The sequence below is a fragment of the Pseudomonas sp. H3_A02 genome, from assembly GCF_054671965.1.
Map to the genome: position 1 here is coordinate 4943213 of NZ_CP162807.1, position 57474 is coordinate 5000686.

A 57474-nucleotide genomic window follows, 5' to 3' on the forward strand; every position below is an offset into this window, starting at 1 on the left:
AAACCCTGCTCAATACCGACTTGAAACAAGAGCGCGAACAGTTGGGCCGCTTCATGCGCATGGTGGTCGAGCACAAGCACAAGATCGGCTTCAAGGGCGACCTGCTGATCGAACCCAAGCCCCAGGAGCCGACCAAGCACCAATACGATTACGACAGCGCCACGGTGTTCGGCTTCCTGCAGCAGTTCGGCCTGGAGAACGAGATCAAGGTCAACATCGAAGCCAACCACGCCACCCTGGCCGGCCACAGCTTCCATCACGAGATCGCCACGGCTGTCTCCCTGGGCATTTTCGGCAGCATCGACGCCAACCGCGGCGATCCGCAGAACGGCTGGGACACCGACCAGTTCCCCAACAGCGTCGAGGAAATGACCCTGGCCACCTATGAAATCCTCAAGGCCGGGGGCTTCGGCAATGGCGGGTTCAACTTCGACTCCAAGGTTCGGCGCCAGAGCGTGGACGATATCGATCTGTTCCACGGCCATGTCGCCGCCATGGACGTCCTCGCCCTCGCCCTGGAGCGCGCGGCAGCCATGGTGCAGAACGATCAGTTGCAACAATTCAAGGACCAGCGCTACGCCGGCTGGCAGAAGCCGTTTGGCAAGGCAGTGATAGCTGGCGACTTCAGCCTTGAATCGCTGGCCGAGCACGCCTTTACCAACGAGCTCAATCCCCAGGCCGTCAGCGGTCGCCAGGAAATGCTCGAAAACGTGGTCAATCGGTTTATCTACCCCTGACAACGGGGCGCCGTTCGGGGCACAGGGGCTGTTACATTCTCGCGACAAATCTGTGCCCACGGCGCCCTACAACGCTCTACAGTTCTACCCGGTATCACGCTCATCGTCAGGCAGTGTCTTTCAAACAACAATAAAAGGACGCACTACATGAAAACATTCAAACGTACCCTGCTCGCCGGCGCCCTCGCCCTGCTCTCGCTTCCGGTCATGGCCGATGCGGCCCATCCGAAAATCGGTTTTTCCATCGATGACCTGCGCCTGGAACGCTGGTCGCGGGACCGTGACTACTTCGTCGCGGCGGCGGAAAAACTCGACGCCAAGGTCTTCGTCCAATCCGCCGATGCCAACGAGCAGAAGCAGATCTCGCAGATCGAAAACCTGATCTCCCGTGGTGTCGATGTGATCGTCATCGTGCCGTTCAACGCCACCGTGCTGACCAACGCCGTCGCCGAAGCCAAGAAGGCCGGGATCAAGGTGGTGTCCTACGACCGACTGATCCTCAACGCCGACATCGACGCCTACATTTCCTTCGATAACGAAAAGGTCGGCGAGATGCAGGCCAGCGGCGTGCTGAAAGCCGCGCCCAAGGGCAACTACTTCCTGCTCGGTGGCGCGCCCACGGACAACAACGCCAAGGTCCTGCGCGAAGGCCAGATGAAAGTGCTGCAACCAGCCATCGACAAGGGTGACATCAAGATTGTCGGCCAGCAGTGGGTGAAGGAATGGAACCCCACCGAAGCGTTGAGCATCGTGGAAAACGCCCTGACCCGGAACAACAACAAAATCGATGGCATCGTCGCCTCCAACGACGCCACCGCCGGCGGCGCCATCCAGGCCCTGGCAGCACAGAAGATGGCCGGCAAGGTGCCGATCTCGGGCCAGGACGCCGACCTCGCGGCGGTCAAGCGCGTGATCGATGGCACCCAGACCATGACCGTCTACAAGCCGCTGAAACTGATTGCCACCGAAGCCGCCAAGCTCTCGGTGCAACTGGCGCGTAACGAGAAACCGACCTTCAGCTCGCAATACGACAATGGCAGCAAGAAAGTCGACACCATCCTGCTCACCCCTACTCCGTTGACCAAGGACAACATCGACCTGCTGGAAAAGGACGGGTTCTATACCAAGGCGCAGATCGCCGGGCAGTGACTTGGGGGCAACCCCGGAGACCTGTGGGAGCGGGCTTGCTCGCGAAAGCGGTGCACCAGTCAACATTGATGGTGCCTGACATGCCGTCTTCGCGAGCAAGCCCGCTCCCACAGGGACTTAGCCTGACCTTGGCATTAGGGTGAGGCTGTTTCCTCCCCGCCGATGTGTGAGCCCCTTTTCCAAGAGTCCTTGCCATGTCCGACTACCTGCTGCAAATGAACGGCATCGTCAAAACCTTTGACGGTGTCAAAGCCCTGAACGGCATCGACATCAAGGTCAGGCCGGGTGAGTGTGTCGGCCTGTGCGGTGAAAACGGCGCGGGCAAATCCACGCTGATGAAAGTGCTGTCGGCGGTCTACCCTTACGGCACCTGGGAAGGCGAAATCATTTGGGACGGCCAGCCGCTCAAGGCGCAGTCCATCAGCGAAACCGAAGCCGCCGGGATCGTCATCATTCACCAGGAACTGACCCTGGTCCCCGACCTGTCGGTGGCCGAAAACATCTTCATGGGCCACGAGCTGACGCTGCCTGGCGGACGCATGAACTACCCGGCGATGATCCATCGCGCCGAAGCCCTGATGCGTGAGCTCAAAGTGCCGGACATGAACGTCTCATTGCCGGTTTCGCAGTACGGCGGTGGCTACCAGCAACTGGTGGAAATTGCCAAGGCACTGAACAAGCAGGCGCGGCTGCTGATCCTCGACGAGCCCTCCTCGGCCCTGACCCGCTCGGAAATCGAGGTGCTGCTGGACATCATCCGCGACCTCAAGGCCAAAGGCGTTGCCTGCGTCTACATCTCCCACAAACTCGATGAAGTGGCCGCCGTGTGCGACACCATCTCGGTGATCCGCGATGGCAAACACATCGCCACCACCGCCATGGCGGACATGGACATTCCCAGGATCATCACCCAGATGGTCGGGCGGGAAATGAGCAACCTCTACCCCACCGAACCCCATGACGTCGGCGAGGTGATTTTCGAGGCGCGCCACGTCACCTGCTACGACGTCGACAACCCCAAGCGCAAACGGGTCGACGACATTTCATTTGTCCTCAAGCGCGGGGAAATCCTCGGCATCGCCGGGCTGGTCGGTGCCGGCCGCACGGAACTGGTCTCGGCGCTGTTTGGCGCCTACCCCGGTCGCTACGAAGGCGAAGTCTGGCTGGGCGGCCAACAAATAGACACGCGCACGCCGCTCAAGTCGATCCGCGCGGGTCTGTGCATGGTCCCCGAAGACCGCAAGCGCCAAGGCATCATTCCAGATCTGGGCGTGGGCCAGAACATCACCCTGGCGGTGCTGGACAACTACGCGAAACTGACCCGCATCGACGCCGAAGCCGAACTGGGCAGCATCGACAAGGAAATCGCGCGCATGCACCTCAAGACCGCGAGCCCGTTCCTGCCGATCACCAGCCTCTCCGGCGGCAACCAGCAAAAAGCCGTGTTGGCGAAAATGCTCCTGACCAAGCCCCGCGTGCTGATCCTCGATGAGCCCACCCGTGGCGTCGACGTCGGTGCCAAGTATGAGATCTACAAGTTGATGGGCGCGCTGGCGGCCGAAGGCGTGTCGATCATCATGGTGTCCTCGGAGCTGGCCGAAGTCCTGGGGGTTTCCGACCGCGTCCTGGTGATTGGCGAAGGCCAGTTGCGCGGGGACTTCATCAACCACGAACTCACCCAGGAACAAGTGCTCGCCGCCGCGCTCAGCCATCCCGATGGCCATAACAATAATGATCGGAAGTCTGCGTAGATGAATCAGGTCAAACAGCTGTTTTCCCGCTACAAAATGCTCGCGCTGGTGATCGCCGTGGCGCTGATCTGGCTGTTCTTCAGCTGGCAGACCGACGGTGGGTTCCTGACCCCGCGCAACCTTTCCAACCTGCTGCGGCAGATGTCCATCACCGGGATCCTCGCTTGCGGCATGGTGCTGGTGATCATCAGCGGCGAGATCGACCTGTCGGTGGGCTCATTGCTTGGGCTATTAGGTGGCCTGGCGGCGATCCTCGATGTGGTCTATCACATCCCATTGCTGGCGAACCTCAGCCTGGTGGCCTTGTGCGGCTTGGTGATCGGCTTGGGCAACGGCTACATGACCGCCTACCTGCGCATTCCATCGTTCATCGTCGGGCTGGGTGGCATGCTCGCGTTTCGCGGCGTCCTGTTGGGCGTGACCGGCGGCACCACCATTGCCCCGGTGTCACCGGAGCTGGTCTACGTCGGCCAGGGTTACTTGCCGCACACGGTCGGGACCGGGCTCGGCATCCTGCTGTTCGCCCTGACCCTGTTCCTGACCTGGAAACAACGGCGCAACCGCGCCCTCCATGGCTTGGCGGCGCATTCCCTGGTGCGCGACGTGTTGCGCGTGGTGGTGATCGGCGCGGTGCTGGCCGGGTTCGTCTATACCCTCAACAGCTACGACGGCATTCCGGTGCCGGTGCTGCTCCTGCTGATCCTGCTGGGGGTGTTCAGCTACGTCACCAGCCAGACCGTGTTCGGCCGCCGCGTCTACTCGGTAGGCAGCAACATGGAAGCCACGCGCCTGTCCGGCATCAACGTGCAAGCGGTGAAGCTGTGGATCTTCGGCATCATGGGCGTGATGTGCGCCCTCGCCGGCATGGTCAACACCGCACGCCTGGCCGCCGGCTCGCCCTCGGCCGGCAACATGGGCGAACTCGACGCCATCGCGGCCTGCTTCATCGGCGGCACCTCCATGCGCGGCGGCTCCGGCACGGTCTACGGTGCGCTGCTCGGCGCGCTGGTGATCACCAGCCTGGACAACGGCATGTCGATGCTCGACGTCGACAGCTACTGGCAGATGATCGTCAAAGGCAGCATCTTGGTGCTGGCGGTGTGGGTGGATGTGAGTACGCGGACGGGGCGGCGTTGATAGACCTCATCATTTGCTGGCAGACGCCATCAACGCACCAAAGCCCAGGAAGGTGATGCCCGACAATTTGCCGACAATCCTGGCGCCCTGGCTCGACGAGAGCCAGCCCCTGGCGCCATTGGCCATGAGCGCATAGCCGGAATGCACCAGGACCACAAGCACGCCATAGGACGCCACCAGCAGGAAAAACTGGCGGTAATAATCGCCCTCCGGCTTGATGAACTGAGGGAACACCGCCAGGAAGAAAAACCCCGCCTTGGGGTTGAGCAACTGAATCGACAGCGCCTCGCCGAATCGCCGCCACGGGCGCGGCGACGTAGCTGTGAGTTCAGGAATAAAGCGCTGGGTACGCCACATCTTGATGCCCAAGTACAACAAGTACAGCGCCCCGATGTATTTGAGCACGGTGAAAGCCGTCGCCGAGGCGGCCAGGAGCAACCCCAGGCTGCTGGCGCAAATACCCGCCACGATAAACGCCCCCGACGCGATACCGAAGATGCCCGGCAATGCCCCGCGCCAACCATGGCGCAAGGCATTGGACAGCGTCAGCACCACGCCAGGACCCGGGCTGAGCACCGTCAGGGTCGCCAGGATCAGAAAAAGTTCGTAACCGGCCATGCATCACTCCCCATTAAAGGCAAATTACTGTGGCTTTCAGAGTGGCGTGGCGCATGGGGGCTGACAAACGCTTTAATTGCACCTCATATGTGACTAAATTAGACGCATGATTGCCAACCTCCCCCCGTTGAACGCCGTTCGCGCTTTCGCCGCTGCCGCTCGCCATCAGAGTTTCAGTCGCGCCGCCGAAGAGCTGCACGTCAGCCACAGCGCCGTCAGCCGTCACGTAAAGTTGCTCGAAGAGCGCTTGGGCGTACTGCTGTTCGAACGTCGAACCCGGCAATCCTTGCTCACCCCGGCCGGTCGGGTTTTCTACGAACAGGTCAGCGAGGCACTGACCCAGATCGCCAACGCCGCCACCACGCTGACGCGCCATGCGGCCCAGCGCAAAGTGATCATCAACGTGCGCCCTTCCTTCGCGGTGCGCTGGCTCATCCCCAGACTGCCGGACTTCATGGCGCGCCATCCGGGCATCAAGCCCGAGGTCGTCACCAGCACCCGGTCTCCCGATCCATCGCGGGAAATGTTCGACGTGGTCATTCGTCGTGGACACGCCGGCTGGTCAGCCGATGTACAGCCCACCGTGTTGTTGGAGGACCACCTGCTGCTGGTCGCCGCACCGTCGCTGCTGCAAAGCGTGCCATTGGAAAACGTCCACGACCTGACCCGGCACACCTTGTTGTCGGGCAGGACGCGCCGCAGCGATTGGCAAGATTGGGTGGAACACGCCGGAATCGATCCATTGAACAATCCGCCGACCCTGCAATTCGATCACATGCACCTTGTGCTCCAGGCCGCTGTCGATGGCCTGGGCGTGGCGTTGTGTCCGGCTTCGCTGTTGGGTAGGGATTTGTCCAATGGGCGCTTGGCCTGTCTACTGCCGTCGTTGCGCCTGCCGTTGGCCCGCTATTACTACGGGGTTGCCGAGAATGCGGTGGTTGAGACGCAGGTTTTTGTCGATTGGTTGTTGACGCATATTGATCAGGATTGGGATGGGCGGGGTTTCAGTCACTCAGGTCCCGTTGGCCTCTCAAACCCTGTCGGCTCAACGCAATCCGGCAAGACGAGCCAATCAAAGCGGGTTTCGCGGTAGCCATGCTGTTGTTTGTGGGGTTTGAATTCGGTATCGAGAGTGGCCACGGCAACCGATATCCAGTCTGGATACGCGCCGTGAGGGTCCGACCAGAACAAGCTTGAACCGCATGCTCCGCAGAACTGCCGCTTGACGCCCGTTTCGGACTCATACAACCGGAGCGCATTCCCATTTGCCGAGACTCGCAATGATGCAGCCGGGACGCTGGCATAGGTCGCGAACGCGGCACCATGCGCTTTCTGGCAACGCCTGCAATGACAGTGGGTCAACGCCTTCAATTCGGCCGAAATTTCATAACGGATCTCACCGCACAGGCAGCTTCCGTGGTGACCTTCATGCATCCTTAGCGCCCCGCTTGAACTTGATCGAAACGACGTCTTGAAGACTTTGCCTTCAATTCCCAGCAACCGCTTTCGGATCAGCGACCTCAATCCAGCCCTTGCGCAAATAATCCTGCGCGACAATCTTGCGGATCATGAAACAGTAAACGACATGCAGCAGCGCCGTTGCCCCAGCCATCCATTGCGGTCCAGCCACAAGCCCGATCGCCACAATGCCGAGCCAGATCAACAAGTGTCGCCATAGCCCTGCGAAAAACAGATAGATCACGCCCAAGAACAGGATCGCCAACACCTGGAACGCGTCCACTTCTTCAATTTGATCACTGTCCGGGCTTTTGAAATAGCGTGCCATGTACAACTCCTTCGTTAGGATTTCCGTTTTTTAAGCCGCTGTATTCAGCCAGCATCAAGCACGCCATCGCGGCTACATTAGCTGCGCACTCGCCATGCAGGCAACTGAGCTGCGAAGTGAAACGCTGGACCGAGATGCCCCAGGGTGGTCATTTTGCTGCATTGGAGCAGCCTGAGTTGTTGGCGGAGGATATCAGGGCTTTTTTCGCGGTTGTCGCTAGAAAAATCCAATAAAGCTCACCGCAGGCCTCCTGTGGGAGTAAGGCTTGCCCACGATGAAGATGACGCGGTCTTTCGGGGAAACGAGGCGCCTGCATCGCGAGCAAGCTTTGCTCCCACAGAGATCCGCGCACTTCAGTGGTAGCGGCAAGAGACGGTCCGAAAATCTCGTAGGAATTTACCTCCCGTGGCGAGGGAGCTTGCTCCCGCTGGGGCGCGAAGCGGCCCTAAACCAGGCGCCTCTTTTCGCCAGGCACTGCGCAGGGGCCGGTTTTGCGACTGCTGCGCAGTCGAGCGGGAGCAAGCTCCCTCGCCACAGGGGATGCGTGCGTCCTACAGGTCGGTTGTGGGGGCCAGGATCGACTTCTATAGTTGGGTCGTCGCTGGCTTTGGCCGGTGGCTGGGTTTCGCAGCCCGATAGATACGCTGGCAACCAGGCATCATAAAAGTAACAATGGGCGCGTTTGGCGTTCAACGTCACTTATGGTGGCTGTGTGTGGGAGATCTTCGGGTCTGCCGAGTTCCTCGTATCCTCGGTCTGCGAACCCACATGCAGCTACCACCCGTTCGTTTCGCAGCGAATTGCAGTAGCTATCTTTCTTGATATGAGGAATGAGTAACTATGCGCCAGAATACTTTGGATCAACGCTTCACCCCCCTGACCCAAACCGCCACCACCCACCCCGTTTTACTGATCGACACCCAAGCCCCGCTCCCCGAACTCCATGCCTGTGCCAGCGAACGCCTGCACGCCACGCTCGACTACCTGACCTTGGTGGCGTGCAGCAGCCTGCGTGATTCAGCGGCCAGCGACCTCAACACCATCACCAATGTCGCCAGGATCCTGGTGCAGGATGTCGCGGATGTGTTCGGCGTGATCGAGCGGCGCGGGCTCGAAGACTGAGCCCTTGTGGGAGCGAGCTTGCTCGCGATGGCGGTGGCACAGTCAATCTCTGCGCAGGGTGAAATACCGCTTCGCGAGCAAGCTCGCTCCCACAGTGAACTGCGTTAGCCCGAGAATCCCCCCAGGCATTTCGTGGCGAGGGAGCTTGCTCCCTCGCCACGGGGCTCCTGCCCTAAACAGGGCGTGTTGTTGTCTAACCCAGCTGCCGGCGCACGGCCAGTTCCACGCCGCGGATTTCCGCCAGGCCCTTGAGGCGGCCGATCAGTGAGTAGCCGGGATTGCTTTTGCGGTGCTGGTCGTCCAGCAGTTGATGCCCATGGTCGGGACGCAGCGGCAAGCGCGGGCCGCCTTCGCGTTCACGTCGGCGCTCTTCAGCCACCAAGGCGCTGATGACCCCGACCATGTCGACGTCGCCGTCCAGGTGATGGGCTTCATGGAAGCTGCGGGGGTCGGTTTCCCGGCGGGTTGAACGCAGGTGGGTGAAGTAGATGAACGGCGCAAAGTGCTTGGCCATCGCTACCAAGTCGTTGTCTTCGCGCACGCCATAGGAGCCGGTGCAGAACGTCAGGCCATTGGCCGGGCTTGGCGCCGCATCCAGCAGCCATTGGGCGTCTTCGGCGGTGGAGAGGATGCGGGGCAAGCCGAGCAGTGCCCGGGGCGGGTCGTCCGGGTGGATTGCCATGCGCACACCCACCTCCTCGGCAACCGGGATCACCGCCCGCAGAAAATACCCCAGGTGTTCGCGCAACTTGGCCTCGTCGATGTCGGCGTAGGTCCGCAGCAAGTCACGGAAGTTGTCCAGGCTGTAGTGTTCCTCGGCGCCGGGCAAGCCGGCGATCAGAGTGTTGACCAGGGTTTCGCGCCGGGCCGGCGTCAGTTGTTCGAAGTAGGCCTTGGCCTGCTGGATGTCCTCGGCGCTGTATTCAGCCTGCGCACCCGGGCGCTGGAGGATGAACAGGTCGAAGGCGGCAAACGCGGTTTGATCGAAGCGCAAGGCCCAACCGCCATCCGCCAGCTCAAAGGACAAATCGGTTCGGGTCCAGTCCAGCACCGGCATGAAGTTGTAGCAGACGATATCGATGCCGCAGCTCGCCAGGTTACGCACGCTTTGCTGGTAGTTGGCGATGTACTCGTCGCGCCGTCCGCAGCCGCGCTTGATGTCTTCGTGCACCGGAATGCTTTCCACCACCGACCAGCTCAGGCCGGCCGCTTCGATCATCTGTTTACGCGCCGCGATGGCGTCCACCGGCCACACCTGGCCATTGGGGATTTCGTGCAGCGCGGTGACGATGCCGGTCGCACCGGTCTGGCGAATGTCCGCCAGGGAAATCGGGTCTTTGGGGCCAAACCAACGCCATGTCTGTTCCATGTTCTTCTCCTTTTTATCAGTTGGATGCGGCAAGGGCGTGCAACAGGCTGTCCACGCCATCGCGCGTCAAGGCGCCGTAGGCGCGGTGCACGGCGTCGCGAAATGCCGGGCTAGCCGAGAGCAGCGGCGGGAAGACTTCGTGCAGGTCGAGAACGGCATCCACCCGCGATGCGCCCTCGAATCGTCCCGCAAGATCGGCAAAGGTGGCACTCAGCGGGTCGTCAACCACGTGCGCCGCACGACCGGGCAACGGTTGCGTGCAGTAGAGGATCCAGGCCGCGATGCCCAGCGCGGTACAGTCGATGTCGCGCCCCTGGTCGAGCAATTGCTGCGCGCCGAGCAACCAGCGTTGCGGCAGCTTCTGCGAACCGTCCATGGCAATCTGGCGCAACCGATGTTGCAGGCTGTCGTTGGCAAAGCGCGCCTGCAGATCATGGGCATACGCCGACAGATCGATGCCGGCCGGCATGTCCAGGGTCGGCGCGGCCTCCTCGGCCATGTAGCGCGCGATGAGGCGTGCCAGCCTCACGTCGCTGACGGCCTCGAAGACCGACTCATGGCCGGCCAGCAACCCTACGTAGGCCAGCAACGAATGGCTGCCATTGAGCATGCGCAGTTTCATCGTTTCAAACGGACGCACGTCGTCCACCATCTGCACGCCTTCCACTTCCCAGTCCGGGCGGCCGAGGGGAAAGTGGTCCTCGATCACCCACTGGCTGAAGCTTTCACAGACCACCGCCGCACGGTCGTGGCAGTCGAGTTGCTGCGCCAGCCGGCGGAAGGATTCGTCGTCCATGGCCGGCACGATGCGGTCGACCATGCAGCTGGGAAACGCCACCTGTTGCTCGACCCACTGCGCCAGCGCCTCATCCTGCAACGCCGCCAACGCGCTCACCGCCTGGCGGGTGCGCTGGCCGTTGTCGGGCATGTTGTCACAGCACAATACAGTGAAGGCCGGGACGCCCTCGGCACGGCGCCGGCGCAGGGCTTCCAGGACAATACCGGGGGCTGAGCGCGGCGTGTGTGGATGGGCGATGTCATGGGCAATCGTCGGATCTTCCCGGCGCAACTGCCCGGAGGAAGGGCTCAGGCAGTAACCCTTTTCGGTCACGGTGAGGGTGACAATCCGCGTTTGCGGCGCAGCCATGCGCTGCAGCAACTGTTCCAGTTCCTCGCCGCCCTCGCCCACATACAAAGCCTGGCGCAACACCCCGATCTCGCGCAGCGTCACTTGTTCGCGGTCACGGTACTCGGCCACATGGTAGCGGCCGTCCTGCTCGCGCAATTGCTCGACCAAGGTGCGATTGGAGCGCAGGTTGGCACTGCACACGCCCCACTCGCTGTCGCCATGGCGATTGAGATGGCGTTGCAGGTAGACCGCCTGGTGCGCTCGGTGAAACGCGCCCAGGCCCAGGTGCACGATACCGATCTGCGCTGCAGTGCCGGTGCAAGGTACACGTTTCACAACAGGCATCGACTCACTCCTTCTGTTCAGGAACGGCCCAGGGCCGAAGCGGGCTGCGGGCTTTGTGCCGCCGCGTTGCCGGTGTCCGCTACCGACAGCGGTTTAACGTAGCGCGCGACACACACGGCGCCGATCACGGTCAACAGCCCTGCCAGCAGGAAGGCACTGGTGAACGAACCGGTGAACTGCACCAGGAAGCCCGTCAGGGTCGGGCCGACGATGCCCGAGGTGTTCGCCAGAAAGTGCATGAAACCACTGACGCCGCCCACCCGCGCCGCCGGGACGGTGTCCTGGATGATCGCCCAGTAGATGGCGCCGGTGAGGTACAGGAAGAACACCGCCAAGGCGACGAGAATCACCGCTGGATACAGGGTCTTGACCATCCCCGCGCAAGCGATGCATACGGCACAGGCCAGCAGACAGGTCACCAGCACCACTTTGCGGGAGAACATCATCTTTCCGGTTTTCTTGAACACAAAGTCGGAGATGAAGCCGCCCAGGGCTAGACCGAGGAAACCCAATACCCAGGGAATGACCGTGGCGATGCTCATGTCCTTGACGTTCAAGCCGTGGGCCATGGTCAGGTAGCTGGGGAACCAGGTCAGGAAGAAGAACAAGGTGTAGTTATAGGAAAAGAATGCCAGGGAGGTGAACAGCACCGTCGGCTGCTTGAGGTAGAACCGCAGTGGAAATACCGGTTGTGCAGCCAGCTCGCTCTGCCCCTCGGCCCGGAGAATATCCTCGGCACCCTCGCCTTCAGGCTTCTCCTTGACGAACTTGTACCAGACCGCCGCCCAGATCAGGCCGACCAACATGATGATAATGAACGACACCTTCCAGCCGTAGGTGACGGCGATGAAGCCCACCACCGGACCGGAAATCGCCCCGCCCAGCGGCGTGCCGGACATCGACGCGCCGATCGCCCGCGCCCTGCGCTTGGGGGCGTACCAGTTGTTCACCATCTTGCTGGTGGTGACGCTCAGCGGCCCTTCGCCCATGCCGAACAGGATCCGGATGAGCACCAGCGAAGCGAAGCCCACCGTCAGCACGGTCAGACCGCTGAACAGCGACCACAAGACCATGGCCAGCAGCAATGTGGTCTTGGCGCCGTAACGGTCGGCGGCCCAACCACCGATGAAGTTGAAGGCGGCATAACCGACGAAAAAACTGCTGAAGATCATGCCCATCTCACCCGTACTCAGACCGTAGTCCTTCTGGATGAAAGGCGCCGCCACAGACAATGCCGACCGGTCGAGGTAATTGATGACCCCGGCCAGGAACAGCATGATGATGATTAAGCTACGTCCTTGACCAAACATGGTGGAGCCTCCCGCTTGTTGTGTTTATTCGGTGAGGGTGCCCATGACAGGCACGGTGAAACCGGTGATACCGACGGCTCAGGGATGGGCGTTCGTCAGCTCCACCAGCACTTTTCGGGTTTGCTCGGGGTGTTTTTCAATGAGGTCGATGGCGCCGGGCATTTCGTCGAAGGTGACGCGATGACTGATCAGGTCCTGGACCTGCAACTGGCCGCTGGCAATCAGTTCGATCACCCGGGGGAACTTGCGGTTGTTGAGCCGCGAACCTACCAGGGTCAGTTCCTTCTTGATCATTTCCAACTGCACCAGATCACTGGGCGTGGCAGTGAAGCCCAGCAATCCGATGCGCCCAGCCGGCGAGGCCAGGCGCACCATCTGCGGCATCAGCGCCGGGATGCAGGCGGCATCGACAATCAATGGCACGCCTTCGCCTTGAGTCAGCTCACGCATCACCGCTTCGACATCGACTTGCTGGCCGTTGAGGGTCCGACTGGCGCCCAGGGCCCGCGCCGTCTCCAGGCGGCTGTCGATGACATCGGTGACGGTGATGTCAGTCATCCCCAAAGCCTTGGCCATCTGCACCAGGGTCAGGCCGATCACCCCGGCGCCGTAGATCAACACGCTGTCGCCCGGTTGCGGCTGCATGCGATCGAGCACGTTCAGGGCAATGGAATAAGGCTCGACCAGGGCGCCGTGGCTGAGGGACATCGAATCGGGCAAGCGGTGCGCATTCTCGGCCGGTACGCAAACCTGCTCGCTGAAACCACCGTCGCGATGCACGCCGATCACTTGCAGCCGCGTGCAGACGTTGGGCCGGCCAATGCGGCAGGGATAACAAGTGCCGCAACTGATCACCGGATCGACGCACACCCGGTCGCCCACCTGCAGGTGCGTGACACCTTCACCGACTTGCCGGATCACCCCGGAAAACTCATGGCCGGTGACCCGGGGGAAACGCACGAATGCGTTCTGCCCGTGAATGATGTGCATATCCGAGCCACAGATGCCGGCGTACGCCACATCGACCTGGACCTCGCCGGGGGCGACTTCGGGCCGGTCGACCTGGGCCAGACCGAATTCAAAGGGTGCTCTTACCTGAAACGCTTTCATCGGGTCACTCCTGACGGGACGTTCGCCCCGTTTCCTCAAATAGTTGGAACCGCTTCACCAATGCCACAGCGTGCCGTCTTCAAGACGGTTGACCGGCAGGCTGGCGCGTTTGTAGGGGTATTGACGGGCAAGGTCTTCATTGATGTCGACGCCATGCCCCGGTGTTTCGCCCGGGGTGAAGTGGCCGTCCTCGAAGCGATAGGCATGGGGAAAGACTTCATCGATGCGGTCTTCGTGCGGCATGTGTTCCTGGATGCCGAAGTTGGGCACCCACGTATCGAAATGCAGGGCCGCGCCCATGCACACCGGTGACAGGTCGGTGGCGCCGTGAAAACCGGTGCGCACCTGGAACAGCGCGGCGAAATCGGCAATGCGTCGCACATGGGTGATGCCGCCGGCATGCACCAGCGTCGTGCGGATGTAGTCGATCAACTGCTCCTGGATCAACTCGCGGCAGTCATGGATGGAATTGAACACCTCGCCCACCGCCAGGGGCGTGGTGGTGTGTTGGCGGATCAGGCGAAAACTCTGCTGGTTTTCCGCTGGCGTGCAGTCTTCCAGCCAGAACAGGTTGTACGGTTCCACGGCCTTGCCCAGGCGCCCAGCTTCGATGGGCGTCAGGCGATGGTGTACATCGTGGAGGATATGCAGGTCATCACCAAAGCGCTCGCGCACGGCGGCGAACAGCTTGGGCACGTAGTTGAGGTACTTGGCGGTGTCCCAGACGTGTTCAGCGGGCAGGTCGCTGTCGGCCGGTTCATAACGCTCACCGCTGCGCTTGGCGACGCCATAGGTGGTGGCAATGCCGGGCACGCCACATTGCACACGCACGGCTTTGTAGCCCAGCTCGACGTGACGGGCGACTTCGTCCAGGCAGCCTTCGATGTCCTTGCCGGTGGCATGCCCGTAGACCATCACCCGCTCGCGACTCTTGCCGCCGAGCAACTGGTACAACGGCATGTTCGCGGCCTTGGCCTTGATGTCCCACAGCGCCACGTCGACGGCAGCGATGGCGGTCATGGTCACCGGTCCCCGGCGCCAGTATGCACCGCGATACAGGTACTGCCAGATGTCCTCGATGCGGTGGGCGTCGCGGCCAATCAGCGCGGGCAGGACGTGTTCTTCCAGGTAAGCGACCACCGCCAGTTCGCGGCCATTCAAGGTGGCATCGCCGATGCCGTAGAGGCCTTCATCGGTGACGATTTTCAAGGTGACCAGGTTGCGGCCCGGGCAGGTGACGATGACGCGCGCTTCAACGATTTTCATAAAGTCAGACCTGTGCAACAGAAGGAAGTGAGGACGTGCCCATGTTCGGCATGGCCGCCTGGGGAATCAGCGCGCCCCGGTATTGGACGACCTGGGCCGCCAGGCGATGGCCCCAGCGGGCGGCCTGCTCCGGATCGCCGCCGCGCAGGCGACAGGCCAGGTAGGCGGCGCTGAACGAATCACCGGCAGCGGTGGTGTCGACGACATGGGAAACGGTTCGCGCGGGCACCTCGAAACGCCCTGTCGGGCACTGGATCAAGCAGCTGGCGGCGCCACGTTTGAGGGCAACTTCGCGCACGCCCATCTGGGCGTAGGTACTGAACAAGGCGTCAGGGTCGTGATAGCCGAACAGGGTCGCGTCATCTTCCCAGGTGACCAGGGCCACGTCGGTCAGGCGCAACAGGTCGCAGTAGGCCTGCCGGGCCGTTTCGGGATCAGGCCAAAGATGAGGGCGGTAATTGTTGTCGAAGACGATGCGCGTGCCTGCCCGACGAGCCCTATGCAGGGCTTGGATCAAGCGTTGGCGCCCTTCTGGTGTGAGGATCGCCAGGCTGATGCCGCTCAGGTAGACGTAGTCGTAATCGGCCAGCGCATCGAGCATGGCGTCGGCCTCGGGGCCCTCGAACATGCGCCGCGCCGCCGCTTCCCCGCGCCAGTAGAGGAAACGTCGCTCGCCGTGTGGATCGGTCTGGATGAAATACAGCCCCGGCAGCGCGTCTTCGATCACGCGGACATGGGCATCACCAATCCCCTCGTCCAGCCAGGACCGGCGCATGGCGACGCTGAACGCATCGCTGCCCACGGCCGTCATGTAGTCCACGGTCACCGCGCTGCGGGGATTCAATCGGGCCAGGTAGACCGCGGTGTTGAGCGTATCGCCACCGAATGTCTGCGTGATCGCAGCACCCGGCTCACCGCGCATCTCGATCATGCATTCCCCCACCAACGCCACTTTCAACGGACGGGCGAAGCGGGTCTGCGGGCCATGGTCAAGCGTCAAATCCATAATCAACGCGCCTTTCTTGTTTTTAAAACGGCGTTTCATTTTTATCTCAAGGCCCGAGTCTAGTCAGATTCCCGGCCTCGTCAAGTAAAAATGAAACAGCGTTTTGTTCTGCTTGCGTATATCCTTGGGTTTTACTTTCACGTTGGAGCCTTCATGGACAACAGCGTCATTCCCAACAACGATCTGGTGTCGGCGGTGGGCCGGACCATGGCCGTGCTCGAGGCACTGGCCGAGCATCCGGAAGAAAGCGGCGTGTCGGAAATCGCCACCAAACTGGACATGTCCAAGGCCACGGTTTATCGCTTCCTGCAGTCGCTCAAGGCCCGTGGGTATGTGGTGCAGGACGCCGAGGATCGCTATCGCCTCAGCGTCCGGCTGTTCGAACTGGGCGCCCAGGCCCTGCCCCACCTGGACATCGTCCGGGAAGCGGAGCCGGGCATGCGGCGGATCAACGAGCTGACCGGCGAGACTGTCCACCTGGGGATTCTCGACGAAGGCAGCATCGTCTACGTGCACAAGATCGACTCCAAATACAACCTGCGCATGTACTCGCGGATCGGCCGACGGGCGCCGTTGTACTGCACCGGCATCGGCAAGGTGCTGATGGCCTGGCTTGAAGAAGACGAGTTACTGACCCACCTGGAGCAGGAGAGCTTCGAGCGCCGCACGGCCAATACCCTGACCAGCGTCGAGGCGTATCTGCAGGAACTGGAGATTGTTCGCCAGCAGGGTTATGCCGAGGACCATGAAGAGTTCGAAGACAACATGCGTTGCCTGGCGGCACCGATCCGCGACCGTTTCGGCCATGTGATCGGCGGGATGAGCGTTTCATTCCCGTGCTTTCGCTTCCGGGAAGAGCTGAAGCAGGACTACGTCAAGCAACTGATGCAAGCTACTCAACAGATTTCAAGCCAGTTGGGCTGGCATGCGCGGGGGTAAGCACAAAGTCCCATGTGGGAGCGAGCTTGCTCGCGATGGCGTCAGCACATCCAACATCACTGCAAACTGATCCACCGCTTTCGCGAGCAAGCCCGCTCCCACAGTTGGATCGGGGTACGGCAGGAGAGACAGGTCGGCTGTCAGGCCGCCTCGCTTTTGCTTTTGATCTGGAGGCCCCGTTAACCACGATGGCCGAACGCAGGCATTGTGGAGTGGGCATCCCGGCATGGATGCCGGGATAGCCGCGCTGGGCCATGGATGGCCCTTCGCGGCGGGCCCACGGAGCAATGCCTTCGTTCGGGCATGCCGAGCCTAGGCGAGGCACCGAGTGGTGGGGCAAGCCTTTTTTGCTTACTTTTTTTGGCGTCTGAAAAAAAGTGAGCCGCCGTAAGGGCGGAACCCTAAGTAGCGGTTACCGCAGCAACGGATATGTACCCAGTCAACAAAATCCATGTCGACTGACACCCCGCCATCTTCAGGTTTCAACGGGCTGGCATCAGAACCAGGTTTCCATCTGGAGGCCGTACTGCCAGGTGCCGCCGGCGTTGAAGTCGGTCTTGCCGAAGGAGTCCGTGCTGCTGTACCTGTCCAGGTCCGACGACCAGTTCATGACGCTGGCGAACAGACGCAGCTCAGGACGCGTGAGCAGATCGCCCAAGTCGGGCTTGAAGGTCGGGGCGACCGTAAACTTCCAGAAGTTACCGTCGACCGCATTGCGTTGCAGGTAACCCTTGGGATCGAGCTGCATGGTTTGCCAGCTCATCTCGTAGGCCATCTCGAAATTGCTGTTGATTTCGTTGGCCAACCGCACGTTCAGGGTCATCCAACGGTAGTCGTCGCCCTTGACGTAGCGATCCTTGCTTTGCTCGGCCAGCAAGCTCGGGCCGATGCGCCAGTTGGGCGCCAGAGGCGTTTCGCCGTACAACGCCACACGCAACGCACGGGCATCGTCGATCAATTCGCCATCGGCGCCGACGTTCTTGACCTCAGCCCCCAACCCCTGGCCATAGAGCAGCGCCGTCTTGAAGAAGCCTTCGCGACCGAAAAAGTTTTTCTGGTGATTGGCGACCATGCTGTGCAAACCGGAATCGGCCGGCGCCAGTCTCGCTTCATTGGTGCGAGTGCCAAAGTCGTTTTTCTTCGAGCCTATGGCGTTGAACATCCACTGCCATTGCCCACCGTCGAAAAACTGGTTGGACGTCAGGATGTAGCTTTCCACATCGGCATTGACACCGCCCTCGCTGAAATCCCCGTAGTTGCGACCGATCAACGAATAGTTCGAGCGCCAGTCCTTGGTCATCTGCACGTCGTAGATGCCACCCCCGGTGCCGGCCAGATAGACCACGTCAGAGTCCAACCAGTGGATGTCGAAATTGTCCCTGTCGAAGCGCTTGCCAGCCCACAGGGTGGAATTTTCGAACATCGCGTTGCCCTTGAATGCCGCCAGGTGATCGAGCTCGGTGAACACCTGGCGCACGTTCAGGTTGCTTTCCTCGGCGGTCCAATCGTTGGAGCTCTCCACGCCATCGGCGATGGACACCGTGAATTTGGAGCGGGTGCCGTTCTGCGCGTACAGCTCTTTCGACAGGTCGATGCGCATGTAGGTGTCGTCCTCGTTACCGAGTCGCCCGACAGCGCCACCGACGGAACCGGCCGGGGTGGTGTACGGACCGCCGCGCCCACCGCCCAGCCCATCGTTGATCAGCAAGCCGGAGCGGGCGTAGCCCTTGAAGCTGAAACCGTCGGTAAGGTGCGCACCACTGCCCTGCTTTTCCGTGCTTTGCTGGCGGGCTTCGAGTTTTGCCAGACGAGCATCGAGTGTGGGTGTCGCAACGGCGGACACTGTCGGTTGCGGGGCGGGCGTGGCGAGTTTGAGTTGCTGCAGTTCCCTGGCGAGTGCCTGGGTTTGTTGTTCGGCGGCGGCTGCACGTTTTTCCGCTGCGCTGGCACGGGCCTCGAAGGCGGCCATGCGCTCTTCCAGCGTCGCGGCCTGAGAAGTGGTCGCCGAGACGCCGAGCACGCTTGCGAATAGCCAGCTTGATGCTTTCTGCATGTGAATTTCCCTGTTTTGTTTTTATTGTTCTGCTGCCGCGACCGGCCTTTTTCGCCCTGGTTCTGAATTGTCAAACCAGAGGAAAAAAAGGATGCCTCATCGCAAATACACTGCTACATTTGGCGATGTTAACGTTAACTTTTCTAAAAACAAAAATAAAGAGGGCTTTATGAAACAGCTCAAATCGCTCCTTCCAGCGGCGCTGCTCGGCCTTTGCGTCGGGTTTCCAGCCCTGTCGACGGCCGCCAACCTGACGATTTCCTGCGGTGCCGTGGGTGCCGAATTGCAACTGTGCAAAGAGGCCGTCGAAGCGTGGTCGAAGCAGACCGGCAATAGCGTCGAAGTGGTTTCCACGCCGAACTCCGCGACCGAACGGTTATCGTTCTACCAACAGATCCTCAGTGCCCAATCCAGCGACATCGACATCATCCAGATCGACATGGTGTGGCCGGGCATGCTGGCCAAGCATTTGATGGACCTGCGCGAGGTACTTCCTGCCGATGCCACCCAGGGTTACTTCCAGGCCCAGGTGGATAACGCCACGGTGAACGGACGCCTGGTGACCATGCCGTGGTTCACCGACTCGGGCCTGTTGTACTACCGCAAGGACTTGCTCGAGAAATACAACAAGCCCGTGCCCCAGACCTGGGAAGAAATGACGACCACCGCCAAGGCTGTCCAGCAAGCCGAGCGCGATGCCGGGAACGCCAATGCCTGGGGTTATGTATTCCAGGGCCGCGCCTATGAAGGCCTGACGTGCAATGCCTTGGAGTGGATCAGCAGCCAACCGCAAGGTGGGCTGGTCAACGCGCAAGGCGATATCGTCGTCAACAGCCAGGCCTCAAGGGCGGCGTTGACCCTGGCCAAAAGCTGGGTCGGAGACATCGCCCCCCGTGGCGTGCTCAATTACACCGAGGAAGAAGGACGTGGCGTCTTCCAGTCCGGCAACGCGCTGTTCATGCGTAACTGGCCGTATGTCTGGGCCCTGGTGCAAAGCCAGGACAGCGCCGTCAAAGACAAGGTCGGCGTCGCGCCCCTGCCCCGCGGCGGCGCGACCGGCACCCACGCGTCGACCCTCGGCGGCTGGGGCCTGGCGGTGTCGCGCTACAGCGCCAACCCCAAGCTCGCCGCAGAACTGGTGAGCTACCTGAGCAGCGCCCAACAGCAGAAACACCGCGCCCTGGTTGGCGCCTACAACCCGGTGATCGAGTCGCTCTACCAGGATCCCGAACTGCTCGCAGCCATGCCTTACTACAGCCAACTGCACAGCATTCTCAACGATGGGGTCATGCGCCCCGCCTCGATCACCGCCGATCGCTATCCACGGGTCTCCAATGCCTTCTTCGATCAAGTGCACGGCGTGCTGGCGGGCGAGCGGCCAGTGGATCAGGCCCTGGCCGAGCTGGAAAGCGAACTGACGCGGATCAAACGCCGGAACTGGTAAGCCACACGGAAGGAAATCACCATGTCTGTCTCCACCACACTCGTCCCCGACGACGAGTACCTGCTCACCCGGGAAACGCCGGTACAACGCCGTCGTGTTCGCGCCGCCTGGCTGTTCCTGACCCCGATGCTGCTGTGCCTGGCGCTGGTGGCGGCCTGGCCGCTGTTGCGCACCTTCTGGTTCAGCCTGACCGACGCCAGCCTGGCCGACACCGGCGATGCGACCTTTGTCGGTTTGAGCAATTATCTGTTTCACAGCAGTGCCGGTTGGTCAGGCCTGCTCGTCGATCCACAGTGGTGGAATGCGGTGCGCAACACCTTGCATTTCACCGTGGTGTCGGTGGGGCTGGAAATCGTCCTGGGGCTGCTGGTGGCGTTGCTGCTCAACGTCCAGTTCAGCGGACGCGCCCTGGTGCGAGCGTTGATCCTGATTCCCTGGGCGATCCCGACCATCGTCTCGGCGAAAATCTGGTCATGGATGCTCAACGACCAGTTCGGCATCATCAATCACCTGATGCTCGGCCTCGGCCTGATCGACGCGCCCCTGGCCTGGACCGCCGACGCGGACCTGTCGATGTGGGCGGTGATCATCGTCGACGTCTGGAAGACCGTGCCTTTCGTCACCCTGCTGATGCTGGCGGCCTTGCAGATGCTGCCCAGCGATTGCTACGAAGCCGCCAGGGTCGATGGCATTCACCCGGTGAAAGTGTTCTGGCGGGTCACCCTGCCGCTGCTGATGCCGGCCTTGTTGGTGGCGGCGATCTTCCGGATCCTCGATTCCCTGCGGGTGTTCGACGTCATCTACGTGCTGACCTCGAACTCGTCGAGCACCATGAGCATGTCGGTCTATGCCCGCCAGCACCTGGTGGAATTCCAGGACGTCGGTTACGGCAGCGCCGCCTCGACCTTGCTGTTCCTGGTCGTTGCGGTGATCGCCATGGTTTATCTGTACCTCGGACGTCGTCAGCTGGAGGTCCGCTCATGAGCCCGCGCCTGCTGAAAAAAGCCCTGTTGCGCCTCGGGTTCTGGTGCCTGATCGGGATCTTGCTGGTGTATGCAGTCTTCCCGTTCTACTACGCCATCGTGACGTCGCTCAAACCGTCCAGCGCCTTGTTCCAGGTGAGCTACTGGATCGATAAACCGGACTTCTCCAACTATGCCGCCGTGCTCAACCAAGCCTCGTTCCTGCGGGCCATCGGCAACTCGCTGGTGGTGGCGCTGTGCGTGGTCACGCTGGCGCTGTTCCTCAGCCTGACCGCCGCGTATGCCTTGGGCCGGGTGAAGTTCCGCGGACGCGGCCCGGTGTTGATGATGGTCCTCGGTGTCTCGATGTTTCCCCAAGTCGCGGTGCTGTCGGGATTGTTCGAGGTGATCCGTGCCCTGGGCCTGTACAACACCTCCTGGGCGTTGATCCTGAGCTACACGATTTTCACCCTGCCCTTCACCGTCTGGGTGCTGACCACCTTCATGGGGCAGTTGCCTCATGAGCTGGAAGAGGCCGCCATCATGGACGGTGCGTCACCCTGGGTCACGCTGACCCGCGTGCTGTTGCCGCTGCTCTGGCCGGCACTGGTCACCACTGGCCTTCTGGCCTTCATCGCCGCGTGGAACGAGTTCCTCTTCGCCCTGACCTTCACCCTGACCGACTCGCAACGCACGGTCCCGGTCGCCATCGCGCTGATTTCCGGTGGCAGCCCCCATGAGTTGCCTTGGGGCCTGTTGATGGCGGCGTCGGTGCTGGTCACGGTGCCATTGGTGATTCTGGTGCTGATCTTCCAGCGCCGCATCGTTTCCGGCCTCACTGCCGGTGCGTTAAAGGGTTGAGGCCCAACACAGACAAGAAAGGAACAGCATCGTGATCAAGTTGAAGCTGGACAACGTGAACAAACAATTGGGCGGCGCACGCATTCTTCGTGACGTCAGCCTGGAAATCTCGGCCGGCGAATTCGTGGTCTTCGTCGGCCCTTCGGGCTGCGGAAAGTCGACCCTGCTGCGGCTGATTGCCGGGCTGGATTCGATTTGTGGCGGCGACCTGCTGATCGACGGACGTCGGGTCAACGACCTGGAGCCGCGCGAGCGTGGTGTCGGCATGGTGTTCCAGTCCTATGCGCTGTACCCGCACATGAGCGTCTACGACAACATCAGCTTTGGCCTCAAGCTGGCCAAGACCGAAAAAGCCAGCCTGCGCGAACGGGTGCTGAAAACCGCGCAGATCCTGCAATTGGACAAACTGCTGCAACGCAAGCCACGGGAACTGTCGGGCGGCCAGCGCCAGCGCGTGGCCATGGGCCGGGCCATGGCGCGGGAGCCGGACATCCTGTTGTTCGACGAGCCACTGTCCAACCTCGACGCCTCCTTGCGCGTGCAGATGCGCAACGAAATCGCCCGGCTGCACGGGCGACTGGGCTCGACCATGATCTACGTGACCCACGATCAGGTCGAAGCGATGACCCTGGCCGACAAGATTGTCGTGCTCAATGGCGGTCGCATCGAGCAGGTCGGCTCGCCGCGGGAACTCTATGAGCGTCCGGCCAGCCGTTTTGTCGCCGGTTTCCTGGGCTCACCGAGGATGAATTTCATCGCTGCATTCCTGCATACGCCAGGCGAAACCAGCCAGGTTGAGAGCCTGGTGTTGGGCATGACATCCCTACCCTTCGACAGCTCGGGTCTGGCAGAGAATGCGCAACTGAGCCTGGGGATTCGTCCGGAACATGTCGCCCTCAAGCCGGCACAGGGAACGGCCGGCCTCGTGGTGAGCGGGGTCGAATACCTCGGGAGTGAGACCTATGTGCACCTCGATACCGGCCAGGACGACCCCATGGTCTGTCGTTGCGAGGTCAACGCCGGATGGCGGGTGGGCGATCGGGTCGAACTGCAACTGGATATCGACAACCTGCACCTGTTCGACGCGCACGGCACGGCGTTGAAGCGCCACGCCATCGACAGCCTGCCCGATGACATCGCCCCGCGCCCGGCACATGCGGGCGCCCTATGACTGTGTCTTTGAATACCCTGAGCAATCCCATGCCCGCCTCTCTTGAACGTGCGCAGCAGGCCCTGAGTGATGGCCTGTCTCGTCTGATCCACGATTATCGACCCGACTATCATCTAGCCCCGCCCACGGGATGGATGAACGACCCTAACGGAGTCGTGTTTTTTCGGGGCGAGTACCACGTGTTCTACCAACACCACCCCTTCGACGCCAAATGGGGCCCGATGTACTGGGGCCACGCCAAGAGCGCCGACCTGGTGCATTGGCAGCACCTGCCCATTGCCCTCGCGCCGGGCGACGACTTCGACCGCGACGGCTGTTTTTCCGGTAGCGCGGTGGTGTGTGGCGACACCCTGGCGCTGATCTACACCGGCCACACCTGGTTGGGAGAGGTGGGTGACGAACGCTTCATCCGCCAGGTCCAGTGCCTGGCCACCAGTGTCGACGGCGTCCGGTTCGCCAAGCAGGGCGCGGTCATCGAGGACGCACCGCAAGCAGCGATCATGCACTTTCGCGACCCCAAGGTCTGGCAGGAGGATGGTTATTGGTACCTGATTGCCGGGGCACGCCTGGGCGACACGCCGCTGCTGCCGCTGTACCGCTCCACCGACCTGCGCGCCTGGGAGTTCCTCGACTACGTGTCCAGCGGCACTGACGGCGATGGCTACATGTGGGAATGCCCGGACCTGTTTCGCCTCGATGGACGCGACGTACTGCTGTACTCCCCCCAGGGCATGCAATCGGCGGGTTACGAACGACTCAACAAGTACCAGACCGGTTATCGCATTGGCCACCTCGACAGCGAATGGCACTTCAGCGGCGGGCCGTTCATCGAGCTGGATAACGGTCACGATTTCTATGCCACGCAAACCTTGGTGGCCGCTGACGGTCGGCGCCTGGTGTGGGCCTGGCTGGACATGTGGGAAAGCCCGATGCCGAGCCAGGCCCATCACTGGTGCGGCATGCTCGGCTTGCCCCGCGAGCTGGAACTGCAGGGTGATCACCTTGGCGTGTTTCCGGCGCGGGAACTGGTTGCGCTGCGCCAGGCGCCCTTGCCGAGCGTCGCGCCATGGGCCGAGTCCGGCAGTCGCTGGGTGCCGCAAGTGACGGGCGACCGGCTGGAAATCCATGTGCAACTGGACCTGCTCGGTTGCACCGAAGGTCAGTTGGGCATCGCCTTGCGCTGCAGTGCCGATGAGCAAGAACAAACCCTGCTGTACTACGACGCGTCACTGCAGCGCCTGGTGCTCGATCGCAGCCGCTCGGGTGCGCAAGTGAGCGGCCAGCGCAGTGTGTCGATCGAGCAGGCGCAAACGCAATTGCACCTGCGGGTGTTTCTCGATCGGTCATCCATCGAGGTATTTGAAGAAAGCGGCCGCTTCAGCCTCAGCAGTCGCCTCTATCCGCGGCCCGACAGCCTCGGGGTGAAGCTGCTGGCGAGCGGGACTGGCGGGCGCGTCGCCATTGCCAACGCCTGGCCCCTGGGCTCGGGTTGGCTGTGAGTCACGTCATTCGAGTCGCGAGAAGCCCGGGCGCTGTGTCATGATTCTGCGTCAACCTGACTGGCCGCACTTCGCATGACTTCCGTGAAAGACGTTGCACAGCTGGCCGGCGTATCCCTGATGACGGTTTCGCGCGCGCTCAACACGCCGGAAAAACTGAGCCCCGAAACCCTTCAGCGGGTACGTCGCGCCATTGATGAACTGCAATTCGTACCGAGCCTGTCGGCGCGCCGAATGCGCGGCGACAACCTGCAGGCGCGCACCATCGGTGTGTTCGCACTGGACACCGCCACCACGCCATTCGCCGTTGAGTTGCTGCTGTCCATCGAACAGACTGCGCAGCAGGCTGGCTGGAACGTCTTCATCCTCAACCTGCTGAGCAACCCGCCCACCGACCAGAACATCGACCTGATGCTGTCGCACCGCCCCGACGGCTTGATCTTCAGTGCCATGGGGTTGCGCCAGGTGAGCATTCCCGAGCGTCTCAAGAGCAAGCCGCTGGTACTCGCCAATTGCCTGGCCGATGACCGCCAACTGGTCAGTTATGTACCGGATGATGAGGCCGGGCAGTATCGCGCCGTGCATCATGCCTTGAGCCAAGGCTATCGGCGCCCGCTGTGTATCAATTTACCCAGGAAGAGTGTTGCCTGGCGCCTGCGCCAACAAGGCCTGCAACGCGCCTGCCAGGCATTCGGGCTGGCGCCTGAAGCACTTTTGCAATACGACCTTTCCGATCACGACGCCTACGGTGAAACCGCCGCCATTCTCGACCGGCATATCGTCGACGGCCGTCCGCAATTTGACATCCTGGTCTGCGGCAACGACCGCATTGCCTTTTGTGCCTATCAACTGCTGTTGGGCCGTGGCTTGAAAATCCCTGATGATGTCGCGGTGCTGGGCTATGACAACATGATCGGCATCGCCGAACTGTTCATGCCGCCGCTGACCACGGTCCAACTGCCGTACTACGAGATCGGTCGCCAGGCGGCCCGACATCTGATCGAGAGCCTTGAAGTGTCGGGCGCCCAGCCGGTGGATTGCCCGTTGGTGGTCAGGGCATCGCTATAAGGCCAACCGTTATCCGTCAAGGCTGCTGCGCGGGCGATGGCGGCAGTGAGGTGATGATCCGGGCGCGGCAAATCTCGAGGATTTCATCGGCCAGCGCGGAATCGTCCGGGCAGGCCCGCGACAACATGATCGCGCCGACGGCATGGGCCAACATGTCGAGCATCTTCGCCCTGACCTCTTCCTGCGCCACATCTTGCCCGGTCTCGTACCGGCTTTCGAGCGCCGCCAGCATATTTTCGATGCCGCTGGCAAACGTCACCTTCAGCTCGGGCGATTGACGGGCAGCGTCCCCGCACAGTGCCGCCAGGGTGCAACCGCCGCCCGGGGCGTCACGGTGATTCCTGGACACGTAAAGATTGACGAACGCAGGCACGTCGATGTCTGCGCTGTCGGTCAGCGATTGCGCAAGGCTGCTCGCCGCCGCTTCGGCCATCAGGTCAGCCTTGGACCCAAAATGTTTGTAGAAGCCGCCATGGGTGAACCCAGCGGCCGCCATCAGATCCGCAACACCCACACCGTCAAAGCCGCGCTCGCGAAACAAGACAGAGGCCGTCTCGACGATGTGCTCCCGATTTGCCTGGGCCTGGGCCTTGGTTACCCGCATTTTTTCACTCCTTGGTGCTGCTCAAAATCATGCTCACATCATACATAGATGTCGAGCATAATCAAATTCGTTGACAGTTTAGATTTCGATCATCATCCTAATAACAAGCCACGAGCAATCCAGTGCGCATGACTGACCCATCCATCCTTGAAGAAGAGAATCACCCATGGACACTCGCACAACCGTTCTTATCACTGGCGCTTCCACCGGCATCGGCGCGGTCTATGCCCAGCGCTTTGCTCAACGCGGACACAACCTCGTCCTGGTGGCCCGCGACGGCGCGCGCCTGCAAGCCCTGGCCGCCAAGCTGCGCAGCGAACACAGCGTTACCGTCGACATTCTCCAGGCCGACCTGACCCAGATCAGCGATCTGACAACCGTCGAAGCCCGACTGCGGGACGACGCCAGCATCGGCATCCTGGTCAACAACGCCGGCGCCGCCCAGTCCGGCAGCTTCATCGAGCAGTCCACCGACAGCGTCGCGCACCTTGTCTCGCTCAATACCACCGCGCTGGTCCGGCTGGCGAGCGCCATCGCTCCGCGCCTGGTCAAAGCGGGTGACGGCGCGATCATCAACATCGGTTCCGTGGTCGGCCTGGCACCGGAATTCGGCATGTCGGTCTATGGCGCGACCAAGGCGTTCGTGTTGTTTCTCTCCCAGGGCCTCAGCCTGGAACTGTCGCCTAAAGGCGTCTACGTACAAGCCGTCCTGCCGGCCGCCACCCGTACCGAGATCTGGGAGCGCGCGGGCATCGATATCAACACCCTGAGCGAAGTCATGGAAGTCGGTGACCTGGTCGACGCCGCGCTGGTCGGTTTTGATCGCCGCGAGCCGGTGACCATCCCGCCGTTGCAGGAAGAGGCACGCTGGGATGCCTTGCAGGCCGCACGCCAAGGCCTGCTTGGGCAAATCAAGCAGTCCCATGTTGCCGAGCGCTATCAAGACCTGGCGTGATGGATGTTTAGCCGGCGCCGGCGCGAAGGACAGCGCCGGATGTCTCGATGCCTGGCCAGCCTGCTGCTCCCCTTATGAGAACAAAGCACCATGAAGGCATTTTTAATCGACCGCTACGGCAAGCACAGTGGACGGATCGGCGAGGTAGCGGCCCCTGAAGTGGCTGACCACGACGTCCTGGTTCGCGTGCACGCCGCCAGCGTCAACGTCCTGGACGCAAAGATCCGCAAAGGCGAATTCAAGCTGATCCTGCCCTACTCGTTTCCCTTGGTATTGGGGCATGACGTGGCCGGGGTCGTGATGCGGGTGGGTTCCCGTGTCCAGCATTTCAAACCGGGGGATGAAGTCTATGCCCGCGCCCCGGATGGACACATCGGCACTTTCGCCGAACAGATTGCAGTGAACGAAAACGCCCTGGCCCTGAAACCCGCAAACACCAGCATGGAAGAGGCCGCCGCCCTGCCCTTGGTCGCCCTGACAGCCTGGCAGGTACTGGTTGAAACCGCCCAGTTGAAGAAAGGCCAAAAGGTGTTCATCCAGGCCGGTTCCGGTGGCGTGGGCACCCTTGCCATCCAGCTTGCCAAGCACCTCGGCGCCTTCGTTGCGACCACCACCAGCACCGCCAATGTGCCCTGGGTCAAAGCGCTGGGAGCGGACGTTGTCATCGATTACAAGCAGCAGGATTTCTCAAGCGTTCTGCAGGACTATGACGTCGTGTTGAACAGCCTGGGCGCCGATGAACTGGAAAAGTCGCTGAAGATCCTCAAACCCGGTGGCCAGCTCATTTCCATCTCGGGGCCACCCACCGCGCAGTTCGCCCAGGCCCAGGGGTTTTCCTGGTCGCTGCGGCTGATAACAGGCCTGCTAAGTAGCGGCATACGCCGCAAGGCCCGCCGAAAAGGTGTGAGCTACACCTTCGTGTTCATGCGCGCCAGTGGTCCACAACTGCGTGAGATCGCCACGCTCGTCGAGTCCGGCAGCCTCAAGCCGGTGGTCGACCGATCCTTCCCCGTTGACGCGACGGCCGATGCCTTGGGCTACGTCGAACAAGGACGGGCCAAAGGCAAGATCGTCATCAAGGTTCACTCAGGAATGGCCGATGAGTGAAGCCGGTCATCACCACACAGCAATATGGGAATCCGCCCGGGGTTCGGTCCCACCGCACAGCACACCGCTGACCGGGTCGCGCAGGATGATCTGGCCGCGACCATAGTCGGTCAGGTCGCTGGCGACCTGGACCTCATGCCCCCGTCGCGCCAGGGCATTGGCCAAGTCCCGTGAAGCGCCGTGCTCAATCCCGACCTTCATGTCCCCCAGCCATTGCCAACGCGGTGCGTCGAGGGCCGCTTGCGGGTTCAGGCCGAAATCCACCAGGTTCATGACCATCTGCACATGCCCCTGGGGCTGCATGTAGCCGCCCATCACGCCGAAGGGGCCAAGGGCCTCGCCATTGCGGGTCAGGAACCCGGGAATGATGGTGTGAAAGGTTTTCTTGCCCGGGGCCAGGCAGTTGGCATGGGTTGGATCGAGACTGAACTCCTGTCCGCGATTCTGCAGGGCGATACCGCTGTCGGGCAGCACCACGCCGGAGCCGAACCCGTGGTAGTTGCTCTGGATGAACGAGACCATGTTGCCCTCGCCATCCGCGGTCGCCAGGTAAACCGTGCCGCTGGCGTGGGGGTCGCCGGGTTTGGGCGGTTGGGCCTGTTCGCTGATCTGCCCGCGCCGGCGGGCGCTGTAGTCATCGCTGAGCAGGTCCGCCACCGCCACGCGCATGTGCAGGGGGTCGGTGATGTAGTGCAGGCCGTCGCTGTAGGCCAACTTCATCGCCTCCAGTTGGCGATGCCAGGTCTGTTGGCTGTCACGCTGATCGAAATCGAAACCTTCCAGGATCTTCAGGGCCATCAAGGCCACCAGACCCTGCCCGCTCGGCGGGATTTCCCAGACATCCACGCCTCGGTAATTGACGTGGATGGGGTCGACCCACTGGGCGCGATAGTCCCTGAGGTCCGAAGCCCGCAGGTAACCGCCGCTGGCCCGGGAATGGGCGTCCAGGCGCTCGGCCAATGCACCGCGATAAAGGCTTTCGCAGCCAGTGTCGGCCAGTTCCTGAAGCGTGCGTGCCTGGGCCGGGTTGCGGAAAATCTCCCCGGCCCGTGGCGCCCGGCCTTCGATCAGAAAGGTATCGAACCAGGCCTCCAGGACGGCATCGCGATGGGGCGTGAACTCGTTCACCGCGATCTGCCATTGATGGGCAACCACCGGCGACAGCGCAAAGCCGTCCCGGGCCAGGCTGATGGCCGGTTGCAGCAGCTCGGCAAAGGGCAGCTTGCCAAAGCGTCGGGATAACTCGGCCCAAGCCGACGGGCAGCCCGGGACGGTCACCGGTGTCCAGCCATAGATCGGCATCTGCTCATGACCGGCGGCCTTGACCGCCTCGATGCTCAGGGCGGCCGGTGCGTGGCCGTTGCCGTTGAGGCCGTGTAACTGGCCCTTGCACCAGACCAGGGCGAAGGCGTCACCGCCAATGCCGCAGCCCGTGGGCTCCACCACCGTCAGCGCCGCTGCCGTGGCGATGGCGGCGTCGATGGCATTGCCGCCTTTTTGCATGATCTCGATGCCCGCCTGGGCCGCCAGGGGCTGGGACGCGGCGACCATGCCCCGACGGGCGAAGACGCTCTGGCGTTGCGATGGATAAGGGTATTCGTGGGCAGAAAATGTCAGCATGGCAAAAACTCTTCAATACAGGAATTCGGTGGCCGGGAACCGTCACAACACGCGGCTGAGAAAAGCCCGGGTGCGCGGGTGAATGGGGTGACAGAAGATCTGCTCCGGTGGCCCTTGCTCGATAAGCTCGCCTTGATCCAGGACCACCACACGGTCGGCCACTTCCCGGGCGAAGCCCATTTCATGGGTCACCACGACCATGGTCATCCCCTCCTCGGCCAACTCCTTCATCACTTCCAAAACCTCGCCAACGGTTTCCGGGTCGAGGGCGCTGGTGGGTTCGTCGAACAGCATGGCCTGGGGCTTCATGGCCAGGGCCCGGGCAATCGCCACCCGCTGTTGCTGGCCGCCGGAGAGCATCGAGGGGTAGTGATCGGCCTTGTCCGCCAGGCCGACCCGCTCCAGCAATCCGCGGGCCTGTTCCAACGCGGCGGCGCGAGTCACACCGAGCACTTGGATCGGCGCCTCGATGATGTTCTCCAGGGCGGTCATGTGGGGGAACAGGTTGAAGCGCTGGAACACCATGCCGATGTCCCGCCGCTGCCGGGCGATGTTGCGCTCCGACTCACGCACCAGGCTGCCATCGGCCCGTTCGCGATAGCCCATGGGCTGACCATTGACACGGATGCGCCCGCCCTGGATATCCTCCAATAGATTGATGCAACGGATGAAGGTGGTCTTGCCGGAGCCCGACGCACCGATCAGCACCACCACTTCGCCGCGCCGCACTTGCAGGGAGATGCCCTTGAGAATCTGCAGCTCACCGAAGGACTTATGAACGTCCAGCGCCTCGATGATCAGCTCTTCGCTTTTATGCGCCATGGTTAACGTGCCCTCAGCAGGTTCAGGGTGCTGCGACCGAACATCCGCGTCGACGCCGGCGGTGGTGACGAGGGCCGGTCCGATTGGCCGAAACGGGCCTCCAGCCAGCGCTGGAAAAAGCCCCACAGCGTGGTCAGCAACAGGAAGTAGATCGCCACCACCAGGTACAACTCGAACACCCGGAACGTCGCCGACGTGACCATCTGGGTACTGAGCAACAGTTCCTGGACGCCGATCACGCTGACCAGCGTGGTGTTCTTGAGCATCACGTTGAACTCGTTGCCCAGCGGCGGAACGATGACCCGGAACGCCTGGGGCAGGACAATACGGCGCATCAGTTTGGCGAAGGTCATGCCCAGGGAGCGTCCGGCCTCGTATTGGCCCTTGTCCACCGCGCCGATGCCGGCGCGGATGATCTCGGCCATGTAGGCACCCTCATTGAGGCCCAGGGCAATGATCGCCGCCTGGATGTTGCCGGGGATCACCAGGCCGAACAGGTCGATGTCTTCGAAGCGGAAAATCCCGCCGGCGGCCAGCGCGGTGTAGAGAAAGACGATCTGCACCAGCAACGGCGTGCCGCGCATCAGCCACACGTAAAAGCGAACGGGCAAATGCAGCAATGGGTTTTTCGACAACCGCAACAGCGCGGCGGCCAGCCCCAGGGCACAGCCCAGCAGCATCGCCAACACACTGATCAGGCAGGTCAGCCAGAGCCCGGTGAGGTACACCCCACTGGGCTGCAGCAGGTACTGCCAGAACACATCCCAATTGAAATTCATCGATGGTTCACCTCAATCAAGTGTGTCACTGGCGACATGCCATTTGCCCAACAGCTGGCTGTAGCTGCCATCGCTGCGCATATCGTCGATCACCTGCTGCACGGCGGCGGTCAGTTGCGGATCGTCCTTGCGAATGCCCAGGCCGGTGAGAATCCGGCTGAAGGCCGGCACCCCTTCCTCGAACAGGTCGGGGGCCATGGTGGCGTAGTAACCGGCGGTTTCCACGGTGGTGCCGTAGGCGTCGACCTGATTGATGCGCAGGGCCTGGAAGGCATCGGTGTCGGAGTTGTAGACCACCAGCTTCATGGGCGGCTTGCCGGCCTTGGCCAAGGTTTCGTTCTCGGCATCGAGCAGGGTCTTGATGGTGGAACCGTTGAGCACCGCGACCTTGTCTCCCGAGAGATCCGGCAGCGTCTTGAGGCCCTTCGGATTGCCCTTGGGCACCACCACCGCCTGGCTGGAATACATGTAGTTGACGATGTCGATCACCTCGCGGCGTTCGGGTTTGTCGAACAGCTGGTCGACGATCATGTCGCACTGTCGGGCCAGCAACGCGGGGAGCAACCCGGAAAAGGGAATGACCCGCCACTCCACCTTCTTGTCGCCCAGGCGCTTGGCGATCTCCAGCCCCAGGTCCACGGTCAATCCCTTGGGTTTCTGCGCCTCATCAAAAGACACCAGCGGTGGCGAATCCATGCCTGAGCAGTAGACGAGTTTGTCGACCTTGAGCAAACGCTCCGGGACAACAGGCGCGGCAACCGCCCACTGCGCACAGAAACCCAAGGATAAAGCGGCAACCAACAGGCGAGGCTTATGCATGACCAGACACTCCAGTTCAGTAAATGACGGGCAGTACTCAAAGTCAGAACACGGGCAGGTTCTAGTAACCTGCTCTCGTTATTTTTTCGATTGCAGGAACTCGATCAATTCAGGAACGGTGCCTTCGATGTGCGCACGCACCACCGCCTCGGCCTTCTCGGCATCGCCCGCACGCAGGGCATCGAGGATCAGCATGTGCTCCTGGCGCGCACTCAGGGGCTTTTCCACGTGCTGCAGCCATAGGCGCATGGGCGCTTCGATCAGCGAATAAAGCGCGCTGATCTGCTTGAGCAATCGCGGGCGACCGCTGAGGCTGCACAGGTATTCATGGAAGGCGCGATGGCGGCTGACCCACTCGGCGCTTTCCTCACGGTAATCGTCCATTTCGTCCAGCAAGCGCTCCAAGGCGGCCAATTGGCGTTCGCCAATTCGTGCTGTCGCGACACGCACAGCCAGCCCTTCGAGGGCGCTGCGCATTTCGAAGACTTCGTGCAATTCATCAATGTCCAGGCCGCTGACTACCGCCCCGCGATTGGGCCGCAGGGTCACCAGGCCCTGGGCATCCAGACGGCGAAAGGCCTCGCGCACCGGCATCCGGCTCATGCCGATCTCGTTGGCGATGTCCTCGGCAATCAGCCGATCGCCCTTGCGTAACCGACCGCCACAAATGGCATCCAGCAGGAAGTTATAGGCCTCCTCCTCGGCGGTCATGGGTGGGCGTTCAGCATACGTCGAAGCGAATTGCATGGCAGCACCTTCTGCATTTTTGTATCCAATTATCCATGGATTCAAAAAAGCAGAATGCGTGCCAACCTCACGATTAATCGTGCAAGCAATTGATTTAAAGGAATTTGCTGAGGAAAACGACTGCCAGCCTTAAGCCCTTAACCGCGCAGGTGTGCTACCTAACAGCTCAGTGGCTGCCTTTTATGGGTGCAGGATGGCGCTTCGGTAACACCGCAGGCGGCCGCTCACTTAAGGCTTGTTAGATTAATTGTGGCGAGGGGATTTATCCCCGCTGGGCTGCGCAGCAGCCCCAAAAGGCTAAATGTAACCAACCTGGCATATTGCGCTGACTGGGTTCAGGGCCGCTTCGCAGCCTAACGGGGATAAATCCCCTCGCCACAGATTTCGCCGGCGCATCTGGAGCCCATCATGCAGGTGCCCTGGGCGTATCGGAGGGGGATTCGCCAAACAACGCCCGGTAATGCGCCGCAAAATGACTCAGGTGGAAAAACCCCATGGCCATGGCGATCTCACTGACGTTCAGCGCGGCCGCACGGGTCGTGATCAGCCGGCGGCGCACGGCATTGAGCCGCAGGTTGCGCAAGTACTCCACCGGACGCATGCCGGTGACCGCCTGGAAACTGTTCTGCAGGGTCCTGCGACTGACCCGCAGTTGCTCGCACAAGTCGAGGATGCTCAAGGGCACATCGGCGCTGGCCACCACCAGTTCCTGGCAACGCTTGACCAGGTAGGCACTGACGGCGAAGTTGCCGCGCCGGCCACGCACCTCGTCCGAGGCGTGGCTGAACAGGTCGAGAAAGGCGTTGAGCAGAACGTCTTCGAGGATTTTTTCCGAGGCGGGATTGACCGCGTCGGCCTGTTCCAAAAGGTGACGAAACAGGGGATGGATCCGTTGTTGCACCCGCCGCAGCACCACCTCATCCACACTGACTTGGGACGCGCTTTTCAAGCGCTTGAGCTGTTCGCTCGACAGCTCGTAGGCCGCCAGCCTGGCGAACCGCGCCGTGTCGACATTGGCCGCGAAGAAGTGCGTACCTTCCGGGGCGTGCAGGACGAAATCTTCGCCATCGCGCAACAGCACGACGCTGTGGGCGCCCACCTGATGCCCCTGGACCACCGGCGCACCGCCCAGCGACATGGCAATGCACAAGCGCCCTTTTGGCGCGCAACCGCGCTGCACCACCCGTTTGTCGAGCACCTCCTGGAAGATCTGGAAGCGCTCGGCGCACACCTGGCGCAGCTCGCTGGACAGGCATCCACGCCCGAGCTGGTCATAGACTTGTTGCCAGCCCAGGATCGAACCGGCGTGTTGCTGAGGATCATTGAAGGTACGGACTTCGGCGAACATGATCATTGTTCCTCGGTGGCCCTGCGCTTATTGCCTGATACGGTCATGCAAGCAAGTCGATAGCCCCGTGGCGAGGGAGCTTGCTCCCGCTGGGCTGCGCAGCAGACCCATTTTGGTGAGCGCTTCGCACTGGAGCGCCAGCCCGGTCAAGCGGGAGCAAGCTCCCTCGCCACGAGTGCATCATTTCACTTGAGTAAACAGTTCTTACTGCCGACCGTCTTCACCCGCCTGGAAAACCAAAGCCAGTTCCATGCCAAGCATGTACAACCGATACTCGGCGGCCTTGATCTCCAGGGGCGCCAACAAAGAGCCGGACAGCACCACCTGGCCCGCTTCAACGCACTGCCCATCAGCCAACAAGCGCCGGACCAGCCAGCACAGGTTGGCCTGGGGCGTGTCCTCGCGTGCTTGGGCATTGCCCTCGCCACAGGGCACCCCGTCGCATTCCAGGCGATAGTGCACGTGGGTCAATTGCTCGGGATGGAACCTGACACGCGACCCCAGGCAATACAGCCCCGCCGCGGCATTGTCGGCAAGAAACGCGCCGACGCCGAAACGCCAGCCCTGCCAACGGCAATCGGCAATTTCGAACGCCGGCGCGACCTCGGAGATGGCGGCGAGGATGTCCTCGTCGCTGTAGAAACCGGGCACCAGCGTACGCCCCAGGACAAACGCCAGCTCGATTTCCAACTTCGGCTGGATCAGCCGTGCAAGCGGCACCGCACTGCCGGGCTCCACGGCCATGGCATCGGTCAACGCACCCAATACCGGCTCATCAATACCGAAACGGTCCTGGGCGGCGCGGCCGGCGAAGGCCACTTTCCATCCGGTCAACCGCTCACCACCGGCCTGGCGCCGGCGCAGCGCCTCACGCTGCAAGGTATAACCTATCGGCAGATCGACGGCCTCCGGCTCCAACGAAGGCAAACCGTGTACGGCCTGCGCGGCATCGTGAAGCCGGACCAGCAGATCATCTTCGCGCCTCATGAAAGTTGCTCCGCCAGTTTGCGCAATACGCCTTCGAGCCGCTCGGGTGTGGTGATCGCGGCAACGAACCGATCCGGTCGCACCACCACGACGCAGTCACGCACCTTGGCAAACCATTCGCCTAGGCGGTTATCGACATCCTCAACGCAAATGGCCCCGCTGACAGACAAGGGTTGGTTGCGCCCCACGCCACTGCGCGAGCGATTGATCTGGATGAACCGTGTCTCCCAGCGCGCCCACCAGGCGGCGGTTTCTTCACTGAGCTGTTCGCTCGGGTTGACCCGATACCCCAGCACCGCATAGGAATGCCCCAGCACCTCGTCCAGGCGTCGACGCTGGCCCTGGGCATCTTCGATGGACGGTTGGATGAACAACTGCCCGACCAGATCATCCTCATGCAGCTCGGCGCGCTCGTGGTACACCAGGCCTTTGGTGATGGTCGCCTTGGGCTTGAACTTGAATTCCAGCAAGTGCGAACGCAGGTTGTCGACGCTGTTGACGGCCTGGAACAGCCAGTCCCGCACACCGGCCATCAACGGGTTGGTCAGCCCCAGGACGGCGCCCATGTTGTCGGCCAGCGCGATGAGATCGGTCGCATGCCCGCGACGCTCCTGGTCGTAACTGGCCAGAATCGCCGGCGACGCCCTGCCCTGGAGAATCGCGGCGAGCTTCCAGCTGACGTTGGCGACATCACGCAGGCCTGAGTTGAGCCCCTGCCCGGCCCAAGGCGGGGAAATATGCGCCGCATCCCCCACCAGTGCCACCCGGCCCTGGACAAAGCGCGCCGCGACTCGGGAGTTATGGGTGTAGGCGCGGATCCGGATGATTTCCAGTTGATCGACCGCATCGCCGATATGCCCACGGATCAAGTCCCGGATCGTTGCTTCTTCGCACATCCGGGTCTCGTCTTCGCCCTCCAGGAGCATGAACTCCCAACGCCGTTGTTGATACGGCAGGTAGATGCAGACGAAAGGTCGCTGAGGGTCGGCATGCAAGGCGGTATACGGTGCGTCGAGGGTGTCGTTGGCCGTATCGATCACCACCCACTTGCGCGGATGGGTCAGCCCCAGCAGTTCAATACCGAGTTTCTTGCGCACGCTGGAACGTCCGCCATCGGCGCCGATCACGTACTGCGCCTGCAACTGATACAGCTCGCCCTGGGCATCGCGCACCTGCAAGGTCACGCCCTCGGCATCCTGCTCCAGATCGAGCATTTCATGGCCCTGGCGCAACGCTACACAGGCGTGCTTGCCCATCTGCTCGCGCAATGTCGTTTCAAGCAACTGTTGCATGAAGATGTTGCGCATCGGCCAGCCATAGTTCGCCGTGCTCGGCTTGACCTCGGCAAAACAGACGCCTCGCGCATTGTAGTAACGCAGGGGCACGTTGCAGATCATGTCGCGCACGGCCAGTTCAGCGATGCCGATGCCCTGCAACACTCGCAGCGCCTCGTCATCCATGCCCACCGCACGGGGATACGGCAGGACGCCGTCGGCCAATTCAAGGACGATGCAGTCGATACCGTACAGCCCCATGTAATGAGCGGCCGTGATCCCGTTCGGGCCACCGCCCACGATGACAACCTGGGTTTTCTCCTGCTTCATCGCTATTCACCGCTTTGTTGTTGTGGTTGTAGGCATTGGTCATATAAATAGTCCATGACGACGAGGTTGAACATTTCGCTCTGGTCATCATGGACATAATGGCTGGCGTCGGCGATTTCCTCTGTCCGCACCCACGCATTGGCCTGCTTGATCGACTCAAGGGTCGCCAACGGCAGGAAATCGGAACGGGCGCCACGAATGAACAGCGTCGGGCAATCCAGCGCCCGGACCGCCGGCCACAAGTCTGTCGGGGTAATACTCAGGCGCGCCTGGGCAATACCTTGCTGGTCGTGACGCCATTCGATGCCAGCCAGGGTTTCCTTCATGGAGTGCATCAATCTGGAAGCCAGCCCCTCCAGAGACAGGCCAGGTCGCGCTTGCCGCCAGAACTGGGCGGCGCTCTCCCAGTCAGGAAACAACAGCGGCGTCTGGCTCATCTCGCGTCGAATGCGCTCGGCGCCATCACCGCTGACCGAAGAGCCAGGGCCGATGTCCTCGATCACCAACGCTTGCAGGCGTCCCGGATTGAGCCGGGCATACTCCAGTGCATTGGTGCCACCAAGGGAGTGCCCCACCAGGACGAAACGCTGCAATCCCAAATGCGCCACCAAATCTTCAAGGTCATTGACGTAGACCTCGGTCCGGTAACTGGAGGCATCCGCCCAGTCACTGTATCCACGACCGCGCTGGTCAAGGGCATAGCAGCAGTACCGCTCGCCCAGCGCATTGGCCAAACCATCCCAGGTCTGGGCATAGGATCGCAGCCCGTGCAGCAGCACCACCGCAATGCCCGACGGGTTGCCCCACGACAAATAGTGCAGGCGCATCCCCGAACGATTGGTGAAGAACTGGCTGTTTGCAGACATTCGTTGGCTTCCCACGATCAGCGCACCTCAATACAGGCCGTCATTGCCCTTGACGTCGGCAGCCTGGAGACCACCCAGGCGGGCATGCAAACGCCCACGCGTGGCGAAGGCCCAGATAATGACCAACTCGTCGGCCGAGGGGCCATCGCCGAACGACAGGGAAATGCTGTCGTAGTGCGAACGGACATACAGCGCGTCCTTGTGGGCCAGCGGCACATCGATGGTCACGCCAGGCCCGCCACGCTTGCCGGTGGAAGGCACCCAGGACTTGCCCCCGCCCAACGCGACACGGATCGGATCCGCCGCCGGATTGGTCAGCAGCGCATTGCCATGCTCGTACTCGCCCTGGCTGCCCACCAGGCACGCCTTGCCGTAGCTGACAATCTCACGCTCGCCGGCCAACGCCTGGATGCGCCGACCAAACTCCTGGCCCAACAAGGGTGACGGCTCTATCAGCTCGGCCAGGCTTTCGCTGAAACGGCCGGCGTAAGGGTTGGCGATCACCGCGCCAATGGCGTATTTGAACAGCGGCTCGCCATCGGCTAACTGGCCGGTTTCGTTGGCCAGGGTTTCCTCGACGAAGCTGTACCATTTGCGGATGTGATAACTGGCGAAATTCGCGGTTTTCATAAGAGAAGTCTCATTCAAAGTGGGTCGAGATCGAAATGCCGGCTGGGAGCCCCAGCGGCCTTGAAGCGGGCCTTGCCGCGCGCGTCGTCGTGTTCGGACTCGAGGAAAAATTCCATGCGATTGCCATCGGGGTCGTTGAAATACACGCCGTTGCCGATCTCGTGGTCGGTGATCTTTACCACCTCAACGCCCTTTTTCAGCAACATGCCGTAGAGCTTGCGCAGGGTGGTCATGTCGCCCGCGATCTCCAGCCCGTAGTGCTGCAACCCCAGGCCGCCCTGGTGGGCTCCGGGTTCCGCGCGGAGCAACGCGATGTCGTGATGCTTGGCACCAAACGCCATCATGATCCAGCTTTCACCCCGGGCGCTTTCATGCATGCCCAGCACATCGGCGTACCAACGTGCCGACACTTCAGGGTCGCTCACGAACAACGACAGGTGCGTACGAACGACTTCGACTTTCATCGCGCGATCCCTCAGTTCTTCTTGATGATGGATTGATGCCCGGACTTGATTTGCGCCACGGCGGGCGTCCAGAGCACATCAGCGATTTCACTGAATTCACGCCACTGCTTCTGCCAGCCGTCACCACCGTTCTCGGACGTGAACAGATGCCCGTACTTGGTACCGGCGACGATCTGGCGAGGGTCGGCAGGGTTCAAGGCAATCGCCCAGACACAGGAATTGGGTTGTTGCGGCAGCGGCAGCACTTCCCAACTGAGGGCGGCATCCCGGGAGACCAGCACCTTGCTGGTGGTGCCGGGGGTGCCGTCGGAGATGCTCAGGTAGAGCGTATCCTCACTGCCCAATGCGGCATTCATGGCGCGCACGTAGTACAGGCCGAAGGTTTCCCGGGCAACGATGCCGGTCCAGGTCTGCCCCTCGTCGAGGCTGCGGTACACGGCGTTGACGCACACCACGACGATGACCTTCTGTCCATGGTTGGGCAGGACCACGATGTTATGCACGTCCGAGTTGTAGTCCCACAGCAGGCGGTCATCGACGCGGGTCCAGCTATCGCCACCGTCACGACTGTGGAACAGCCCGCCCTCCTCCAGGCCGAACCAGAGCTGGTTGCGGTCCGTCGGGTCGTAGGCGAACGCCAGCAGGCGTGGACGACTGACGCCGTCGCAGAACTCCGGGATCTCCACGGGGGCGCGATCCCAGCTCTGGCCACCGTCAAGGGTGCGCCACAGTACCGCGCGCGAAGGCGCACCGGTGCCGACGAAAATGCGCTGCGCATCCTGCGGATCCACGGCCACCTTCCACACGGTTTGCCCGTTGAACGGCGAATCCACCCGCTGCCAATGGCCGCCAGTGTCATGGCTGATGCACAGGCCGACGTCGGTGCCGGCATAGATCACCTCAGGCGTACCCGGGTGGAAACTCAGGGATCGGGTGATCGCATCGAACTCCAGATCCTGGCCCAGGCCCAGGCGATGCCAGGTACGGCCATCGTCGGCGCTGCGGATCACCGCTTGCCCTACGGTGGCGACCAAAAGGGTTCCGTTACTCATCACTGCTGCTCCTCAAATGAAGATGCCGCGGGTCAAGCCGCCATCGATGCCAATGGATTCCCCGGTCACGGCGCCCGCCTTGGGCGATGCGAGGAAACCGATCAGCCAGCCCATTTCGATGGGCGCCAGGGTGCGTCGGATCGGCGTCGCATCGATGTAGGCCTGCTCCACCTGCTCGGGCGTCTTGCCCTGCTTGACCCCTTCGCGCTCGTACAGCTCCTGGATGTGCGGGGTGTCGACCACGCCGGGGTGGATCAGGTTGACCGTGATGCCGGAGGGGCCGAGTTGGTCGGAGAGGGTCTTGGTCATGTGGGCGATGGCCAGGTTGCGCATGCCCGAAAGGACTTTGCTGCCACGCCCGGTCAGGCCACCGATGTTGATGATGCGACCGAAGCCACCGGCCTTCATGTGCGGGGTCACCGCCTTGGCGCAGCGGAAATAGCCGATCACCTTGGTGTTGAGGTCCGAGAGCAATTCGTCGTCGCCGGCATGCTCGATGTCGTTGCGCACCACGCCGGACGGTGCCGCGGCGCCGTTGACCAGGATGTCGATGCGGCCAAAGTGCTTGTGGGCCGCCTCGACCATGTCGGACACCGCCGACATCTGGTTGGTGTCACAGAACAACGGCAGCACTTCGTTGCCGGTCTCTGCGGTGATTTCCTCGGCGGCTTGCTGGAGAAACTCCATGCGCCGCGCGCAGATCACCACCTTGCAACCTTCCTGGGACAAAAAGCGCGCGACTTCCTTGCCGATGCCCATACCACCGCCGGTGACGATCGCCACGCGGCCTTGCAATTCCAGATCCATAGCAGTTCCTCTTGTGATTATTCGGCTCAGGCCAGATCGACGAAGACACTTTTGGTTTCGGTGTAGGCATCGATCACGTTCTTACTCATTTCCCGACCCCAGCCGGATTGCTTGTAGCCGCCAAAGGGCGAGGCCGGGTCGACGACGTTCCAGCAGTTGATCCACACCGAGCCGGCCTTCAACTGCGCCGCCACGCGATGGGCGGAACGCAAGTCGCGGGTCCAGAGCCCGGCCGCCAGGCCGTAAGGCGAGTCATTGGCGCGCAGCACCAGTTCATCGATTTCGGTCCAGCTCATGACGGTCAGCACCGGGCCGAAGATTTCTTCCCGGGCGACACAGGCGCGCTCGGCACGGTCGAGAAACACGCTGGGGCGGACGAAGTGGCCGCGCTCCAGGTGGGCCGGCCGGTCACCGCCGCAGATCAGTTCGGCGCCTTCCTCCTGACCCCGTTGCAGGTAGCCACGCACCGTGCCCAGTTGCCGGGCCGAGACCAGCGGGCCCATGCTGCTGGCCGGATCCAGGCCTGGCCCCAACACATGGGCGGTCGCGTGGCGCTGGAGTTCTTCAAGCACCTGATCGAGGACGCTGGCGTGCACGTACAAACGTGATCCGGCGGTGCAGACCTGGCCCTGGTTGTAGAAAATGCCATCGGCGGCGCCTTTGGCGGCCCGGACGATATCGGCGTCCGGCAGGATGATGTTGGGGGACTTGCCACCCAGTTCCAGCGACACCTTCTTCATGTTGCCGGTGGCCGCTTGGGCGATCAGGCGGCCCACCTGGGTCGAGCCGGTGAAGGCGATCTTGTCCACGTCCGAGTGCTGGGCCAGCGGCGCGCCAGTCTGCGCACCCAGGCCAGTCAGCAGGTTGACCACCCCGGCCGGGAAACCGGCGGCCTCGATCAGTTGCACCAGGCGAATGGCAACCAGGGGCGTCTGCTCGGCGGGCTTGAGCACCGCGACACAACCGGTCGCCAGCACCGGGCCGAGCTTCCACACGCACATGGTCAACGGGAAGTTCCACGGCACGATCAAGGCGCAGACGCCCACCGGCTCGCGCAAGGTGTAGTTGAGCATCGGCGCGCCGCTGGAGGGCGACACCGGATGCGTGCTGCCTTCGATCTTGGTCGGCCAACCGGCGAAATAACGAATGATGTTGGCCGCGCTGGCCGCTTCCCCGCGGGCCGCGGCGATCGGCTTGCCGTTTTCCAAAGTGATCAGTTGCGCCAGTTCTTCGCGATGCTGGTCGAGCAGTTCCGCCAGGCGAAACAGCAACAACCCGCGCTGGGCCGGCGACTGTTGTGCCCAGGTCCCCGTGAAGGCCGCACGGGCAGCAGCGACGGCGGCATCCACGTCGCGTTCGCCGCCTTCGGCGACTTCAGCCAGGATGGATTCGCTGGCCGGGTTTTCCACGGCAAACCGGTGACCATCGGCGGCGTCCTGCCAGGTGCCACCGATAAACAGGCGCCCGGGTTGCGACAGGAACTTCTCGACCGCAGGTAACAATTGAATCTGATTCATATCCGCTCCTTCACAGCGCCATTTCAATCAGGCAAGGACCGCCGTCGGCCTTGGCATTGGCCAGGGCGCGGTGCAGCTCACCATTGGTGTGCACGGTGCTGGCCGGCAAGCCGTAGCCCTTGGCCAGGGCCTTCCAATCGATGCGCGGGCGATCCAGCACCGTCAGGCTCAGGGCCTCGGGGCCCAGCTCGGTCATGCCGAAGCGACGCAGTTCGTTTTGCAGGATGGCGTAGCGATGGTTGGCCGCGATCAGGATCACCACCGGCAGTTGCTCGCGGGCGATGCTCCACAAGGTCTGGATGGTGTACTGGGCACTGCCGTCCGACTGCAGGCAAAACACCTTGTTGCCAGGCTCGGCCATGGCAGCACCAAAACCCACCGGGATACCCTGGCCGATGGCCCCACCGGTGTTGGTCAACACCCGATGCCGTGCGGCATGGGCCGAGGCGGTGAAGAACGGATAGCCGCACGTCCCGCCTTCCACCGAAACGATGCAGTCGTCCGGCAGCGACGCGGCCAGCACCTGGCCCACCGACTGCGGCGTCAACGTGGCTTCGCCGGGCGGCAGTTCGATACCAGTTGGCGTGGGCACGTAAGCCGGCGCTTCAAGGGCATCGGCCAGCGCAGTGAGCGCCCCGGCAACATCGTCCCCCACCTCAGCCAGGCACAGCAGACGGTCACGCTCTGCCAGCCGGGAGGCAATGCCTTCGTAGCCGAAGTAGCTGATGGGCTCCGGGACGCCGGCGCAGACCACCGCGTCGTATTGGTCAAGGATCTCGATGGCCACTTCGGGGAAGTACGGCAAGCGATCCAGGTCTGGCAGGCCACCGCCGCGATAACTCATGCGTGGAAAGGTTTCGGCGAACAGGCGCACGCCCGGCAGTTGCGCCAGGCGCCCCGCCGCTTCCAGGCCGGCGACGGACAAGCCATGGTCGCCAACGATAAACACCAGGCGCCGACCCTCGCGCAATGCCTGAGCGACCGCCTCGATGCGATCACCAGCAAAACGCCGGACCGGAGCCTGCAATGCCGTGAAGGCTTTCTCGTGCTGCACGGTGTTGGCTTGCAAGTCCATTGGCAGGATCAGGCTGGCGATCTGGCCGTTGGCTTGCCAGGCGGCACGCACCGCCTCCTGGAAATCCTCACCAACGCCCGATGCCGTGCGCGAAGTACGTACCCACTTGGAAACGCTGCCGGCCAACGCCTGGATGTCACTGGCCAGGGGTGGATCGTAATTGACGTGCCAGGACGCGTGATCGCCGATCACGTTGACGATCGGGGTGTTGGCCCGACGCGCGTTGTGCAGGTTGGCAATGCCATTGGCAAAGCCTGGGCCGAGGTGCGTCAAGGTCATCGCCGGCTTGCCGGCGATCCGGCCGTAGCCGTCCGCCGCGCCGGTGCACACGCCTTCGAACAAGGACAACACTGGCTTGAGGGCTGGCGCGCTGGCCATGGCTGCCACCAGGGGAATTTCAGTCGTTCCGGGATTGGCGAAGCAGTATTCGATACCGCTTGCCACCGCCGCCTTCACTATCAGTTGCGCACCATTCATTTCCAGCCCTCTTCATCGAGCGTTTGCAGTGGCTGAGATTTATCACACAGCACAACCGACAAAACAAGCTATTTTTCTGCATTAAAATCATATTTTGAGATTAATGCATATTTTAAAAGAGTAAACGGCTGAAAATACGCTTGTATTTCTCAAGCATTGGGTTACCGTGGCAACGCGCTCCTGAGCGAGCCCGCGGGCTTTTCATCGCCGCCGTGGCTACCTATAGTGCTCACCCAACGACCCCCTACGCGCCATTCCCCCTTTAGGAGCGAAATGAGCAGTCTGAGCAAAATGCTGAGTGTGCTGGACCTTTTCGGCCCGGCATCGCTGAAGATCGACCCCGATACCATCGCCGAGCGCATGGGCCTGTCACGGGCGACCGTGTACCGCTACGTCAAGGATTTATGCGATGCCGGCCTGCTGGTGCGGGTGGATGCCGGCAGCTACGGCCTGGGGCCACGCATCATTGAACTGGACTGGATGATGCGGCAGTACGACCCGATCCTCGTGGCCGGCCGCGAGTTGATGCACGAGCTGTCCGACGCCACTGGCCTGGCGGTGTTCGCCAGCGTTTTCTACGACGGCCGCATCATCAACACCTACATTGCCGAACCCAGTGATACCTACCAGTTCTCATTCGGCCGCGGCCAACCGCTGCCGTTTTTTCGCGGTGCGCAATCCAAGGTGTTGATCGCCTTTCAGAAGGGTCGGCGCCTGCAACGCCTGTTCGAAGAACACCTGGCCAACGACCCCGACAGCGGCCATGACTGGACAAGTTTTTCCAAGGCCGCGAAAAAGATACGCAAGGACGGCTATTGCATGACCCACGACGAACTCAACCTGGGCCTCACCGGTATCGCGGCGCCGATCGTCAACCCGGAGCTCGACGAAGTGGTGGGCAGTCTCTCGGCCGTCGGCAGCACCGACAGCTTCAAGCTGCTGCGCCAGGAAACCGTGGTTGAAATGGTGATGGACACCACCCGGCGGATTGCCGAGCGGATGCAACATCCGCCCGCCGTCGGCTAGAAACCGGAGGTGCGGCCATACCGGTGCCCTGTGGGAGCGAGCTTGCTCGCGATAGCGGTGGATCAGTTGAGATGGGTGTTGATTGGGCCGCCATCATCGCGAGCAAGCTCGCTCTCACAGGGCTTACTGAACACCCCCCTGCTTAGAACGGAACGGCCACCGTCACCTGGCTGTACACGTTGGTGCCATTGCCCGCCACTTGATTGCCCCCCGTCGTTGCATCCCGATCCGGTTTGTAGAGACCGATCAGCGGAGTGATGATCAAGTGCTCGTTCACGGCCCACTCGGCATACAGGTCCAGCTCACGGGCATCCAGGTTCAGGGCGTTGTCTTTACGCACGGTGTTGTAATCGAAGTACAACGCACCGAGGGTCAGGTTCTCCAACGGCGTGGCGGTCAGGCCGACATGATGAATGCCCGTGTTGCTGTTGAAGGGTCCGGCATAGTTACCCGCGACTTCGCCCTGGAACCAGGTGCCATAACCCGTGCTCTGCCCGGTGAACAGCGAATCCCACTTCTGCGAATAGCGGGTGTAGCGGTACGTCAGCTTGGGTGCCCAGGCCAGATCGGCAAAGGTGTAGCCGGCCTCGGCGTACCAGGCGTTCTGCGGGCCGGCGTCCTTGTCCTGCCAGGCGTATTCAAATGCCAGGCTGGCGTTCTCGATGCCCGCGTCGCCTTCCCCACGAATGCTGTAGACGTCCATGCCCTCGCGTTGCTTCTGCAAATCGCTGGCCCAGCGATCATTCACATCAAGGCCATGGATCCAGGTCAAGCCCAATGTCCCAGCCTTGGCGGTGTAGTCCAGCGTGCCGGCGGTCAGTTCGGTTTCGGCCTGGGCGCGGTTGTCGGACTTGAGCCAGACCACACTGCCATGCAGCCCGTCCTGCCCACCCAAGCGCAACACCGCGGTCTGATCGAACGCGTGCCGGGCGGCCAGGTAATAGGCACCACCGCGATTCAAGCGACCATCGGCCGGCCCTTTGCCCAGGTTCGGCCCGTCATCGTTGATCAAGAAACCCCGGCCCAGCTTGACCACCTGGCGACCGCCGGAAATATCGACACCGTCCTGCCCCAGCACGGGGAACAGGTCGGCGGAGCGCCAGCCCAGGTAAGCGTCTTCGATCTTGGTGGTGCGTTCGGACCCAAGGGAATTACCGGCCGAATCGCCATCGCCCCAAGTGGCGGAACTGACCAGGCTGAACGCCCCGTAGGCGGTGCCATGGCCGGCCAGGCCCTGGTCGCCGCTGACGCCATACTTGATAAAGCCTTCGCGCCAGGTTGAACCGCCGGGCCTGCCGTCGTAGTTCTTACGGCTGTTGAAGTGGCCGAACACCGCCAGCATGTCGGCGTTGAGGTGCGTGTCGTCATCGGCATACAACTCATAGGCCTGGACCTGACTCGCGGCGCAAAGCGCCAGCGTACAGGCCAGACCACTGCCGAAAAATTCCATACAGGATAGGTTCCGCATGGCTGGAGCTCCTTGTGGTGCGCCTTTGAAGGCTGTCTTTATATTCAGGATCCGGCGCAGCACGCTGCGCCGGCTGGTCGGGCTAGCGGCAGTCGGCGAGCGCGCTGTCCAACACACCGACCATCAGGGCGGCCTCGTCGCAGGTGAGGGTCAGCGGTGGCGACATCACGATTTTGTTACCGATCGGGCGCAGCAATACGCCGGCGCGCCGCGCTTGCTCGGCGATACGCGAGGCCAGGCCGTTGGCCGGGTCCAGCGGCTCGCGGGTGACCTTGTCCGCCACCAGGTCCACGGCGATCATCAAGCCCTTGCCCCGCACTTCGCCCACCACCGCATAGCGCTCGGTCAGCGGCTGCAGCTGCTCCAGCAATTGGGCACCGACTTTCCCGGCATTGCCCGGCAAGTCCTCGGCCTCGACGATGTCCAGCACCGCCAGGGCCGCCGCACAGGCGGTCGGGTGTCCGCTGTAGGTGTAGCCGTGCATGATCACGTTGCTGAAGCCCGGGCCGTTCTCGATGGCATCGACGATGCGCTGGTTGAAGACCGTGGCGCCCATGGGGATGTAGCCGGCGGTGATGCCCTTGGCCAGGCACAGCACGTCGGGTGCGACGCCCCAGCCCCGACTGCCGAGCATGCAGCCGGTGCGGCCGAACCCGGTGACCACTTCATCGGCGATCAACAGGATGCCGTGGCGGTCGCAGACTTCCCGCAGCTTCGTCCAGTAATGTGCCGGCGGCACGATCACGCCACCGGCACCTTGCACCGGCTCGGCGATCAGCGCGGCAATGGTCTGCGGACCGAGCAGCGCAATCTGGTCTTCCAATTGACGAATGCAGTGAGCGGTCAGTTCGTCTGGATCGCGGCAGTCCCAGGGATTGCGGTACAGCCACGGTGTATCGAGCAGATGACAGCCGGCCAATAGCGGCCCGTGGTTGTAGTGATAGACCCCATTGCCACCCACGGAAGTGCCGCCCACGTGCACGCCATGGTAGCCATTGCGCAACGATAGAAAGCGCGTGCGCCCGGGTTCGCCGCTGGCGATCCAGTATTGGCGGGCCATTTTCAGGGCTGTCTCCACCGCATCGGAACCGCCGGAACTGAACAGCACCCGCGCCATGTTTTCCTGGGCGAACATCGACGTCAGCCGCTCGGCCAGGTCAAACACCCGCGGATGGGCGATGCCGTCGAAGGTCTGGTAATAGGCCAGTTCGTCCAGTTGCGCGGCGATGGCCGCCTTCACCGAAGGCCGGTTATGGCCCACGTTCACGTTCCACAGGCCGCCGACACCATCGAGCATGCGATGCCCTTCGATATCGGTGATGTAGTTACCGTCGCCACGGGCGATGATCAACGTCTTGGAGCGATTGGCGGGCGCCGAAGAACTCATCGGGTGCCAGAATTTCTTCTGGGCTGTCTTGTAGTGCTCGTACATGGTTGCCGTCCTCACTTTGTTTCACGCTTGCGTACGTACAGCAGCTGCTGGCCGGTAAACTCCAGCAACCCTTCAAGGCCGAATTCGACGCCGAACCCGGACATCTTGCTGCCGCCAAACGGCGTATTCGGCTGGATCTGCGCATGGCAGTTGACCCAGGCCATGCCACATTCCAAGCGACTGGCCAGTGCCTGTGCCTGCTCGCTGTCGCCGCCCCAGACCGATCCACCCAGGCCCATGTCACCGGCATTGGCGCGGCGCAGGACGTCCTCGACATCCTCATAGGCGATTAGGGGCAACACCGGGCCGAACTGTTCCTCGTCCACCAGGCGCTGCCCGTCGGTCACATCGGCCACCAGCGTCGGCGGATAGAAAAAGCCCGGGCGGTCCAGACGGGCACCGCCGCACAACACCCGCGCTCCATGGGCACGGGCATCGGCCACCAGGTCCTCAACCAGCTTCAACTGCTCGAGGTTCTGCACCGGGCCAAACGTGACCCCAGGCGTCAGGCCGTCACCCACCACCTGACGCTGGGCGATCTTGGCCAGGGCCTCGGCAAAGGCCTCGTACTGGGATTGGTGGATGTACAAGCGCTTGAGGGCGGCGCAGGTCTGCCCCATGTTCAGGAACGCCGCCTGGAAAATGTCTTCGACCACCGCCTCGACCGACGTGCCGGGCAGCACGATGGCGGCATCGTTACCGCCCAGTTCCAGGGTCAGGCGCTTGAGGTTGCCAGCGGCGCCGCGCATCACGCTTTGGCCGGTGGCGGTCGAGCCGGTGAAGACGATTTTCTGGATGCCGGCATGGGCAGTGATCGCGCTACCGAAACCTTGTTCGCCGGTCACGCTATTGATCACGCCCCGCGGGACATGGCGCGCGATGATCTCCACCAGGCGCAGGGTGCTCAAGGGGGTCAGGCTGGACGGCTTGCTGATCACGCAGTTGCCGGCCCGCAACGCCGGCATGATGTGCCAGACGGCGATCATGAATGGCCAGTTCCAGGGCGTGATCGACGCGACGACACCCAACGGCTTGCGGTGCAGTTCAATGCGCTGGCTCGGGGTCTCCTCCACCAACTCCACGGGAATCTGTTGTTCGGCGGCGTAACGCGTCCAGGCCACCGCGCCCATCACTTCGGAGAACGCCAGTTCCAGCGGTTTGCCCTGCTCCAGGACAATCAGCCGGGCCAACGACTCGGCGCCCTGTTCGATGTCCGCCGCGATGCTCAGCAGGCGCTGGCGGCGATCTTCATGGGTGCTGTGGCGCCACTCGACAAAGGCCGATTGCGCCGCTTCGACGGCAAGGTCCAGTTGCGCCAGGGAACCGGCCGCGCAGCGGGCGAACACCGTAGCGGTCGCCGGATTGACCACATCGAAGTGACCGTTTTCGCCGTCGACCCGGGCCCCATTGATGAGCATTTGATAATCGTGCATAGCTTCTTCCTTTCGCGCGCTGTCGGACCGTCCCGAACGACAGCGCAGTTTTTTTGTGTGGTTTGACGTGGCCCGTGACGCCCTAGAGCTTGTGGCTACCCAACGCCATGAACCGCTCAGGCGACGCCTTGCGCAATCGGGCGGCGAGGAACACACCGACGATCAGCGCGGCGGGAATGACGGCGCAAAGGCCGTAGGACAACAGCTGGCTGGCGCCGGTCAGCACGTCGAAATGAATCACTGCAAGGACCAGGACCGCCAGCAATGCCAGGCACGAAAAGCCCGGAAGAATCCGACCGCGCCAGAGCCCCAGCTTCAACTCCGGGTGCGAGCGGAAATAGACGAATACCGCCGCCGAGGTCAGGGCCATGAGCAGGATCACGCACAACGTCGCCAGGTTGGAGAACCAGGCGAACAATTGCAGGATCGGATCGGCATCCAACGCGGCAAAGATCAACACCACCACCGCCGCGATCAGGCTTTGCAGGACCGAGCCCATGTGCGGGCTCTGGTGCACGCGATGGGTGGTGCCCAACCGGCTGTGCAACAAACCGTCACGTCCGATGGCATAGAAGTAACGCGCCGCGGCGTTGTGGAACGCCAGCAGCCCGGCGTAGATGCTGACCATGAACAGCACGCGGATGATCTGGGTCAGCTGCGGGCCGACAAAGTGATCGGACATACCGTAGATGAACGTGGTGGGATCCTGGAGCGCCTGCAAGGTCGGCACGATCTTGTCCGCCCCTACACCAATCACCATCGCCCAGACCGACAGGGCATAGAAACCACCGATCAACAGCACCGAACTGTAGGTGGCGATGGGAATCGTACGGTGCGGGTTCCTGGCCTCCTCACCATAGATGGTGGTGGCCTCGAAGCCGATGAACGCTGCGAAGCAGAACAGCAAGCCGATGGACGGCGTGCCGCTGAATACATGGCTGCGATCGAACGAATCGAGATTGATGCCACTGTCGCCACCGGTCTTGAGGATGGCGAAATCCAGCGTCAGGATCGCCAGGTATTCGGCAATGACCACCACCGACAGCACCCGGGCCGACAGGTCGATCTTGCGATAACCAAGAATCGCGATGCTCGCCATCGCCAGGAGCGAATACGTCCACCACGGCAAATCCAGGCCAAAGACGCTGGCCATCGTGCCGCTGACCACACCGCCGAACATGCCGTACAGGCCGACCTGGAGAATGTTGTAGGCAAACATCGCCAACACCCCCGCCGCACCACCGGCCAGGCCACCCAAACCGCGAGCGGTAAATGCATAGAAACCACCGGCGTTGGTCATGTGTCGGGACATGGCGGTGTAGCCCGCCGAGAACGCCAATAACACCAGCAAGGCCAGGATCAGCAACGCCGGTGTGCCGGCGCCGTTGCCCAGCATGATGCCAATGGGGAAGCCGCCGGCGATGACGCTCAAAGGGCTCGCCGCCGAAATCACAAAGAAGATAATGAAGCCGACACCCAGGGCGCCACGCTTCAACTCCGTCGAGCTGCTGATCGGGAAAGATACGCTCATTGTTCTTGACCTTATTGTATGAGGCAGTTGTTGCTGGATCGGAGACGGCCCGCTTCACCGACTTCCAAAAGCTTATTGTTCTGCTTGCACGCTGGATTCGATGCTAGGCCCTGGCCGAAACCCTTCGCTATCCCAAAACGGCAGCATCCGAGGCGGTGCCCCAAAACAGGTCAGCCCTTGTGGCGAGGGGATTTATCCCCGCTGGGCTGCGAAGCGGCCCCCAAACCATGCTGCTCGGTGTGCCAGGAAGGTTGAGTTCGCTGTCTTAGGGCTGCTGCGCAGCCCAGCGGGGATAAATCCCCTCACCACAGGGACGTCGTCGCCCTACTAAGTGAACCGCATTGGCCCCATGCCAGCGCACAACGGCTGCCGATTCGGGATAACGGGAAAATGCCTCCTGCCGCAAGATAACCTCGCCCACCGCTCAGACAGCGCTGGGCCCAAAACAATAAAAGCCCCTAAGCGCAGGAAACTCTCAGCATGTTCTTCGCTCGTCTCTCTATCCAATGGCGGATCACGCTCCTGAGTGGGCTGTGCCTGCTGGCCGTCGTCGGGGCACTGACCGGAGCCTCCCTGTATCAGAACGAGCAAGGCGCCACCCTGCTCAAGCAGCAAAGCAGTCAACTGCTCGGGCGCTCGGCCCTGGAAGGTCTGCAGGCACAGGGCCTGGCACACGGTCAGCGGGTGGAACGGTTTTTCAGCGAAACGGCGATCTATGGGGAAGGCTTTGCCCAACAGGTCCTGCAACTGCGTACCCAGGCGTGGAACGGGCGACTGACGCCAGGGCAACTGCGCCGGGACCTGATCGCCGCGACCCGCCAGGCCCTTCAGAACCGCGAAAAAGTCCTCGGTTTCTACGTGGTGCTGCTTCCCGACGCACTGGTCGGTGAAGATGCCGGTTTCGCTGGACAACGCGATCTGGCCGGCAATGAAAAAGGTCGCTTCGCCCTGTACTGGTCGCAAAGCCAACCCGGGCATCTGGTACAAGAGGTGCTCAGCGAAGCCCAGATCAGCGCCAACACCGCCCCACCGGGCAGCGAGCCAGCCAACGCCTGGTACGTCTGCCCGCAGACCCAGGGGCGCACCTGCGTGACAGAGCCCTACGCGATCGAAGTCGAAGGCCAGAAGACGTTGATGAGCAGCATCTCCATACCGTTGCTGGACCAGGGCAAAGTCATCGGCGTGGTGGGCATGGACATCAGCCTCGATACCCTCCAGCAACTCGCCGCCAGCCTTGCCAACGACCTGTATCCCGGCCACAGCGAGATCAACATTCTTTCCCCGTCAGGACAAATTGCCGGCCATAGCGGCGAGGTTGACGGCACCTCCATCGACGTTCGCCAAGCCGTGCAAACCACTCCCGCCAATACCCCCTGGCAATTGCAGATACGCGTGCCACAAGCGCTTGTGCAAGCGCCAGCCCTGCACATGCAGGCGCAGTTGGACGACAAGCATCGCCAGGCCAATTGGTTCAACCTCAGCCTGGGCTTGCTGGCTGCCGGCCTGGGACTGTTACTCATCTGGCTCACCGCTTACGGCGTGACCCGGCCGCTGCTGCGGGTGGCGCAGATGCTCGATGCGATTGTCGACGGCGACGGCGATCTCACCCAGCGCCTGCCCAACGACCGCCACGATGAGCTGGGCCATCTGGCGCAGGGTTTCAATCGCTTTCTCGACAAGTTGCAACCCATCATCCGCGATATCCAGCAAGCCTCCCTGGACACCCGCGACACCGCCGATACGTCGGCGCAAGTGGCCCGGGAAGTCAGCGCGGGCATGCACACGCAGTACCGGGAAGTCGAGCTGGCAGCAACCGCCCTGCATGAAATGAGCACCAGCGCCCAGGAAGTGGCTCGCCATTCCAACCAGGCGGCCGATGCCGCCACCGTCGCTGAGAACGCAAGCCGATCGGGACGGGAATTGTTCGCCAACGCGGTCACCAGCATCGACAGCCTAGACCGGCGCCTGGAAACCACCCTCGAGCAAGTGCAGGCGCTGGCCGGCAACAGCCAGCACATCGGCCAGGTGCTGGACGTGATCTGTGCCATTGCCCAACAGACCAACCTGCTGGCCTTGAATGCCGCCATCGAAGCAGCCAGGGCGGGTGAACAAGGGCGCGGCTTCGCCGTGGTGGCCGACGAAGTTCGCCATTTGGCCAGCAACACCCAGAACTCGGTCGAGCAGATACGCACGGTGATCGAAGCACTACAACAGTTGAGCCAGGAGGTCGTGCACAGCACCCAACTGAGCCGCGAACAGGCCAGGGACAGCGTCGCTCAAGTCGAAAAGACCCATGTGGCGCTGCAACACATCACCGACGCCGTGGAAGTGATCGAACACATGAACCAGCAGATCGCCAGCGCCGCTCTGGAGCAAAGCGCTGTCGTGGAAGACATCAGTCATCGCGTCAGCGACATTCGCGGGATCAGCGAGACCTTGACCAGCCGGATGGAAGAAGCCTCGCAGGCCAGCCACTCGCTGCATGCCATGGCCAACCATCAGCAAAAGTTGGTGGGTCACTTTCGGACTTAAGGGGGATTACACAATTTCACAGAGCGCCTACAAAGCTTCACCCCTGGCACTGGCTTCGATCCCTACCATGGGCGGCTCAATAGTGGGGAAGCACCATGTCCAAGATTCCTTTTGTCACACTGAGCCTGTTGGTCGGCGCGCTGCTGCTCAGTGGCTGTGATAGCGCCTCGACTCCGCAAGCCTCCGCCCCGCTGGCAAGCGTGCGTGTCGAAACCGTCCAGGCCCGGCCACTGTCGATCAGCAACGAGCTGAGCGGCCGGATCGCCGCGCCACGGGTCGCCGAAGTCCGGGCACGGGTGGCCGGCGTGGTCTTGCAGCGGGTGTTTCATGAGGGTCGCGACGTCAAACAGGGTGAGGTGCTGTTTCGCATCGATCCGGCACCGTTCAAGGCCGACCTGGACAGTGCCGAGGCGGCGTTGCGCAAGGCCGAGGCCAATGCGTTCCAGGCCCGTTTGCAGGCACAACGTTACGCCCAGTTGATCGACGACAAGGCGATCAGTGGCCAGGATTACGACAATGCCCGGGCCAGCGTGCGCCAGACGGCCGCGGACGTCGCCGCCAACAAGGCCGCGGTGGAACGGGCGAAACTGAACCTGGGGTACGCCACGGTGACCGCACCGATTTCCGGACGCATCGGGCGCGCCCTGGTGACTGAAGGCGCCTTGGTGGGGCAGAACGAAAGCACGCCGTTGGCGCTGATCCAGCAACTGGACCCGATCCACGCCGACCTCACGCAATCGACCCGCGAACTCAACGACCTGCGCCGCGCCTTTCGCGCGGGGCTTTTGCAAGCGGTCGGCCAGGACCAGGCCAAGGCCACCTTGATCCAGGACGACGGCAGCCCTTATCCGTTGCCCGGCAAGTTGCTGTTCACCGACCTCAGCGTTGATCCGAGCACCGGCCAGATCACCCTGCGCAGCGAGTTCCCCAACCCGGACCTGGACCTGCTGCCGGGCAGTTTCATCCGCGTGCGCCTCGAACAAGCAGTCAACAGCCAGGGCATCACCGTGCCGCAACGGGCCATCCTGCGCGACAGCGCCGGAGTTGCCCAGGTCTTGCTGCTGGACGCCGAGCAGAAGGTCAGCCAGCAACCGGTGCAACTGGGCGCTGCGCAAAACGATCGCTGGGTCGTCACCCACGGTTTGAAACCCGGCGACCGCATCGTCATCGAGGGTCTGCAACACGCCCGTCCCGGCGAGCAGGTCCGAGTCGACGATTCCCCTCTTCCCCTCGCCCAGGTTCCCGGGCCACAGGCAGGACACTAAGCCATGCCGCAATTTTTCATCGACCGTCCGGTATTCGCCTGGGTCGTCGCGCTGTTCATTCTGTTGTCTGGTGTCTTGGCCATTCCACAGCTGCCGGTGGCGCAATACCCGGTCGTGGCCCCGCCACAGATCGAGATCTATACCGTGTACCCGGGCGCCTCGGCGCAAACCGTGGACGAAAGCGTGGTCAGCCTGATCGAGGAAGAACTCAACGGCGCCGACAACCTGCTGTATTTCGAATCCCAAAGCAGCCTGGGCAGCGCCACCATCACCGCGACCTTCCAACCCGGGACCAACCCGGAACTGGCCCAGGTCGACGTGCAGAACCGCCTCAAAGCGGTGGAGTCGCGCCTGCCGCAAGCGGTCACGCAGCAGGGCTTGCAGGTGGACAAAGTCTCCGCCGGCTTCCTGCTGCTGATCACCCTCACCTCCAGCGACGGCAAGCTCGACGACGTGGCCCTCAGCGATTACCTGGCGCGCAACGTGATGAACGAGATCAAGCGCCTGGACGGTGTCGGCAAGGCCCAGCTGTACGGGGCCGAGCGAGCCATGCGGATCTGGATCGACCCGCAGAAACTCGTCGGCTTCAACCTGACCCCGGCCGACGTCAATGCCGCCATCGTGGCGCAGAACGCCCAGGTATCGGCCGGCAGCCTGGGGGATTTGCCGAGCCGCAGCACCCAGGAAATCACCGCGACCATCGTCGTCAAAGGCCAGCTCAACACGCCTCAAGAATTTGCCGACATTGTGCTCAAGGCCAACCCCGATGGCTCGACGGTGCGCATCGCCGACGTGGCCCGGGTGGAAATCGGCAGCCAGGAATACCAGTTTTCCACGCGCCTGAACGGCAAGCCGTCCACCGCGGTGGCGGTGCAACTGTCGCCGGGCGCCAATGCCTTGAACACCGCGACCCTGGTGCGCAACAAGATGGACGAGCTGTCGCGCTACTTCCCGGCTGGCGTGGAATACAAGATTCCCTACGACACCTCCCCCTTCGTCAAAGTCTCGATCACCAAAGTGATCTATACCCTCGGCGAAGCGATGCTGCTGGTATTCGCGGTGATGTTCCTGTTCCTGCAGAACATCCGCTACACCCTGATCCCGACCCTGGTGGTGCCGGTGGCGTTGATGGGCACCTTCGCGACGATGCTCGCGCTGGGGTTCTCGATCAACGTGCTGACCATGTTCGGCATGGTGCTGGCCATCGGCATCCTGGTGGACGATGCCATCGTGGTGGTGGAGAACGTCGAGCGGATCATGGCCCAGGAAGGCTTGTCGCCCAAAGAGGCCACGCGCAAGGCCATGGGGCAGATCACCGGTGCCATCATCGGCATCACCCTGGTGCTGGTGGCGGTGTTCCTTCCGATGGCGTTCATGCAGGGCTCGGTGGGGGTGATTTATCAGCAGTTCTCGCTGTCCATGGCGACGTCGATCCTGTTCTCGGCCTTTCTCGCCCTGACCTTGACCCCGGCGCTTTGCGCGACCTTGCTCAAGCCGGTCGCCCCGGGTGACCACCACGCCAAAAGCGGTTTCTTCGGCTGGTTCAACCGTGGCTTCGACCGATTCGGCGACCGCTATCAGGGTTGGGTGGCCTATGCGCTGAAACGCAGCGGCCGTTATCTGCTGATCTACGGCGTGCTGCTGGTGGGCATGGGCCTGCTGTTCAGTCGCCTGCCCTCCTCGTTTCTGCCGGTGGAAGACCAGGGCTACACCATCACCGACATCCAGTTGCCACCGGGCGCGAGTAAAAACCGGACGGTGCAGGTGGTGGAGCAGATCGAAGCCCACAACGCCGGCGAGCCGGGGGTCGGCGACAGCACGATCATTCTCGGTTTCAGCTTCTCCGGCAGTGGGCAGAACGCGGCCCTGGCCTTCACCACCCTGAAGGACTGGTCGCAGCGCGGTGCCGAGGATTCGGCGGCGTCGATCGCCGACCGTGCCAATCTGGCGCTGGGTCAAATCAAGGACGCCATGGCGTTCTCGGTGCTGCCACCACCCGTGGATGGCCTGGGCACTTCCAGCGGTTTCGAGTTCCGTTTGCAGGACCGGGGTGGCCTCGGCCATGCCACCTTGATGCAGGCCCGCAGCGAATTGCTCGCCGCCGCCGAAAAAAGCCCGATGCTGATGAATGTGCGCGAAAGCGCCCTGGCCGAAGCGCCGCAGGTGCAATTGGAGGTCGACCGCAAGCAGGCCAATGCCCTGGGCATTTCCTTTGCCGATGTTGGCAGTGTGTTGTCCACGGCGGTGGGTTCGGCCTACATCAACGACTTCCCCAACCAGGGACGCATGCAGCGGGTGGTGGTCCAGGCCGAGGGCGACCAGCGCAGCCAGGTCGAAGACTTATTGAAGATCCACGTGCGCAACAACAGCGGGAAAATGGTTCCGTTGTCGGCATTCGTCCAGGCCCGCTGGACCCAGGGGCCGGCGCAATTGACCCGGTATAACGGTTATCCGGCGGTGAGCATTTCCGGCGAACCGGCACCGGGCTACAGCACCGGGCAAGCCATGGCCGAAATCGAACGGCTGGTGGCCCAGGGGCCGACGGGCCTGGGCCAGGAATGGACCGGGTTGTCCTTGCAAGAACGCTTGTCCGGCAGCCAGGCGCCGATCCTGTTGGGGCTGTCGCTGCTGGTGGTGTTCCTGTGCCTGGCGGCGCTGTACGAGAGCTGGTCGAT

48 protein-coding genes and 2 pseudogenes (2 of these 50 only partly in view) are annotated in these 57474 nt (G+C 62.3%); 20 read left to right on the forward strand and 30 right to left on the reverse strand.

The features are described from left to right. From xylA to AB4N80_RS21695, 4 genes are all read left to right on the forward strand, one after another. Positions 1-737: the 3' portion of a xylose isomerase gene (xylA, locus tag AB4N80_RS21680; RefSeq protein WP_122566377.1), read on the forward strand. The gene continues 580 nt to the left of window position 1, outside the view; only the last 737 of its 1317 coding nucleotides appear in the window; its start codon lies off the left edge, out of view; it ends in the stop codon at positions 735-737. 147 nt (positions 738-884) lie between these two features. Next, positions 885-1886: a D-xylose ABC transporter substrate-binding protein gene (xylF, locus tag AB4N80_RS21685; protein ID WP_122566376.1), complete on the forward strand. Its 1002-nt coding sequence runs from the start codon at positions 885-887 to the stop codon at positions 1884-1886. A gap of 194 nt (positions 1887-2080) precedes the next feature. Further along, positions 2081-3637, forward strand: coding sequence for a D-xylose ABC transporter ATP-binding protein (gene xylG, locus AB4N80_RS21690; protein ID WP_122566375.1), 1557 nt, complete (start codon positions 2081-2083; stop codon positions 3635-3637). After that, a complete protein-coding gene (locus AB4N80_RS21695) occupies positions 3638-4774 on the forward strand; it encodes a sugar ABC transporter permease (protein WP_122566374.1) in 1137 nt (378 codons plus the stop codon). Between the two features lie 9 nt (positions 4775-4783). Here AB4N80_RS21695 and AB4N80_RS21700 read toward each other — a convergent pair whose 3' ends face one another. After that, complete coding sequence (locus tag AB4N80_RS21700; RefSeq protein ID WP_122566373.1) at positions 4784-5392, reverse strand: LysE family translocator; 609 nt, start codon at positions 5390-5392, stop codon at positions 4784-4786. A 106-nt stretch (positions 5393-5498) separates the two neighbouring features. Here AB4N80_RS21700 and gcvA point away from each other — a divergent pair, with 106 nt between their 5' ends. Then, a complete protein-coding gene (gcvA, locus tag AB4N80_RS21705) occupies positions 5499-6485 on the forward strand; it encodes a transcriptional regulator GcvA (RefSeq protein ID WP_122566372.1) in 987 nt (328 codons plus the stop codon). Here gcvA and AB4N80_RS21710 read toward each other — a convergent pair. Both AB4N80_RS21710 and AB4N80_RS21715 read right to left on the reverse strand, forming a co-directional pair. Continuing rightward, positions 6401-6826: a GFA family protein gene (locus AB4N80_RS21710; protein ID WP_122566371.1), complete on the reverse strand. Its 426-nt coding sequence runs from the start codon at positions 6824-6826 to the stop codon at positions 6401-6403. The genes gcvA and AB4N80_RS21710 overlap by 85 nt on opposite strands. Before the next feature lie 52 nt (positions 6827-6878). Next, on the reverse strand, positions 6879-7178 hold the full coding sequence (locus tag AB4N80_RS21715) for a hypothetical protein (RefSeq protein ID WP_122566370.1): 300 nt from the start codon (positions 7176-7178) through the stop codon (positions 6879-6881). Between the two features lie 840 nt (positions 7179-8018). On the opposite strand from AB4N80_RS21715, the gene AB4N80_RS21720 reads away from it, so the two are divergent. After that, positions 8019-8300, forward strand: coding sequence for a fructose-bisphosphate aldolase (locus tag AB4N80_RS21720; protein ID WP_122566366.1), 282 nt, complete (start codon positions 8019-8021; stop codon positions 8298-8300). A 193-nt stretch (positions 8301-8493) separates the two neighbouring features. Here the strand turns inward: AB4N80_RS21720 and uxuA are convergent, their stop codons facing one another. From uxuA to AB4N80_RS21750, 6 genes are all read right to left on the reverse strand, one after another. Then, on the reverse strand, positions 8494-9669 hold the full coding sequence (uxuA, locus tag AB4N80_RS21725) for a mannonate dehydratase (protein ID WP_122566365.1): 1176 nt from the start codon (positions 9667-9669) through the stop codon (positions 8494-8496). A 16-nt stretch (positions 9670-9685) separates the two neighbouring features. Continuing rightward, positions 9686-11143: a mannitol dehydrogenase family protein gene (locus AB4N80_RS21730; protein WP_122566364.1), complete on the reverse strand. Its 1458-nt coding sequence runs from the start codon at positions 11141-11143 to the stop codon at positions 9686-9688. Between the two features lie 17 nt (positions 11144-11160). After that, positions 11161-12453: an MFS transporter gene (locus AB4N80_RS21735; RefSeq protein ID WP_122566363.1), complete on the reverse strand. Its 1293-nt coding sequence runs from the start codon at positions 12451-12453 to the stop codon at positions 11161-11163. Positions 12454-12531: 78 nt separating this feature from the next. Further along, positions 12532-13563 carry a Zn-dependent oxidoreductase gene (locus AB4N80_RS21740; protein WP_122566362.1) on the reverse strand — a complete coding sequence of 344 codons (1032 nt, stop codon included), beginning with the start codon at positions 13561-13563 and terminating at the stop codon, positions 12532-12534. Between the two features lie 54 nt (positions 13564-13617). Further along, positions 13618-14829 (reverse strand): D-mannonate dehydratase ManD, encoded by a 1212-nt coding sequence (manD, locus tag AB4N80_RS21745; protein WP_122566361.1) that lies wholly within the window; start codon positions 14827-14829, stop codon positions 13618-13620. Between the two features lie 4 nt (positions 14830-14833). Beyond that, on the reverse strand, positions 14834-15835 hold the full coding sequence (locus AB4N80_RS21750; RefSeq protein WP_460078753.1) for a sugar kinase: 1002 nt from the start codon (positions 15833-15835) through the stop codon (positions 14834-14836). Between the two features lie 153 nt (positions 15836-15988). Here AB4N80_RS21750 and kdgR point away from each other — a divergent pair, with 153 nt between their 5' ends. Then, on the forward strand, positions 15989-16774 hold the full coding sequence (gene kdgR, locus AB4N80_RS21755) for a DNA-binding transcriptional regulator KdgR (protein WP_122566360.1): 786 nt from the start codon (positions 15989-15991) through the stop codon (positions 16772-16774). Positions 16775-17270: 496 nt separating this feature from the next. Here kdgR and AB4N80_RS21760 read toward each other — a convergent pair whose 3' ends face one another. Then, positions 17271-18827 (reverse strand): carbohydrate porin, encoded by a 1557-nt coding sequence (locus AB4N80_RS21760; protein ID WP_122566358.1) that lies wholly within the window; start codon positions 18825-18827, stop codon positions 17271-17273. 169 nt (positions 18828-18996) lie between these two features. On the opposite strand from AB4N80_RS21760, the gene AB4N80_RS21765 reads away from it, so the two are divergent. From AB4N80_RS21765 to AB4N80_RS21790, 6 genes are all read left to right on the forward strand, one after another. Continuing rightward, positions 18997-20271 carry an ABC transporter substrate-binding protein gene (locus tag AB4N80_RS21765; protein ID WP_122566357.1) on the forward strand — a complete coding sequence of 425 codons (1275 nt, stop codon included), beginning with the start codon at positions 18997-18999 and terminating at the stop codon, positions 20269-20271. A 21-nt stretch (positions 20272-20292) separates the two neighbouring features. Then, positions 20293-21255, forward strand: coding sequence for a carbohydrate ABC transporter permease (locus AB4N80_RS21770; RefSeq protein ID WP_305470657.1), 963 nt, complete (start codon positions 20293-20295; stop codon positions 21253-21255). Beyond that, a complete protein-coding gene (locus tag AB4N80_RS21775) occupies positions 21252-22094 on the forward strand; it encodes a carbohydrate ABC transporter permease (RefSeq protein WP_305470656.1) in 843 nt (280 codons plus the stop codon). Before AB4N80_RS21770 ends, AB4N80_RS21775 begins: the two co-directional genes overlap by 4 nt. A 31-nt stretch (positions 22095-22125) precedes the next feature. Then, a complete protein-coding gene (locus AB4N80_RS21780) occupies positions 22126-23265 on the forward strand; it encodes an ABC transporter ATP-binding protein (protein WP_354336606.1) in 1140 nt (379 codons plus the stop codon). Between the two features lie 29 nt (positions 23266-23294). Continuing rightward, complete coding sequence (locus tag AB4N80_RS21785) at positions 23295-24764, forward strand: glycoside hydrolase family 32 protein (protein ID WP_460078759.1); 1470 nt, start codon at positions 23295-23297, stop codon at positions 24762-24764. Positions 24765-24839: 75 nt separating this feature from the next. Then, positions 24840-25832, forward strand: a complete 993-nt coding sequence (locus tag AB4N80_RS21790) for a LacI family DNA-binding transcriptional regulator (protein ID WP_122566352.1) — start codon at positions 24840-24842, stop codon at positions 25830-25832. Positions 25833-25848: 16 nt separating this feature from the next. Here the strand turns inward: AB4N80_RS21790 and AB4N80_RS21795 are convergent, their stop codons facing one another. Further along, positions 25849-26436, reverse strand: coding sequence for a TetR/AcrR family transcriptional regulator (locus AB4N80_RS21795; protein WP_305470654.1), 588 nt, complete (start codon positions 26434-26436; stop codon positions 25849-25851). A gap of 166 nt (positions 26437-26602) precedes the next feature. Here AB4N80_RS21795 and AB4N80_RS21800 point away from each other — a divergent pair, with 166 nt between their 5' ends. Both AB4N80_RS21800 and AB4N80_RS21805 read left to right on the forward strand, forming a co-directional pair. Continuing rightward, the gene (locus AB4N80_RS21800; RefSeq protein ID WP_122566350.1) at positions 26603-27391 is read left to right on the forward strand and encodes an SDR family NAD(P)-dependent oxidoreductase; all 789 of its coding nucleotides are present in this window, start codon (positions 26603-26605) and stop codon (positions 27389-27391) included. 90 nt (positions 27392-27481) lie between these two features. Beyond that, a complete protein-coding gene (locus tag AB4N80_RS21805) occupies positions 27482-28498 on the forward strand; it encodes an NADP-dependent oxidoreductase (RefSeq protein ID WP_460078762.1) in 1017 nt (338 codons plus the stop codon). Positions 28499-28507: 9 nt separating this feature from the next. On the opposite strand, the gene AB4N80_RS21810 is transcribed toward AB4N80_RS21805, so the two are convergent. The 15 genes from AB4N80_RS21810 to AB4N80_RS21880 all read right to left on the reverse strand — a co-directional run bounded on the left by AB4N80_RS21810 (position 28508) and on the right by AB4N80_RS21880 (position 44112). Beyond that, complete coding sequence (locus AB4N80_RS21810) at positions 28508-30118, reverse strand: gamma-glutamyltransferase family protein (RefSeq protein ID WP_122566348.1); 1611 nt, start codon at positions 30116-30118, stop codon at positions 28508-28510. Positions 30119-30160: 42 nt separating this feature from the next. Continuing rightward, the gene (locus AB4N80_RS21815; protein WP_122566347.1) at positions 30161-30940 is read right to left on the reverse strand and encodes an amino acid ABC transporter ATP-binding protein; all 780 of its coding nucleotides are present in this window, start codon (positions 30938-30940) and stop codon (positions 30161-30163) included. Between the two features lie 2 nt (positions 30941-30942). After that, complete coding sequence (locus tag AB4N80_RS21820) at positions 30943-31719, reverse strand: amino acid ABC transporter permease (RefSeq protein ID WP_014337982.1); 777 nt, start codon at positions 31717-31719, stop codon at positions 30943-30945. A 12-nt stretch (positions 31720-31731) separates the two neighbouring features. Further along, positions 31732-32538 (reverse strand): ABC transporter substrate-binding protein, encoded by an 807-nt coding sequence (locus AB4N80_RS21825; RefSeq protein ID WP_460078766.1) that lies wholly within the window; start codon positions 32536-32538, stop codon positions 31732-31734. A gap of 78 nt (positions 32539-32616) precedes the next feature. Further along, positions 32617-33285, reverse strand: coding sequence for a GntR family transcriptional regulator (locus tag AB4N80_RS21830; protein ID WP_460078769.1), 669 nt, complete (start codon positions 33283-33285; stop codon positions 32617-32619). 406 nt (positions 33286-33691) lie between these two features. Then, positions 33692-34633, reverse strand: a complete 942-nt coding sequence (locus AB4N80_RS21835) for a helix-turn-helix domain-containing protein (protein WP_460078771.1) — start codon at positions 34631-34633, stop codon at positions 33692-33694. A gap of 204 nt (positions 34634-34837) precedes the next feature. Next, complete coding sequence (locus tag AB4N80_RS21840; protein WP_354336598.1) at positions 34838-35620, reverse strand: 2-keto-4-pentenoate hydratase; 783 nt, start codon at positions 35618-35620, stop codon at positions 34838-34840. After that, positions 35617-37224 carry a bifunctional 3-(3-hydroxy-phenyl)propionate/3-hydroxycinnamic acid hydroxylase gene (locus tag AB4N80_RS21845; RefSeq protein ID WP_354336596.1) on the reverse strand — a complete coding sequence of 536 codons (1608 nt, stop codon included), beginning with the start codon at positions 37222-37224 and terminating at the stop codon, positions 35617-35619. The genes AB4N80_RS21840 and AB4N80_RS21845 overlap by 4 nt, the downstream gene beginning before the upstream one ends. A 2-nt stretch (positions 37225-37226) precedes the next feature. Further along, positions 37227-38090 (reverse strand): alpha/beta fold hydrolase, encoded by an 864-nt coding sequence (locus tag AB4N80_RS21850; protein WP_122566342.1) that lies wholly within the window; start codon positions 38088-38090, stop codon positions 37227-37229. Positions 38091-38117: 27 nt separating this feature from the next. Further along, entirely contained in the window at positions 38118-38720 is a 603-nt protein-coding gene (locus tag AB4N80_RS21855; protein WP_122566341.1) for an amino acid synthesis family protein, read from the reverse strand. A 14-nt stretch (positions 38721-38734) separates the two neighbouring features. Further along, positions 38735-39184: a VOC family protein gene (locus tag AB4N80_RS21860; RefSeq protein WP_109753211.1), complete on the reverse strand. Its 450-nt coding sequence runs from the start codon at positions 39182-39184 to the stop codon at positions 38735-38737. A gap of 11 nt (positions 39185-39195) precedes the next feature. Further along, positions 39196-40236, reverse strand: a complete 1041-nt coding sequence (locus AB4N80_RS21865) for a VPS10 domain-containing protein (protein ID WP_122566340.1) — start codon at positions 40234-40236, stop codon at positions 39196-39198. A gap of 12 nt (positions 40237-40248) precedes the next feature. Then, positions 40249-41043 (reverse strand): SDR family NAD(P)-dependent oxidoreductase, encoded by a 795-nt coding sequence (locus AB4N80_RS21870; protein WP_122566339.1) that lies wholly within the window; start codon positions 41041-41043, stop codon positions 40249-40251. Between the two features lie 26 nt (positions 41044-41069). Further along, a complete protein-coding gene (locus AB4N80_RS21875; RefSeq protein ID WP_460078778.1) occupies positions 41070-42560 on the reverse strand; it encodes an aldehyde dehydrogenase family protein in 1491 nt (496 codons plus the stop codon). A gap of 10 nt (positions 42561-42570) precedes the next feature. Further along, positions 42571-44112, reverse strand: coding sequence for an acetolactate synthase large subunit (locus AB4N80_RS21880; RefSeq protein WP_122566337.1), 1542 nt, complete (start codon positions 44110-44112; stop codon positions 42571-42573). Positions 44113-44385: 273 nt separating this feature from the next. Between AB4N80_RS21880 and AB4N80_RS21885 the strand changes: the two genes are divergently transcribed. After that, a complete protein-coding gene (locus tag AB4N80_RS21885) occupies positions 44386-45138 on the forward strand; it encodes an IclR family transcriptional regulator (RefSeq protein WP_122566336.1) in 753 nt (250 codons plus the stop codon). A gap of 142 nt (positions 45139-45280) precedes the next feature. Here AB4N80_RS21885 and AB4N80_RS21890 read toward each other — a convergent pair whose 3' ends face one another. The 4 genes from AB4N80_RS21890 to AB4N80_RS21905 form a co-directional block, all read right to left on the reverse strand. Further along, positions 45281-46606, reverse strand: a complete 1326-nt coding sequence (locus AB4N80_RS21890) for an alginate export family protein (protein ID WP_460078781.1) — start codon at positions 46604-46606, stop codon at positions 45281-45283. An 82-nt stretch (positions 46607-46688) separates the two neighbouring features. Next, a complete protein-coding gene (locus tag AB4N80_RS21895; protein WP_122566334.1) occupies positions 46689-48038 on the reverse strand; it encodes an aminotransferase class III-fold pyridoxal phosphate-dependent enzyme in 1350 nt (449 codons plus the stop codon). Positions 48039-48049: 11 nt separating this feature from the next. Further along, a complete protein-coding gene (locus tag AB4N80_RS21900) occupies positions 48050-49471 on the reverse strand; it encodes an aldehyde dehydrogenase family protein (RefSeq protein WP_460078784.1) in 1422 nt (473 codons plus the stop codon). A gap of 82 nt (positions 49472-49553) precedes the next feature. Beyond that, positions 49554-51002 carry an APC family permease gene (locus AB4N80_RS21905; protein ID WP_122566332.1) on the reverse strand — a complete coding sequence of 483 codons (1449 nt, stop codon included), beginning with the start codon at positions 51000-51002 and terminating at the stop codon, positions 49554-49556. Between the two features lie 480 nt (positions 51003-51482). Between AB4N80_RS21905 and AB4N80_RS21910 the strand changes: the two are divergent. From AB4N80_RS21910 to AB4N80_RS21925, 4 genes and pseudogenes are all read left to right on the forward strand, one after another. Beyond that, a pseudogene (locus AB4N80_RS21910) lies at positions 51483-52628 on the forward strand (cache domain-containing protein); the annotation flags it as partial. A gap of 309 nt (positions 52629-52937) precedes the next feature. Beyond that, positions 52938-53534 (forward strand): annotated as a pseudogene (locus tag AB4N80_RS21915) (methyl-accepting chemotaxis protein); the annotation flags it as partial. A 95-nt stretch (positions 53535-53629) separates the two neighbouring features. Next, entirely contained in the window at positions 53630-54799 is a 1170-nt protein-coding gene (locus AB4N80_RS21920; RefSeq protein ID WP_122566329.1) for an efflux RND transporter periplasmic adaptor subunit, read from the forward strand. A 3-nt stretch (positions 54800-54802) separates the two neighbouring features. Beyond that, positions 54803-57474, forward strand: partial view of an efflux RND transporter permease subunit gene (locus AB4N80_RS21925; RefSeq protein ID WP_122566328.1) — the 5' portion only. Its footprint extends 424 nt past the window's final position; only the first 2672 of its 3096 coding nucleotides appear in the window; it begins with the start codon at positions 54803-54805; the stop codon falls past the right edge of the window.

What these genes read in the sequence shown, in the direction of transcription:
- AB4N80_RS21815 (WP_122566347.1), bottom strand. Translation starts at nt 30,940, where the DNA reads ATGGCGCATAAAAGCGAAGAGCTGATCATCGAGGCGCTGGACGTTCAT.
- AB4N80_RS21765 (WP_122566357.1), top strand. Translation starts at nt 18,997, where the DNA reads ATGAAACAGCTCAAATCGCTCCTTCCAGCGGCGCTGCTCGGCCTTTGC.
- AB4N80_RS21885 (WP_122566336.1), top strand. Translation starts at nt 44,386, where the DNA reads ATGAGCAGTCTGAGCAAAATGCTGAGTGTGCTGGACCTTTTCGGCCCG.
- AB4N80_RS21700 (WP_122566373.1), bottom strand. Translation starts at nt 5,392, where the DNA reads ATGGCCGGTTACGAACTTTTTCTGATCCTGGCGACCCTGACGGTGCTC.
- AB4N80_RS21730 (WP_122566364.1), bottom strand. Translation starts at nt 11,143, where the DNA reads ATGCCTGTTGTGAAACGTGTACCTTGCACCGGCACTGCAGCGCAGATC.
- AB4N80_RS21870 (WP_122566339.1), bottom strand. Translation starts at nt 41,043, where the DNA reads ATGGATCTGGAATTGCAAGGCCGCGTGGCGATCGTCACCGGCGGTGGT.
- AB4N80_RS21735 (WP_122566363.1), bottom strand. Translation starts at nt 12,453, where the DNA reads ATGTTTGGTCAAGGACGTAGCTTAATCATCATCATGCTGTTCCTGGCC.
- gcvA (WP_122566372.1), top strand. Translation starts at nt 5,499, where the DNA reads ATGATTGCCAACCTCCCCCCGTTGAACGCCGTTCGCGCTTTCGCCGCT.
- kdgR (WP_122566360.1), top strand. Translation starts at nt 15,989, where the DNA reads ATGGACAACAGCGTCATTCCCAACAACGATCTGGTGTCGGCGGTGGGC.
- AB4N80_RS21875 (WP_460078778.1), bottom strand. Translation starts at nt 42,560, where the DNA reads ATGAATCAGATTCAATTGTTACCTGCGGTCGAGAAGTTCCTGTCGCAA.
- uxuA (WP_122566365.1), bottom strand. Translation starts at nt 9,669, where the DNA reads ATGGAACAGACATGGCGTTGGTTTGGCCCCAAAGACCCGATTTCCCTG.
- AB4N80_RS21830 (WP_460078769.1), bottom strand. Translation starts at nt 33,285, where the DNA reads ATGCAATTCGCTTCGACGTATGCTGAACGCCCACCCATGACCGCCGAG.
- AB4N80_RS21835 (WP_460078771.1), bottom strand. Translation starts at nt 34,633, where the DNA reads ATGTTCGCCGAAGTCCGTACCTTCAATGATCCTCAGCAACACGCCGGT.
- xylF (WP_122566376.1), top strand. Translation starts at nt 885, where the DNA reads ATGAAAACATTCAAACGTACCCTGCTCGCCGGCGCCCTCGCCCTGCTC.
- AB4N80_RS21800 (WP_122566350.1), top strand. Translation starts at nt 26,603, where the DNA reads ATGGACACTCGCACAACCGTTCTTATCACTGGCGCTTCCACCGGCATC.
- AB4N80_RS21795 (WP_305470654.1), bottom strand. Translation starts at nt 26,436, where the DNA reads ATGCGGGTAACCAAGGCCCAGGCCCAGGCAAATCGGGAGCACATCGTC.
- AB4N80_RS21825 (WP_460078766.1), bottom strand. Translation starts at nt 32,538, where the DNA reads ATGCATAAGCCTCGCCTGTTGGTTGCCGCTTTATCCTTGGGTTTCTGT.
- AB4N80_RS21790 (WP_122566352.1), top strand. Translation starts at nt 24,840, where the DNA reads ATGACTTCCGTGAAAGACGTTGCACAGCTGGCCGGCGTATCCCTGATG.
- manD (WP_122566361.1), bottom strand. Translation starts at nt 14,829, where the DNA reads ATGAAAATCGTTGAAGCGCGCGTCATCGTCACCTGCCCGGGCCGCAAC.
- AB4N80_RS21710 (WP_122566371.1), bottom strand. Translation starts at nt 6,826, where the DNA reads ATGCATGAAGGTCACCACGGAAGCTGCCTGTGCGGTGAGATCCGTTAT.
- xylG (WP_122566375.1), top strand. Translation starts at nt 2,081, where the DNA reads ATGTCCGACTACCTGCTGCAAATGAACGGCATCGTCAAAACCTTTGAC.
- AB4N80_RS21760 (WP_122566358.1), bottom strand. Translation starts at nt 18,827, where the DNA reads ATGCAGAAAGCATCAAGCTGGCTATTCGCAAGCGTGCTCGGCGTCTCG.
- AB4N80_RS21840 (WP_354336598.1), bottom strand. Translation starts at nt 35,620, where the DNA reads ATGAGGCGCGAAGATGATCTGCTGGTCCGGCTTCACGATGCCGCGCAG.
- AB4N80_RS21860 (WP_109753211.1), bottom strand. Translation starts at nt 39,184, where the DNA reads ATGAAAGTCGAAGTCGTTCGTACGCACCTGTCGTTGTTCGTGAGCGAC.
- AB4N80_RS21845 (WP_354336596.1), bottom strand. Translation starts at nt 37,224, where the DNA reads ATGAAGCAGGAGAAAACCCAGGTTGTCATCGTGGGCGGTGGCCCGAAC.
- AB4N80_RS21770 (WP_305470657.1), top strand. Translation starts at nt 20,293, where the DNA reads ATGTCTGTCTCCACCACACTCGTCCCCGACGACGAGTACCTGCTCACC.
- AB4N80_RS21895 (WP_122566334.1), bottom strand. Translation starts at nt 48,038, where the DNA reads ATGTACGAGCACTACAAGACAGCCCAGAAGAAATTCTGGCACCCGATG.
- AB4N80_RS21750 (WP_460078753.1), bottom strand. Translation starts at nt 15,835, where the DNA reads ATGGATTTGACGCTTGACCATGGCCCGCAGACCCGCTTCGCCCGTCCG.
- AB4N80_RS21805 (WP_460078762.1), top strand. Translation starts at nt 27,482, where the DNA reads ATGAAGGCATTTTTAATCGACCGCTACGGCAAGCACAGTGGACGGATC.
- AB4N80_RS21740 (WP_122566362.1), bottom strand. Translation starts at nt 13,563, where the DNA reads ATGAAAGCGTTTCAGGTAAGAGCACCCTTTGAATTCGGTCTGGCCCAG.
- AB4N80_RS21775 (WP_305470656.1), top strand. Translation starts at nt 21,252, where the DNA reads ATGAGCCCGCGCCTGCTGAAAAAAGCCCTGTTGCGCCTCGGGTTCTGG.
- AB4N80_RS21695 (WP_122566374.1), top strand. Translation starts at nt 3,638, where the DNA reads ATGAATCAGGTCAAACAGCTGTTTTCCCGCTACAAAATGCTCGCGCTG.
- AB4N80_RS21810 (WP_122566348.1), bottom strand. Translation starts at nt 30,118, where the DNA reads ATGCTGACATTTTCTGCCCACGAATACCCTTATCCATCGCAACGCCAG.
- AB4N80_RS21905 (WP_122566332.1), bottom strand. Translation starts at nt 51,002, where the DNA reads ATGAGCGTATCTTTCCCGATCAGCAGCTCGACGGAGTTGAAGCGTGGC.
- AB4N80_RS21890 (WP_460078781.1), bottom strand. Translation starts at nt 46,606, where the DNA reads ATGCGGAACCTATCCTGTATGGAATTTTTCGGCAGTGGTCTGGCCTGT.
- AB4N80_RS21920 (WP_122566329.1), top strand. Translation starts at nt 53,630, where the DNA reads ATGTCCAAGATTCCTTTTGTCACACTGAGCCTGTTGGTCGGCGCGCTG.
- AB4N80_RS21720 (WP_122566366.1), top strand. Translation starts at nt 8,019, where the DNA reads ATGCGCCAGAATACTTTGGATCAACGCTTCACCCCCCTGACCCAAACC.
- AB4N80_RS21785 (WP_460078759.1), top strand. Translation starts at nt 23,295, where the DNA reads ATGCCCGCCTCTCTTGAACGTGCGCAGCAGGCCCTGAGTGATGGCCTG.
- AB4N80_RS21900 (WP_460078784.1), bottom strand. Translation starts at nt 49,471, where the DNA reads ATGCACGATTATCAAATGCTCATCAATGGGGCCCGGGTCGACGGCGAA.
- AB4N80_RS21820 (WP_014337982.1), bottom strand. Translation starts at nt 31,719, where the DNA reads ATGAATTTCAATTGGGATGTGTTCTGGCAGTACCTGCTGCAGCCCAGT.
- AB4N80_RS21855 (WP_122566341.1), bottom strand. Translation starts at nt 38,720, where the DNA reads ATGAAAACCGCGAATTTCGCCAGTTATCACATCCGCAAATGGTACAGC.
- AB4N80_RS21850 (WP_122566342.1), bottom strand. Translation starts at nt 38,090, where the DNA reads ATGTCTGCAAACAGCCAGTTCTTCACCAATCGTTCGGGGATGCGCCTG.
- AB4N80_RS21880 (WP_122566337.1), bottom strand. Translation starts at nt 44,112, where the DNA reads ATGAATGGTGCGCAACTGATAGTGAAGGCGGCGGTGGCAAGCGGTATC.
- AB4N80_RS21865 (WP_122566340.1), bottom strand. Translation starts at nt 40,236, where the DNA reads ATGAGTAACGGAACCCTTTTGGTCGCCACCGTAGGGCAAGCGGTGATC.
- AB4N80_RS21715 (WP_122566370.1), bottom strand. Translation starts at nt 7,178, where the DNA reads ATGGCACGCTATTTCAAAAGCCCGGACAGTGATCAAATTGAAGAAGTG.